This window comes from Pseudoalteromonas sp. TAB23 (assembly GCF_000498075.1).
GTDB lineage: Bacteria > Pseudomonadota > Gammaproteobacteria > Enterobacterales > Alteromonadaceae > Pseudoalteromonas > Pseudoalteromonas arctica.
Genome location: NZ_AUTP01000338.1, coordinates 1 through 42,241 on the forward strand (window position 1 = coordinate 1; position 42,241 = coordinate 42,241).

Genomic DNA, 42,241 nt, shown 5'->3' on the forward strand with positions numbered 1-42,241 from the left:
CTACGTAGACATTTTTGACGGCGGCCCAACGGTTGAAGCAAAAGTAGATAACATTGCGACTATTCGTAATGCACGTAACTTTAACGTTGAAATTGGCGAAATGACTGGCGACACCATAGTGTTACTAGCTAACGAAAAGCTTAATGACTTTAGAGCAACCGTTGCACCAATGACATTTGACGAGCGCGCAAAAAGCCTTATTTTATCGCAAGAAATAGCAGATGCACTGCATTTGCAAACTGGCGATATTGTTAGTGCAACCACGATTTAATTTAGGAGAAAGTATATGACTCATCCTGCACAATTTATAAATGGTCAATGGTCACAAGGCCAAGGCACAGAATTTAATTCAGTAAACCCTGCAAATAACGACGTTATTTGGCAGGCTTCATCGGCAACTGCGGCGCAAGTAGACACCGCAGTAAATGCAGCGCGCGAAGCGTTTTATGCATGGGCTGATAAAAGCTTTACTGAGCGTTTAGAAATAATTAAAGCATTCGCAGCGCAATTAAAAGAAAACAGCGAAGAGCTCGCTATTACTATTGCACAAGAAACAGGTAAGCCACTGTGGGAAACTCGCACAGAAGCGGGTGCTATGGTTGGTAAAATTGCCATTTCTGAAAAAGCATTTTTAGAGCGCACTGGCGACGTAGAAAACGCAATGCCACTTGGCCGTGCGATGATTCGTCATAAGCCACATGGTGTTGTAGCCGTATTTGGTCCGTATAACTTTCCGGGTCACTTACCTAATGGCCACATTGTGCCAGCGCTTTTAGCAGGTAACACGGTTGTGTTTAAACCGTCTGAACTTACTCCTAAAGTAGCTGAGCTTACGCTTAAACTGTGGGAAAAAGCAGGTTTACCAGCAGGTGTCATTAACCTTGTACAAGGTGAAGTAGAAACGGGTAAAGCCCTTGCTGCTCACAAAGGTATTGATGGCTTGTTCTTTACGGGTTCTTCGCGTACTGGTCATATTTTACATGAACAGTTTGCGGGTCAACCTGGCAAAATTTTAGCGCTAGAAATGGGTGGTAATAACCCACTTATTATTACTGACGTTGAAGACACTAAAGCGGTTGTTCACGATATTATTCAATCAGCGTTTATCTCAAGTGGCCAGCGTTGTACGTGTGCACGTAAACTATTTTTACCAACAGGTAGCAAAGGCGATGTGATACTTGAGCGTTTAATCACAGCAACTAAAGCGATTAAAGTAGGTAATTATGACGATGCAGACCAGCCATTTATGGGCTCTATGATCTCATCAGCTGCAGCTGCGGGTATGGTTAAAGCGCAAAACGAGCTTGTTGAGCTTGGTGGTGAAGTATTAGTAGAACTTGAGCACACAGCTAATACCGGCTTTGTAACACCAGGTATTATTGAGTGTACAAATATTAGTGACTTCCCAGATGAAGAGCATTTTGGACCACTTTTAAAAGTATTCCGCTTTGACGACTTTGACCAAGCCATTGATAAAGCAAACGATACAACCTTTGGTTTATCGGCTGGTTTATTAAGTGACAGTGCAGCAGATTACGACCATTTCTTACGTCGTATTCGTGCAGGTATTGTTAACTGGAACCGCCCAATTACTGGCGCATCAAGCGCAGCACCGTTTGGTGGTATTGGCGCATCGGGCAATCACAGAGCAAGCGCGTATTACGCAGCTGACTACTGTGCATACCCTGTAGCTTCAGTTGAGCTTGAAAAAGTAGCTATGCCAGCAACACTAAGCCCAGGCTTAAAAATAGATTAAGTAGTAATACTACTTAATTATTATAAAAGCAGCTTCGGCTGCTTTTTTTGTATTGCTAACGCGCAAAGCTAGCAATCAACAGCGCTTTCTGCTTAAATCAAAAATAATTAATTATACAAAGGTGGTACAAAAATGGTTTTAGATAGGCAAGGGTACGATGATTTGATCATGTATCTAACTCAAAATTTAGCATTGTTTGAGAAGCCAGGCGAAATAAAACCAGGTGCCCCAACAGTAATGGAATTAATCGAAGACGTTATTGCACAAAATGTGATGCTTATTTGCGAGCAGCACACAAACCTCAACACAGAGCAGCGTAGTCAAATTGTACGTGAAGTTGATGGCATAGTTTACGATTTAGAAGAAGTCCTCAGCAGCATCACCTCACAGCCTGTCACGGTTGAACAGCATGCCTTTATAGATGAATTTGCAGGTTTAGTAAAAAACCTCTTTGATAGCGCTTTAACACAACAATCTTAGCCATTTTATAGCCCTGCGTTGCATTTTCATTTGCAACTACGGCTAACTTGCTTACAATCAAGAAAATATTTTTTTGAGATATAACAATGCAAGCAAATGTAAAATGGGTTGAAGGCGATACGTTTATTGGTCGTTCTAATTCTAACCACAATGTTGTGTTTGATGGCGGCAGCGATAGTGCAGCACCAAGCCCAATGGAAATGGTTTTAATGTCAGTTGGCTGTTGTTCATCAGTTGATGTGGTTAGTATTTTAAAAAAAGCCAAACAAGATTTTTCAGATGTACAAGTACAACTAAGTGCAGAGCGCGCCGAAACAGCCCCACGTGTGTTTACCAAAATCAATTTACACTTTGTTGTTAAAGGCAATAATGTGTCTGAAAAGCACCTTGCACGCGCCGTTTCACTCTCTGCTGAAAAGTATTGCTCAGTTGCATTAATGCTTGATAAAACAGTAGAAATTACGCATAGCCACGAAGTTGTGCAAGATCAAGCAAAATAACGCTTTTTCCACGAGGGAAATTCGTATAAAATCCGCGAACTTTTCATTCTGCAGGTGCAGAACCCACTAATTTATAGGTTGGTTTATTATGAACAAACCCTTCGATAAACTTAAACTTCATGGCTTTAACAATTTAACCAAAAGTTTAAGCTTTAGTATTTATGATATTTGTTACGCAAAGACCGAGCAACAACGTAAAGAATATATTGAATATATCGATGAGCAGTACAGTGCAGATAGACTAACCGACATTTTAGGTGAAGTTGTTGATATTATTGGTGCTAACATTTTAAATGTAGCGCGCCAAGATTATGAACCGCAAGGCGCAAGTGTAACTATTTTGGTTTCAGAAGAACCAGTAGAAGAGCAGCAAAATTACGATGCTGACGAAGCACCAGGCCCATTACCTGATTCAGTTGTTGCGCACCTAGATAAAAGCCACATTTGTGTACACACATACCCAGAAGCTCACCCTGATGATGGTATTTGTACATTCCGTGCTGATATTGAAGTGTCTACTTGTGGCATTATTTCGCCACTTAAAGCGTTAAACTTCTTAATTCATAGCCTTGAATCAGACGTAGTAACAATTGACTACCGCGTTCGTGGTTTTACCCGCGACATAAACGGTGTTAAGCACTACATTGATCATGCTATTAGCTCGATTCAAAACTTCATGACAGAAGATACAAAAGAAGCGTACCAAATGATGGACGTGAACGTGTATCAAGAAAACCTGTTCCATACCAAAATGATGTTAAAAGAAACCGATTTAAACACGTATTTGTTCGGCCTTTCTACGGCAGATTTATCAGAGGGCGAAGAAGACGAAATTCGCTCAAAGCTGACCCGTGAAATGCAAGAAATATTCTATGGCCGTAACCTGCCAGATACAGAATAATAGCAACGAATTAAATTAAAAATGGCGCTCAGTGAGCGCCATTTTTTTTGCTTTATTTTACAAGCAATAGCTGTGTTTGTCGGCCATTTAAATACCAGACACCGCTTTTATCAAAAATAGCATCTTCCTCTAACATTATTCTTATTTCTTTATTCCACTGTTTTATAAACACAGCATTGTTAAGCTCAATTGAGTAAGCCGTATTTAAATGCAGCGGATAGTCACCATCTCCCGGTACACCTTGCTGAGAATCCCACATACCTAATGTAGTGCCAGCAGCGTGGCCATGATAGCCAAGAGGATGAGTATAAATAGTGGGTTTTAATCCCTGATCAATAGCGGCTTTTCGTGCTGCAGCTAAAACCTCATTACCGGTTTTACCTACCGCAAATTGATTGGTAAATATGTCTTGTAGTTTATTACCGCTTTTTAGTGCTTCAACTAAGTAACTAGGCGCACTCGTTTCGTTTTCTTTGAGCACATACGCATGCTGCTGCGTGTCGGTATTTAAGCGTAAATAAGTAATCCCAAAATCTACATGAAGCAAGTCACCGGCTTGTATAACGTTATCATCGTAGCCATTGGTAAAGCTTTCTTCATGATCGAACGACTTCGCATCGGCGCGCTGAATAGCAATACTTGGGTGAAACCATGTTTGTAGTTTTAGCTCTTTTACGCGCTCTCTAAACCACCATACCAAGTCATCGCTAGTTGTTTCACCAACCGTAATTGTTTTACCCAAAAACCCCTCTGCAATAATATGATGGGCAATAGCGACAATATGTTTATACATTTTAACTTCTTCAGGAATGCGTTGCTCTAACCACGCAACAGCAAGCGGCTCTGCAGAAATTATTTTATTGTGATAAGCGGCGGGCAAGTTAGCCATTAAGGTTTTGTAATCGCCTAGCACAAGGCCATCGGCATGTGCCCAGTCGGTAGAAGTATTAAGCGCAATATTGCGAGGTTTGTATTGCTCAATAAGTGTATTGAGTGCTTCCCACTGGCTTGGTTGTGTTTGTTTATCCCACCCTTTTTTAAATACGTTACCTATTTTATAAGGCGCAATAGCGTAAGCATCAACACCACCTTGTTTATTAAGTGCAAATAGCAAAATAGTGGTGCGTCTGGCTGAAAGCCATGTTGCAGGCAGCATTGTTTTTAATATTGGATCTTCGTTATATTCACGACTTATAAGTAGCCATATATCAGTGTTGTGCTGCTTCATTAACGAGGGCATTAAGGTATTAACTCTAAGCTCAGTTATTTTATCTATAAAAGCAGCGCGCTCTTTCATCGATAAAATAGCGGGAGCGTCATCAGCTTTAACAAAGAGGCTTAAAACAAGCGTAGTTAGCAAGCTTACATAAAGTAGGAGTTGTTTAGTAAAGTGCATAATTGTTTTATTTTTAGGCTAGTTAATTTATAACATGCCTGAAGAGCGACTATGAAAAAACAATTTGAGATAAACAGCACACAAAAAAAGCCCAGCTAAAAAGTAGCCGGGCTTTTGTATAAACAGTTTTATTACTTAAGCATACTGTATAAAAGTGCAAATACAGCAAGCGAGCCAACCGCTAATATAAATAGCGTGCTAAAGCGATTTCGGTATTTATTAAGTGCAGGTACTTTATAAACTGCAATCATTGGCATAATGAATAAAATCATCGCAATGATAGGGCCCGATAACTGATCCATCATGTCTAAAATACTTGGGTTTTTAACAGCACAAAACCAAATAGCTAAAAACATGATTAACACACCAATTTTATCGGTAACGCCAGCGCTTAAGCCTGTTTGTTTAGTTACTAAACCTGTAAAGCTTTCGCGTGCACCTAAAAAATGACCCAAAAACGACGATGTAATAGCAATAAAGGCAACAAGTGGCCCAAGTGTGGCAATAAACGAGTTATCAGTAATATTAGCAAGGTAGGATAAAACCGATACGTTAGCCGCTTTAGCTGCTGCCATTTGCTCGCCTGTAAGCGACAGCACGCAAGAGAACACAAATAACAGTACAAAGGTAATAAGTAGCAAGCTAGTGCGCTTTAAAATGGCCTCAGACTTACGTGTAGCTTGTTCGCCGTAATGACCGCGTTGCACATTTACAAAGCTTGAGATAGCCGCTGCGTGGCTAAACGAAAACACAATTATAGGAATCGATAACCACAATGTTTTACCAAAGCTGCCTATTTCAGGCACAGTCATATCTGGCATTTGCCAGCTAGGGATTAAATAAAGTGATAAAAAGAACAATATGCCCACAAGCGGATAAACTAAAATAGCAAAGGCACGTAGCATTAAGCGCTCGCCGCCCATCATTAAGCTAATCATACCTGCAACTAATACACCCGAAAGTAGCACGCGAGAAGGTGATTCCATCCCCATTTGATTAACCATAAAACTATCAACGGTATTGGTTAAACCTACACCGTAAATAAGCAAAATTGGGAATATAGATAAAAAGTACAACAAGGAAATTAACCGCCCCGCAGTCACACCAAAATGCTCTTCAACTACGTCGGTAAAATCGGCATCTTTATTTTTTGATGAAAGTACAAAGCGCGCTAATCCACGGTGCGCAAAAAAGGTCATTGGGAACGCTAAACACGCCATAATAATTAACGGCCAAAAACCGCCAATACCAATGTTAATAGGTAAAAATAAAATACCCGCACCAACGGCGGTACCAAATAAACTTAATGTCCACTGCGTATCGTGCAGGTTCCATTTAGTTTTTGTATTTGAATTTTTGCTTGAATTTGTGTGTGTGTTTGGTGATGCATTTGAAAGCGTTGCATCTTGAGATGTTGTCATGTGTGTGTGCTCATCCATTATTTAAATAATAATCGCGCGCAAGAATATAGTTTTTAGCTAAAAATTTCATGTTTTGAGAGGATTTGTAGACTAATTAATTAGACTCAATTGGAGGGTAAGTGTCATGAATACGAAACAGCGGTGTAAAAGTGAGCAAAAGCCTTAAATGGCAAGCCACATTATAGAGTTACTGTACGGGTAGGTTGGTTAGTTGGAGCGAAACCTAACACGCTATAGTGTCACGCGAGCAGCAAAGCCGAGATAGGCGGTTTTCATAACGTAAAATAGGGGAAGGTCATTTTATTGGTTTTCATTTAAAAATCAAAGTCTGCTCTCAAAAGCTGTTAAGTAGAAGCCATTGATCTCAACTTCATAAGAGATTTTTATTAAACTCCGTTATACTTCCTGCAATTGAATATGCCAAACGAAGTAAATAGGCCACTAACTGCAATGAGCAAAGAAATTCTTTTCCATACTACTTTTGCGCACGAAACCAGTAAAACATGGGTTGTATTTGTCCATGGAGCAGGTGGTAGTTCGGCAATTTGGTTTCGTCAGCTTAAAGCTTATAAAAAAGAATATAATGTGTTGTTGCTAGATCTTCGTGGTCACGGTAAATCGAATAACTTAGTACAAAACTTTGTTGATAATAATTATTCATTTAATAATGTCTCTAAAGACATTATCGATGTGTTAGATCATAACAATATCACCAGCGCACACTTTGTTGGCATTTCATTGGGCACAATTATTATTCGAAATATTGCTGAAATTGCGCCGCAATATGTTTCTAGCATGGTGCTAGGTGGAGCGGTTACTCGTTTTAATACGCGCAGTAATACATTGGTTTATTTAGGTAATACTTTTAAACACTTCCTTCCTTATATGTGGCTGTATCGCTTATTTGCTTTTATTATGATGCCGAAAAAGCGTCATAAAGAATCTCGACTTTTGTTTGTTCGTGAAGCAAAACGCTTGTGCCAAAAAGAGTTTATAAAATGGTTTAAATTAGCCATGGACGTAAATCCTTTAATGCAATATTTCAAAGAAAAAGACATTGATATTCCCATTCTGTACATTATGGGTAAGGAAGATCATATGTTCCTTGGCCCTGTTAAAGAAATGGTTAAGCGTCATAAAAATAGCGTACTGCAAACTATTCACCATTGCGGCCATGTCTGCAATGTGGAACGCCCTGACTTATTCAATCAGCACTCGCTTGCTTTTATTGCCCAGCAAAATCGTTAAGGGTTGTAGAAGCAATAGCCTGCTCTTTCTTTTTGACTTTCTCCCTAAACTCAAAATAAGACTTAAAGGAATAAACTTCACTTTTATATCAAAGCGTAGGTTGGGTAGAGCGAAGCGAAACCCAACATGTCATAGCGTCAGCGAATCGCAAAGCTAAGATAGGCGGTTTTATTTATTAAACTTGCTTATTCAATAATGTTCAATTGATATACACTGGTTAGGTAACGTATTGATAAGGATATTAAGTTGTCGCAAGTTAAAACTCTCCCTATTACAGCCACACGCTGGCTTTCTCTTTTATTGTGTGCAATTACCGCCGCAACAATTACTGTATTTTTAAGCAAAGTCGGTTTTGTACAAAAGGCATATTTAAGTTGGAACGCTATTTTAAATGCGAATCCAATCCTACATTACAGCTGTGCATTTTTAGCGGGTATTGGCATAAAGCTCCTGCTTGATAAGTTTTATATATCGCATACTAAACGCAGTATTGAGTTTAACTGGCGATATCCGCCTGTGACAATTGCTGTATTAGCATCATACTTTCTGACTGCTTTTTATATGCTAAGCACAGCACCAAAATTTGATGAAGCTGCGTTATACGCACAAAGCTTTATGAGCTTAAAATACCTAGCACTTACGTTTATTGGCATGCTCATAACCGTCATTTATCAGGCAAAGCTTTATACCCAAAAGCCAATTTTTACTGCTGTATTGGTTGCTCTATCGACTATGTATGTAGGTCTTGCTTATATAGCAGCTGCTTTTTATGTATTTATCAGCCTAGCTGCTAGTTATTTAATTTTAGCGATTTACTTATTGTGCAATGAATACAGGCAGAGCAAACAACAAAACTTTACTTCTGAAATTGAGCCGATTGAAACTAAAGAAAGCCCAGAACTAAAAACGTTAGAAGATTTCAGAGAATGGTTCAAAGATGATTCAACTATCAAAAGTACAGAAAGATTAGAGCCCGACTTACAGGTGTATGTAAAGCGTATCACCGAGCGGCTGCAAAATGGTGGTGATAAGTATGAAAAAAATTTAGCACAACACATAGCGCTATGTGGGCCTTATGGTTGCGGAAAAAGTAGTATCGTCGAAAGTATTGTGAATGATTTGGCAAAAAACTCTGCAAAAGATAGTACTTGGATACACAGCGATATATCTACTTGGGGCGCTGCAAGCGGTAGTGTTGCTCACGTGGTACTGAGTAATATTATCGATGATATAAGCCAGTATATTGATATGTGCGCCTTTCGTGCGTTACCGAAGCATTACACTGAAGCGTTGAAGTCTGGCGGTAGTGTATTTCAGTTTGCATCTACGTTACTCGCAGGCCCCGTTGATATTGAGGGAAGTTTTCAAAAGCTTAATGACGTTCTTGATGCAACCAACCACAAATTACTGATCACCCTGCAAGATGTAGATCGTGGAGCAGGCGATGAAAATGAAAAACGGTTAAATGATATTGCTGCACTGTTGGATAGATTGAAAAATCGAGATTTGAGTCATATCAATTTTATCGTCGTGATGGGGAATGAAAATGAAGTTGCCGCTGAAGTTATTTCAAAGGCGACTGATTATAGGGAAGATATTTTTACCATTGATTTGACTGAAAGGATATTTAATTACATTAAATTAAGTGTTGAAAGTGCAATTTCCCCTCATAAAAATACGGCTCATAAAAGTTATTATATTTTTGGTAATAGTGGGCTACTTGAAAAGCGAGATGGTGATATTTTTACTCTAAGAGGAAATACACCTGAGTTCTCAAAAAATAACCAAGATATACGGCACTTAAATGAGTTTATTACCTCATTAAGGATAATGAAAAAAATATTACGCAGAGTTGACCAAGTGTGGCAACCTAAAAAGTTGATGGGCGAGGTTAACTTTATGTCATTATTACAAGCTATTAGCTTGAAAGAAGTGAATTATTCTGCATTTATTAAGATGAAAATAAATAGACCTAAAATAATTGAAGAGTATGAAGGTAAAAGAATTAAGTCACTTATTGAAAAGATGTCTTCAAATGAAACGGGTAATATAGACGATAATTTAGAGCAATTATTAAAGCACTTATTCTGTACAAAGCCTCTTCTAGAAAGGTATCAATGGCTTATCCAAAAACAGAGGCTTAATGATCCTTTGACTAGTGAGCATGAAAAGAAGTCGATTTTAAATAATAGAGAAGAGATAAATTTAAATATGAATCGCCATACACAACAAAGTTTGGGGTGCATGACTTGGAATATAGATTATTTAAATAGAATATTATTAGAACAAATACCTAGTAATGGAGAGTTAAGTGATCAAGTCTTAATTGCTAAAATTATTGAGTTGAGGGAATCGCAAAGTATTGTTGTATTCTTAAATGAATGGTTGTCCCTCTCTGAAGAATATAGCCAGGGGGTTGAACGGTTTTTTTTCATACCTCGCTGTTGCAAAGATAGCACAAAAGGTTTAGTTAAATTTTTTGAGGCTGATACTCCAAGTTCCTGCATTTTGCAGTTTGCTGAACCGGGAAGAAATATAAACGAAAATATAGACTTAGCTATTACTTGGTTAATAGCAAATAACTTAGACCTAGAAAATTTCTATGAAGTAATAAATAAACTATTGTTTATTAAAGATGGTAGAGTTAATTTTGATCGCCTTTTAAAATATCTAGGATATACACATATAGTACCTGTTGAATATGAAGACATGTTAGATCAACTTAATTCTAATGATCTCGGAAAACTTATATTAACTTACTTAATGAAAAGTTATCAGAGTTACCACTCAAAACAACAGTTTTCAGATCTAACAAGTCAAAGGGAGTTCCATTACTTCGGAGAGCAGCTGTCAAGTTTTAGCATCGAAGCCCCCACAAACAGCAATGTAGCTCTCATTAATACGTCTAAACTACCTGCTTATGAGAATTTAAATGTTGTTTAGGTCGGAGGAGTTAGGAAACTCTATCGTGAGAGCGAACAATACTGTTATATTTCTCAGCAAAGCGTTTTAGTTTACTCTGTGATGAGGTTACTATTTTCAAATAGAATGTAGCTAAAGCCTCTTCTTGAGGAAATTAGAAACCAAAGCCTATTGTATAAGGCTTTATAGTTTAGTGCTCAACCATGTTGGGTTTCGTTCCACTCAACCCAACCTACGGTGTTTAGATTTACATTGAGCTGCTCGTGGCTAACAGCTCGAAGCTTTTATTCTTCCAACGCACTCACAATAAAATACGGATTTAAGTATTCATCTTTGGTGTTATAAATAAGTGGGCTGCCATCAAGCTTAGTGACTTTAGCACCGGCTATTTCGGCGATTGCATGGCCTGCTCCGGTATCCCATTCGCAGGTTGGGCCCAAGCGCGGGTAAATATCGGCGCTGCCCTCAGCGACTAAACACAGCTTTAGTGAGCTGCCTTTTGATACCATTTCAACCTCGTCAAAGCGTTTTACAAACTCGGCTAAATCGGGTGATGGGTGCGAGCGGCTGCCTACAACACGAATTAACCCTTTGTTAGGTTTAGTCGTTACTTTAAGCTCAATTCGCTCATCGCCAGTATCTTTAAATGCGCCAATTGCTTCGGCGGCTAAGTACGATACGCCAAGTGCGGGTGCATCTACTACTGCTAAAATAGGAGTGCCGTTTTTAATTAGGGCGATGTTTACGGTAAATTCACCGTTCTTTTTAATAAATTCTTTAGTGCCGTCGATTGGGTCAACTAACCAGTAGCTTTTCCACGTTTGGCGTACATCCCAGCTTATGTCGGCGTTTTCTTCACTAAGTATTGGAATATCAGGTGTGAGCTGTTGAAGCCCTGCCACAATCAATTTATGAGCTGCTAAATCGGCGTCGGTTACGGGGCTTTCATCGGCTTTGTACTCAACGTTAAAGTCCTTTTCGTAAATTCCCATTATCGCTTGGCCTGCTTTGCGGGCAAGGATGAGGGTTTCTTCTAGCAGTTCGGTTTGATTCATGGGGTTAACCTATATTATGTGCTTTTGTTTTAGATACGTTATCAGTTGTGTAACCGATTGGTCTAGGGTGTTTTTACTTGTATCTAAAATTATTTCTGGATTGTTTGGCACTTCGTAGCTTGAATCGATACCCGTGAAGTGTTTTATCTCCCCTGCGCGGGCTTTTTTGTATAAGCCTTTTGGATCGCGGCTTTCGCATACATCCAGTGGGGTATCGATAAATACTTCAATAAATTCGCCGTCATCTACTAGGCTGCGCACCATATCGCGCTCCGCTCTAAAAGGCGATATAAACGCAGTAAGTACTAACAAGCCAGCGTCGGTCATTAGTTTAGCGGTTTCGCCTACGCGGCGTATGTTTTCAATGCGGTCTTCGTCGCTAAAGCCTAGGTCTTTACATAAACCGTGGCGTACGTTGTCGCCATCGAGCAGGTAAGTGTGCGTACCTTGCTGATTAAGCGCCGCTTCTAGTGCGTTTGCTACGGTGCTTTTGCCAGAGCCTGAAAAGCCGGTAAACCATAAAATAGCGGGCTTATGTTTTTTTTGCTCACTACGCTGTGCTTTTGTAGTTGCGTAGTTATGCCAAACTATATTTTCATCCATAGTGAGAGTCTCTTATGCTGTGAGCGCAGGTATTAAAATGGAAATACCAGCGGGATCAAGGTTAATACCGTGATTGAATAAATAATAGAAAGGGGTAAGCCCATCACTATGTAATCTTTTAAGCGATAGTTACCCGCGCTATAAACCATTAGATTAGTTTGATACCCAAATGGCGATATAAAGCTAGCTGATGCGCCAAAGGCAACCGNCCATAATAAATGGCAGCGGGTCTACATTAAAACCAACCGCGAGCGAGTAAGCAACAGGGAACGACAAGGCAGCTGCTGCGTTATTAGTAATAAGCTCGGTAAATAATACGGTCATTAAAAATATGGCAATAAATGCGCCGTAAGGACCAAAGTCGCCAAGTACCATAAACATGGCGTCGGATATTTGCCCGGCAAGTCCGGTGCCTATCATTAACTTAGCAAGGCCAATGGCGCTGCCTACGACTACGAGTAACTCGATAGGAAAACGGCGTTTTACTTCGTTAAGTTTTATGGTGCCACTGAGCATTAAGCCAATTAGTAATACTAATAAGCCTTTAACCAGCGGCACTATGCCAATAATGCTTAAACCCAGTACTGCGGCAAAGCTTAGTAGCACAATGTTTGATTGTTTAGGTGCAAGGTGGGCTTGTAAGTCAAACCCTGAAATATACACAAATTCGCGCTTTAAATTAGGCAAGGTGTAAAAGTTTTTACCTGGTGCGAGTATAAGTGAGTCGCCAGCTTGTAATTGCACTTGCCCCAGGCCGCCTTGTAAGCGGTCGTGCCCACGGCGAATGGCAATAACAGCAGCATGAAATTGCTCTCTAAAGCGGGCTTCTTTTACGGTTTTACCTATAAATTTTGAAGACTGACTTACAACTACTTCTACTAAGTGTTCTATGTCTTTTTGATGATTTTCGTGTACTACTTTTAGGCCGTCGAAACGGGTAAGTAATGGCACCGATTTTATGTCACCTACAAAAAGCAGCACGTCATCTTTTTGAATAATTTGCTGCGGGGTGACTGCGCAAATGCGGCTGCCATCGCGAATAATTTCAGCAAGGAATAAGTCTTTTAAATCACGCAGGCCGTTTTCTTCAACGGTTTGGCCTATTAACTTTGAGTTTGCTTGTACTTTGCCTTCTAGGTAAAAAGGCACGACTTCTTGGTCGCTTTTACCGTTGTCGGGTAAGTATTTAAGCATCACTAAAATGGTAATTAGGCCTACGCTTAACGCGCCTAAACCCACTAAGGTAAAGTCAAAAAAGCCCAGCGGTTCCATGCCCGCATCTACTGCAAAGCCATTGACGATTAAGTTGGTTGATGTACCAATAAGCGTAATAGTGCCGCCCAAAATAGCAGTGTACGACAGCGGTAATAATAGCTTTGAAGGGGAGTGATTAGGGTTGTCTTTTATCGCGGTAATAAGCGATGCAACAACGGCGGTATTGTTAGTAAACGACGATAAAAAGGCGGTTGATAACCCCAATTTTGTTACCGATTTTACTAAACTACCTTTAGATAGCGATTGCGCTAACTTTTGAATTAGGGTGGTTTTTTCTATTGCGGTCGACACTAACACCAATAGTACTAAGGTGATAAGCGACGGGTTAGCATAATTAATTAACATGCTTTCAAGATCGATTAGCCCTGCTAAGTAGCTGGTGCCAATGGCGCTTACAAATAACCATGCTGGATTAATACGGGTGCCAAAAAGGCACCCGACTAAGGTAAGCATAATGCCTGTTAAAACGAGCTGTTCTACCATGCTTTTAAATTCCTAACAGGCTAAAGTTAACTTATAACTTAGAAATATCAAGCGCTTGCCAATGCGGAAAGTGCTTGCGTACTAAGCTGTTAAATTCAACTTCAAATTCGCTAAAGTTACTTTGCTGTGCTTGGCTTTGCAGTACTTGTTCAATCATGCCCGCAGCAACCGTTAGGTTTGATAAGCGATCGATTAGGATAAACGAGCCTGTTTCATGATTGCTGTGGTACTCGTCTGCCAAAATAGTTTCGGTTAGTTCAAGCGTTACAATCGCAATTTCGTTTAACTGCAGTGAGTCGCTAGTGCCGTGCTCAAGCGTGTTTACATCAATCGTGTAATCAATTTTTGTAACAATAGCTGAAGTGTTTTTGCTGCCTAGCTTTAGGTTATAGCTTTTACCTAATACTAATGGCGACTCATGCATCCACACAATTTTAGCTTGCAGCTGGTTAGTAACAACAGCCGTTGAATTTGCAGGTACTATTACGTCGCCTCGGCTAATATCAATCTCGTTATTTAGGGTAACGGTAATTGCTTGGCCTGCTTCTGCGCTGTCTAGGTTGCCATCAAAGGTAACAATTTCTTTAATGCTTGATGTTTTACCCGACGGTAATACTTTTATTTCATCGCCTACGTGTATCTTGCCCGACGTAAGTGTGCCCTGAAAACCACGGAAGTTTAAATTAGGACGCACTACATATTGCACCGGTAGGCGCGCTTCAAAGCCTGTATCTGTTTCGGCTGCTGGCGAATCTTCTAGTAATTCAAGTAGTGGTTTGTCGGTGTAGTACGGTGTATGAGCAGAGCGAGTTACTACGTTGTCGCCTTTAAGCGCCGACATAGGCACAAACTTAATGTTTGATACGTTAAGTTGCTCAGCAAATTTAAGGTAATCGGCCTTAATTTTTTCATACACGGTTTCGTCAAAATCAACGATATCCATTTTATTAACGGCAACAACAAACTGCTTAATGCCAAGCGAGTCACAAATAAAGCTGTGGCGCTTGGTTTGTACTTGCACGCCGTAACGCGCATCAACCAAAATAATAGCAACATCGCTTGTTGATGCACCTGTTACCATGTTACGCGTGTATTGCTCGTGCCCAGGCGTGTCGGCAATAATAAATTTACGCTTAGCCGTTGAAAAGTAACGGTACGCTACGTCAATGGTAATGCCTTGCTCGCGCTCAGCTTGTAGGCCATCAACTAATAATGCAAGGTCAAGATCTTCACCTGCATTACCTACTTTTTCGTTATCTTTGTGAAGGGCTGCTAGCTGATCTTCATAAATTTGGTGGCTGTCGTGCAGTAGGCGGCCAATCAATGTTGATTTACCGTCATCTACGCTGCCACAGGTAAGCATACGCAATAAGCTTTTATCTTGTTGGCGTGCTAGGTAGGCGTCTATGCCTATTTCTTTTACTTCGTTAAATGTATCGTTATTTTGGCTAGACATTAAAAATACCCCTCACGTTTTTTCTTCTCCATTGAGCCTGCTGAATCATGGTCAATAACACGACCTTCACGTTCAGATGACGTAGATAGCAGCATTTCTTCAATAATTTCGGTTAAAGTACTTGCTGTTGACTCAACTGCACCGGTAAGTGGGTAGCAGCCTAACGTACGAAAACGTACAGATTTCATTTGCGGTACTTCACCCTCGTTAAGTGGCATACGCTCATCGTCAACCATAATTAGGGTGCCATCACGGTCAACAACAGGGCGCTCTTTTGCTAGGTAAAGCGGCACCATGTCGATGTTTTCTTGGTAAATGTATTGCCAAATATCAAGCTCAGTCCAGTTAGATAACGGGAAAACACGAATACTTTCGCCCGGATTAACTTGGCTGTTATAAGTGTTCCAAAGCTCAGGACGTTGGTTTTTAGGATCCCAGCGATGGTGTTTGTCGCGGAACGAGTAAACACGCTCTTTTGCGCGTGACTTTTCTTCGTCGCGGCGTGCGCCACCAAATGCAGCATCGAAACCATATTTGTTAAGTGCTTGCTTTAAGCCTTGGGTTTTCATTATGTCGGTATGTTTACCCGAGCCATGCGTAAACGGGCCTACACCCATTTCAATGCCTTCTGGATTTTTGTGTACCAGTAGGTCAAAACCGTATTCTTTAGCTATACGGTCGCGAAACTCAATCATTTCACGAAACTTCCAATTGGTGTCTACGTGCAATAACGGAAACGGAATTTTTGCAGGGTAAAATGCTTTACGCGCTAAGTGCAAAAGTACCGACGAATCTTTACCAATAGAGTAAAGCATTACTGGGTTCTCAAACTCAGCGGCGACTTCGCGCATGATTTTGATACTTTCAGCTTCAAGTTGCTGAAGGTGAGTTAAAGCCATTGTTAGTCGTCCTACTAAAATGATTAAAAAGTTACAAATTTAAAATTCGATTATGTATTTGATACATCTGTTAGCGGCTGTGCAAAGCTGCTTGTTTGTTCGTTTTTCCCAAACCACGCTAGTTGCGAGTGCAGGGCGGCTACTTCACCAATAATGAGTAGCGCAGGCGATATAATGCTGTTGCGTTCAATTAAGTCGGCAAGTTCGCCTAGTTGGCCTGTTACTACACGCTGATTTTTGCGTGTACCGTTTTCGATAATGGCAACAGGTGTGTCGGCTTTGCGGCCATGCTTTAAAAGCTCGCTTTGTATGTGCGGCGATTTAATTACGCCCATGTAAATAGCAAGCGTTTGATTTGCTTTTGCCAGCGATTGCCAATCAAGTTCTTGGCCGTCTTTTTTACAATGGCCAGTTACAAATTGAATGGCTTGTGCATGGTCACGATGCGTAAGCGGAATACCCGCATATGCACTACAACCTGCAGCGGCTGTAATACCCGGTACAATTTGATAATTTACGTTGTTAGCAGCCAGTACTTGTACTTCTTCGCCACCACGACCATAAATAAACGGATCGCCACCTTTAATGCGGCACACTTTTTTGCCTTGTTTAGCAAGGTCGACCAACATTTGGTTGGTGTCGTCTTGAACAACACTATGATCGCCCAAACGTTTGCCTACACAAATAAGGTCAGCATCGCGGCGCACTAATTCCATAATTTCGTCAGACACTAAAAAGTCGTATACAACCACATCGGCTTGTTGCATAAGTTGTAGTGCTTTAAGTGTTAAAAGCTCTGGATCGCCAGGGCCTGCACCTACTACATATACTTCGCCTTCAGGTTCTGCTTTAGCATCTAGCATTTGCTCTAGTTGCTGCTGCGCGGCTTGGGTATCACCGGTTTGTACTTTACTCACGACAGATGAGTCGAACACGCCTTCCCAAAATTGGCGGCGGTCAGAAAAGTGTTTAAAGCGTTTTTTTACTTTGTCTCTAAAGCCACCTACAATTGTTGCAAGTGGGCCAATATGATGCGGAATAAGGGTTTCGAGCTTTTCGCGTAAGCGACGCGCAAGTACGGGCGCTGTGCCTGCACTTGATATAGCAATCGTAATTGGGTCGCGGTCAACAATGGATGGGAATATAAACGTACATTTAGGTTGGTCATCAACCACGTTTACAAATACATTGCGGGCATTGGCAAGTTCAAATACGTTGTTGTTTACTTCATCGCGGTCGGTTGCTGCAATAACAAGCATTTTTCCATCGAGATGCGACTCATCAAAATAAGCATCAATAAGCGTTACTTCATTATTATGTGCATGTTCTTTTAGTTCGTCGCAAAACCAAGGCGCTACTAAAGTAACGCTCGCTCTCGCTTTTAAAAACGCGCGACATTTGCGTAATGCGACCTCTCCACCGCCAACAACCAATACTGGTTTGTTGTCGAGTTTGGTAAAGATAGGTAAATACTGCACGTTAATAAGACCCCTAAACAAATTCAAATATAAGAAAACGCTTTATTCTGATAAGCAGAATATAGCGGCTATCAATAAGTAAAAAATAATTAAAACCAAGTTGATATAACCAAAAGTTATAATAGGTGGGCTTTTTAGGCCTAAGAGTTAGTTAACAAGGGATTGCGCCGAGTTACAAGTAAAATAACCAGCTTATAGTGTTTGGTTATGAGCTATAGCGAGTTTGGTTTAATTTGTTAATATGGAGGCATATCAAATTTTGTACTTATACCAATTACATTAAATTAGTGATCTATTATAGCGACGAGAAAATAGCTCAATAACAAGGCTAAAATTATGATACATAGTTGTTCTATATAAATAATTTTTAACGTAGTGAGTTATTTAATACGCTAAAATGATTATGTTTTTAATAAAATTGGTATTACATAAGCAACGGAGCTCTAATGACACACCACCAAAAAGATGCCGCATTAGCAGTCGCACTGATGGATTTAACAAGTTTAAACACCAGCGATACCACCAAAAGCATTCAAGCACTTGTTGATAGCATAAATCCTACCTTAGGTACGCCTGCCGCAGTATGTGTTTATAGCGATTTTGTTGATGATGCAAAAATAGCACTTGCAGCGCGTGAACTTAACTACGTAAAAGTTGCAACGGTCACTAACTTCCCAACGGGTGATACACCACTAAGTGATGTAATTAACGAAACACTTATTGCTGTAGAGCGCGGCGCAGACGAAATTGATTTGGTTATTCCTTACAAAAAACTCATAGCGGGCGATGTTCAAACAGTACTTAGCTATATAAGCGAAAGTAAAAAAGCATGTGGGTCGCGCGCCCAGCTAAAAGTAATAATCGAAAGCGGTGAGCTTAAAACTGAAGCACTTATAACGCAGGCTACTCAATTGGCAATTGAAGGTGGTGCCGATTTTGTAAAAACCAGTACGGGTAAAGTGGCCATTAATGCAACCCTTGAATCAACAAGAATTATGCTAACAGCCATTAAAAACTCGGATAAACGTGTGGGCTTTAAAGCTGCCGGTGGTGTTAAAACTGTTGCCGATGCCAGTGATTATTTAGCGCTAGCACGCGCAATAATGGGTGATGATTATTTGCAAGCAAATACATTTAGATTTGGTGCTTCAAGCTTGTTAAGTGACGTTTATACAATATTAAAAAGTAATTAAAGGAAAGATGATGAGAGTAAGAAACTCCGGGACACAAACATTGTTTAATAACCTATTTAAAGGTGCATTGGTTGTAGGAGTCGTTGGTTTTGGATTAACTGCATGTACTAACCCAAGCACACCCGCAGGTGAAGAAGGCTACGTATTCGAAAAGCCGCGTGTATTTGGTGAAGGTGGTTATCAAGGAACAATGAAGGGCCCATCTAATTACGGTATGTCGTTACTGCGAAATGAAGTGGTAAACATCGATATGCGACCTAATACATATACCGAGACATTTAGAATCTTAGCGAATGATGATTTAAATATTAAATTTGATTTTCATGCTGTTATTGCTATTGAGAGTGGCTCTGTTAAAACTGTGGTAGAGCAGTACGGCGCCGAAAATTGGTATAAACGCTTTGTACGTGAAACTTTTAGAACGTATGTGCGCGATACAGTACAAAAATACGATAGTGGTGAGCTTAAAACAAATCGTGAGAAAATTGCGAAAGAAGTGACTCTGCGACTGCAAAGTTATTTATCGACAACGCCGTTTAAACTTGCAAACGTTGTAGTAGGCAATATTAATTACCCCGATATTGTTGCTAATGCAGTTGAGAAAAAATTGGCAGCTCAGCAGCTATTATCGGAAAAAGAAACACAAAAAGAGATTGCCAAAAAAGACGCTGAAATTAGGGTTGAAGAAGCCAAAGGGATTGCTCAAGCTCAGAAGATCATTAACGCAACACTAACAGCTAATTACATTCAACATGAAGCTATTAATGCACAAATAAAAATGGCTGAGTCACCTAATCATACAACTGTTTATATCCCGGTAGGTAATAACGGAGTACCACTTGTTAAAGGCGCTAACTAGATAGTGAGTACTTGGGTAGCTCTTTTTATTAGCTACCCAAGTCAAAGCCATTAATTAAACTTAAACATGTTGCTTATACTTTCGAGGCTTGATTTGTTCGTTTTAGCGATACAACCACTATCATCAAGTGACTTTTTAGTTGTTTCATCAGCTAAACCCGTTACCTTTAGTTTTTTGTCTTGTTGGTACTCACGAAGTGCGATAACTGTTTTACGATCGTACTCAACATCCTGTGTTTCAAATTCTTCGTAATCAGGCTGGTTTCTTAGGTAACCCAAACATACTAAGCTTAGGCGCGACATTGCTAAATCCATCTTTTCATAATGTGGCATTCTATGGGTTGGTACATCAACTGTTACAGCGCTCTTGCTGACTGTTTTTGCTTGTACAGCTGCCGGTGGCGGCGCAGTGTAACCCGATGCTAAAGTGTTGTTACTGTTATAGCGATAGTAAGTATCTGGAATTTTAGTTTCTAAAAACTCAACCGCTTTAATAATAACTTCACGAAGGGCTTTTTCTTTAGGGGTATCAGACCATCCACTAATATTACCGCCAACAAGTGCGCCACCAAAGTTGGTTGCGGCTCCAGTAAAGTCAAAATCTTTACTGCCACCTTCAACACTTGTTGCAGCTAAAATGCGTGATGTGCGTGTATCTATTAGACGAAGATCAATCGCCATATGAGAGCCTGAGAAACCAGCGGATACAGAGCTAAATACATCACCCATGAAGCCGCCACTGCCAACACTTGCACCAGAGCTATCGTCATCAAATTCAGTTACCGCTGCAATAACGACTATTTCAGCACCTTCAATCTCACCATAAGCGGCACCCGATGATGCACTAACGCGACCTGAGGCTGCTAGGTCTTGTTCTGATAAAACAGCATCAAGCGCTTGGCGCTCTAAAACAATAAAGCGATTTGTTGATACGAGTGCCGTAGTTAATTGATCAGCCATACCGTCGCCTATTTCTTTACGCCACCATTTTGAGTTGTTTGATTTGTCGGTAAAGCGTGCAACAGCAATACGAGCTTTAGGCCCATTGTATTGTTCTTGGGCGACAGTGTTTATGTCTGGTGAATTTTGACCTGACGTAACATTTGTGGAGGTGCTTTGACAAGCGCTCAGAGTGGTAGTTAATAGTGCCGTTAATAATAGTTTTTGTGGTGCTTTTAACATATGACTGTCCTTAATTAATACGCTCAAGGGAAATATGGTGCATTTCCTTTAATATTTAAATTCATGTTAATTTAGTTAAATCAGCAGGTTAATAATAGTACTGGTGCGAAATGTTTAGTCACACAGGCGAAATTTATCAGGATTGTTCGCGAAACTGTTTTGGGGACATATTATATTTTGCTTTAAAGCACCGGGCAAAGTAGCTTTGTGAATTAAAGCCAACTTGCTGTGCTACTAGGCCAATTGCAAGCTCACTATTTTTTAAAAGCTCTTGTGCAAATTCTAAACGAATATTTCGAATGTAATCGCTTGGTGTTAGGTTGTACAAGGCTTTCATTTTTAATTGTAAAGCGCGAGGGCTAAGATAAAGCGCAGCTGCAAATTCTTCCACGCTAAATGCTTCGTCTTGGTAATGCTCTTTTACTGTCGTTTTTACACGCTCGGTAAATACATAATCTTTACTTTGCGCCATTTGTGGGTCGAGCTGGGTTGTTTGTGATAAAGCAGGTAGTTGTTGTTTTAAATGTTGATTAAGTACTTCTCTAATCGTTAATAACCCTTGAACGCGGCTGAGTAACAGCTGCGGCTCAAAAGGTTTACTCAAATAGTCATCAGCAAGTAAGTCTAGGCCCTTTAATTTACTATGCGTATCTGCCTTTGCTGAAAGTAATAACACCGGAATATGGCTAATAGCCGTGTCGCTGCGCAGTGCTTTAATAAACTGATAGCCATCCATAACAGGCATCATTACATCACTTATTACCAAGTCAGGCATTTCGTTTTTACATAAAGCTAAACCTAGCTCTCCGTTAGCTGCACTTATACACGTGAAGCTACTAATAAATAGTGACGTTATTAAATCACGCATTTCATCGTTGTCTTCAATAATAAGAATCTTATTACTTTTTACTACACATAAATTATTGCTTTTAGATACAGCAAGAGCAGTAAGGTTAGAGGTTTCGTCTATTTGATTTATTGGGAGTGAAACAGTAAAACAACTTCCTTTATTTAATTCACTTTTAAGTTCAATAGTTCCTCCATATTGCTCAACTAGCTGCTTCACCAGCGCTAAGCCAATACCGCTACCGCTTTGATTACTCGTATTTATGCGTGTAAATCGTTGAAAAACGGTCTCAAGGTGCTCTTTATCAATACCAACACCAGTATCTGAGACTGTGATGATTAATGTTTGTTTTTTAGTTAATAGCTGAAGTAATACTTTGCCAGTGTTTGGGGTGTATTTTTGGGCGTTACTTAATAAGTTACTGATAATAGAAATTGTATGATTTAGCTCTGATTTAATGTGAATAGTTTTTTTCCGTTAAATCTTCAAATTTAAATGTAATATTTTTTTGCTCAAATAAAGGGGTGAAATCTTCAATTAATTGTTCAACTACCGGCTTTATAGCATAGGGTGTGACGTGTTTTACTGCAGTGCTTGGGCGCTGGCTGAGCTGTAAAAGTTGGTTTATTTGATCCAATAGCTTATAGCTATTACGTTGAATCATCGCTAGTTTTTGTTGGGTGTCTGAATCTTTATGACTTTTTTGTAAGCTCTCAAGTGGCGCTAATATTAAGCTCAATGGTGTTTTAAGTTCATGGCTAACATTATCTAATAGTTGGGTTTTTAAGTTGCTAAGTTCTTTCTCTTTTAAGTTTGCTTGCTCTGCAACGTTAGCTCTATACCTTGCTGTTATAATTAACCACATTATAAATAATACGATAATGATGTAAGTGACATAGGCAACATTGTTCTTCCACCAAGGTGGAGTAACTGTAAGCGCAACCATTGTTTTATCATCACTCCATTGACCGTATTGATCTTTAACTTTTACAATAAAGTGATAGCTTCCAGCGGGAAGTTGAGAATAACTAACTTGCCTCTGGTTTTTGTTTGCGTATAAAAACTGCTTATCTAACCCAGCTAACTTGTAAGCATATTGGTATTGAGAAGGGGGCTCTGCACTGTTTAAAGCAGAAAATTTAAAGCCGATAACACCATCTTCTTCTTTAAAAAAGAGTCTGTCTGTATAGCTTATAAGCTTAGCCGTTTGGGTCTTGTTTTTTATATATTGCTGCGTCGCGACTGACTGGTTATAAATAAGTAAGTCTGTAATAACGGGTTCTGGGGGTTGAGTTGCTAGGGTTAGTTTTAACGGATCAAATTGATTAAAACCGTTAATACCACCAAAAAATAGCTCGCCGTCATCTGCTTGAAAAGCGGCGCCTAAAATAAAAGAATGATGCTGTATACCGTTTGCGGGTAAAAAATGCTGCATTTGTTGGGTTTGAGGAGCGTAACGGGTTAGGCCTTGGTTGCTGCTTAGCCACAAGTAACCGCTGCTATCTTGTTTAATTGCAAAAATATTATCGTTAAGTAAGCCATCAAACTCTGTAATGTTTATTACTTTGTTTGTTTGGATATTTAATTTATTGAGCCCGCCAAAAGTACCTACCCATAAAGTGTTTTTATCTTGTAAATGCAAGGATGTAACCATGTCATGCGTTAAACTATTAGGCTTTTTAAGATCGCTTTGGTAATGAGTGAATGTTTCATCATGTAAAGAAAGTTTATTTAACCCTGCGCGGGTTCCTGCCCATATAGCGTTGTTGTCGTTGTCATAAGTAATACTAAAAACAGTATTATTTGAGATACTATTTTTATCTGCGGTGTATTTAAAATTTGTAACCTGTAAAGTATCGGGATTAAATCGCGTTAAGCCTTCGTTACTGCCCAGCCATAAATTACCACTTAGATCACCTTCGATTGCATAAATACGGTTACTACTGAGTTGATGGCTTTGCACAGTAAAAGCCGAAAAGTTATCATTAATTGGGTTGTAAAGCAGTAAACCACCTCCGTATGTGCCTATCCATACGCGTTTATTGGCATCTTCATAAAGACTAAATATATTGTTATTAGTTAAGCCTATATCTTGATTTTTATCTGTTTTATAGCGTTTAAATCCTGTGTCAGTTTGTTTGTTGAGTCCGTCGCGCGTACCCACCCAAAGTAAGTTTTTACTGTCTTTGAGTATTGCTCTTACAAAGTCATTCGAGATAGAAGCTGGGTTATTGCTTTGATGTTTTTGATGACCAAACTGAGCCTGCCTTTTATCATAGCGATGTAATCCATAGCCGTCTGTACCAATCCAAATAATGCCTTGAGGGTCTTGGTAAAGTGACAATAGGTGATCGTTAGCTAAGCCATGTTTTAAATCTGGAGAGTGAGTAAGTTGATGAAACTCGCTACTTAATAAATTATCTGTAGCTTGGTAATAAAGACCATGACCATAAGTGCTTACCCATAATTTTTTTTCATCATCAAAAAGTATATCTGTGACCCAAACATTTTTGAGTTGCTCAAAGTTATAAAATGCGAGTGTGTTTGAGTCAAAAACACTTAGACCAGTCTTACCTCCTATAATAAATTTGCCGTTTTCTGCTTTTTTTAATTGCCAGAGCTGTTCAGGGCTATTAGGTATATGTTCGAACCGATGTGTTTGTGTATCGAACTTAATCAGCCCGATACTACTTGCTAACCAAAGGTTTTTTTGATCATCAAAAAGCACATCCTTAAAAACAACATTTAAGTGATTCGTGCCCTGATAAGAAAATAATTCGGTAGTACCTGTGTATGTATCTAAACGAGTAAGTTGCCCTTTATCGTGACCAATCCAAATGATTTGTGGCGAATTAGAAGAAATTGATGAAATACGTTCGTTTGTAATAGGAGGGGTTGAATACTGGTTAAAAACACTAAAACTTCCTGTTTCAGTATTTAATAAGTTAAGTCCATTACTTATTGTAGCAAACCAAATGTGGCCGTTTCCTAAATTCAGGCAGTCTGTAATCCAATTTCCCGAAATACTAGGGTGTGAAGGATTGAATTTATAGTGCTTAAATTCATACCCATCAAATCGGTTTAAGCCACCTTGGGTAGCAAACCAATGAAACCCTTTTTCATCAGTGGTACTGCAGGTAATTGAATTTTGTGATAAACCTTGTTCATTTGTATATGTATCTAAGTACAATGGCAGGGCATAAGAACTAATATGAAATAATAATAGAAAGCTAATAATTTTGTATCTTATGATTGTTTTTATTGCTTTCACAGACTTCCTATCTAATTGTGAGTCCCTATAATTTGGACAATCATAAACTGCTTTTTAATCAATGTTAAGATTGATTTTTTAATGCAATGCCGAGATTTTCCAATGTGGGTATCTTTTAGGCTTGTGTTAATGGACTGCGTAAGTATAATAGGCATCCACTTTGCAGGGGCGTAGTTCCAATTGGTAGAACAGCGGTCTCCAAAACCGATGGTTGGGAGTTCGAATCTCTCCGCCCCTGCCAGTTTTACTTGTGGTTTGAGTAGTCTGAGATTAAAAACCGGTTTAAATTAAGTCTGTTTTTAAGTTTAGATTTTAATGGATTAACCTTACCGTAGTGTAGGGTTGTTGTGTCTGTAGTTAAGGTAATAATATTATGAGCACGAATGTAGAAACACCATCAAGTGCGATGGAGTCAGTAAAGTGGTTAGTAGCAATCGCGCTACTTGCAGGCGCAGTTGTTGGTAATCACATGTATGCAGATCAATCTGTACTACTACGTGCTATCGGCGTTGTTGTTGCAATAGCGGCCGGATTAGCAATTGCCTCGCAAACATTTAAGGGACGTAACTTTCTTGCTTTCGCTAAAGAAGCTCGAATTGAAGTACGCAAAGTTATTTGGCCAACGCGCCAAGAAACTACCCACACGACATTAATTGTAATGGTTGCAACAGTGATTATGGCACTTATCCTTTGGGGATTAGATGGCATTTTATTCCGCGCTGTAGGCTTTTTAACTGGATTGGAGATCTGATCCCATGTCGGATGAGAACGAGAACAAAGAAATTAAGTTACGTTGGTATGTAGTACAAGCCTTTTCTGGTTACGAAAAGCGTGTAGCTCAAACGTTAACTGAACACATTAAAATCGAAGGTCTTGAATCGAGCTTTGGTGAGATACTAGTACCAACTGAAGAAGTTGTTGAGATGCGCGCTGGCCAAAAGCGTAAATCTGAGCGTAAATTCTTTCCAGGTTATGTATTAGTACAAATGGATATGAATGACGCAAGCTGGCACTTAGTGAACAGCACTGAACGTGTAATGGGCTTTATTGGTGGAACGTCTGATCGTCCTGCTCCAATAACTCCTAAAGAAGCAGAACGCATTCTTAATCGCCTTCAAGAAAATGCTGAAGCACCTAAACCTGCTACATTATTTGAACCAGGTGAAGTTGTTCGCGTTACAGACGGACCATTTGCAGATTTCAGTGGTGTAGTTGAAGAGGTTGACTACGAAAAGAGCCGCGTAAAAGTATCTGTACTTATTTTTGGTCGTTCTACGCCAGTTGAGCTTGAATTCGGTCAAGTTGAGCAAGATAAGTAATTGATTAAAAAAGCTTCGCTAATTTTTATTTAAATTTTGGCATGAAGCTTGAAAAAGGCCGCTGATTAACTTATAATCAGCGGCCTTTTTGTATTAAGGTAAAATTTATTTTTACTGTGCAAAAAGTACGAAACCAATTTTTAAACTGGGAAGCCGTTAGAGTACGCGTCCTCGCGCGCACAAGGCTGAGACCCACCAAATGAGGTATTTATAATGGCTAAAAAAGTTGAAGCTCTAATCAAGCTACAAGTTGCCGCTGGTATGGCTAATCCTAGTCCTCCAGTAGGTCCTGCACTAGGTCAACACGGTGTAAACATCATGGAATTCTGTAAAGCGTTTAACGCACGTACAGAGTCTATCGAAAAAGGCGCTCCAGTTCCTGTAGTGATCTCTGTTTACGGTGACCGTTCATTTACGTTCGACATGAAAACGCCACCTGCTGCTTACTTACTTAAGAAAGCTGCTGGTATCAAGTCAGGCTCAGGCCGTCCTAACACTGATAAAGTAGGCACAGTAACTCGTGCTCAACTTGAAGAAATTGTTGAGACAAAACGAACTGACCTTACAGCTGCCGATATGGACGCAGCGGTTCGCACTATCGCAGGTTCTGCGCGTGCGATGGGCTTGAACGTAGAGGACTAAGAAATGGCTAAATTAACTAAACGTATGCGTACTATCCGCGAAAAAGTGGAAGTAACAAAAGATTACGAAATCAATGAAGCAGTTGCTCTTTTAAAAGAGTTAGCGACAGCTAAATTCGTAGAAAGTGTTGACGTTGCCGTTAACCTTGGTATCGATGCTCGTAAATCTGATCAAAACGTTCGTGGTGCTACTGTACTACCTAACGGTACTGGTCGTGACGTTCGTGTTGCTGTATTCACACAAGGCGCTAATGCAGAAGCTGCAAAAGAAGCCGGTGCTGAATTAGTAGGCATGGAAGATCTTGCTGAACTAGTTAAAAAAGGCGAGATGAACTTTGACGTTGTTGTTGCATCACCAGACGCTATGCGTGTTGTTGGTCAACTAGGTCAAATCTTAGGCCCACGTGGTCTAATGCCAAACCCTAAAACTGGTACTGTAACGCCTAACGTTGCAGAAGCAGTTAAAAATGCTAAAGCAGGTCAAGTACGTTACCGTAATGACAAAAATGGCATCATCCATACTACTATTGGTAAGGTTGATTTCACTGCAGAGCAATTACAACAAAACCTTGAGTCTCTAATTGTTGCGCTTAAGAAGGCTAAACCTTCTCAAGCTAAAGGTGTTTACTTGAAGAAAGTAACTATCTCTACAACAATGGGCGCAGGCGTTTCTGTTGACCAAAACACTTTAAGCACAACTGTAGCTTAATCAGTGTTTACATGGCGTGAAATTTGTACTATAATTTCGCGCCATTTTGTTGATTAATTTATTAATTGGCAAAGTAAAGAATTCGGGTTGAAGTCCATAATTTCGTTAAGCCTTCGGGGTTAACGATAAATTGGGCTTCCGTCCAAGACCGTAGGTGGCTTCGGCCTTAATATTCACCTACGTAGACGGTGTAGACCCCAGATAGATTTTTCCTAATCCTTCTGGCTCTCGCCGTAAAAAGCATCTCTACCTTGTTTGGTAGGGAAGAGTAGAACAGGGGAATCCGATAATCGGTATCCCCATTAAACCAGGAGTAACACCCATGGCTTTAAATCTTCAAGGCAAAAAAGCAATAGTTGCTGAAGTCAACGAAGCAGCCAATGGTGCTCTATCTGCAGTTGTTGCAGATTCTCGTGGTGTAACAGTTGGCGCAATCACTGCCCTTCGTAAAGAAGCTCGTGCAAATGGTGTTTGGATGAAAGTTGTCCGTAACACTTTAGCAAAACGTGCTCTTGAAGGAACAGATTTTGAGTGTCTTTCTGATTCATTTGTTGGTCCAAGCTTAATCGCTTTCTCATCAGAGCACCCAGGTGCTGCTGCGCGTATCTTTTCAGATTTCGCGAAAAAGAATGAGAAATTCGAGCTTAAAACGGCCGCTTTTGAAGGAAATGTTGTTGATGCAGCAATGCTTGCTACATTACCTACATACGACGAAGCTGTTGCACGCTTAATGAGTGCTATGAAAGAAGCGTCTGCTGGCAAATTGTGTAAAACAATTGAAGCAGTACGTGTACAGAAAGAAGAGCAAGCTGCTTAATTTTAAGCTGTTTAATCTCACTTTCGGTGTAAAAATTTATTTGGACGTAATGTCCGTTAATTATTAGGAAATTTGTAATGTCTGTATCTAAAGACCAAATCCTTGACGCAATTGCTGAAATGTCAGTAATGGACGTTGTTGCTCTTATCGAAGCAATGGAAGAAAAATTCGGCGTAACTGCTGCAGCTGCAATGGTAGCTGGTCCAGCTGCTGAAGCTGCTGAAGAGAAAACAGAATTTGACGTAATCCTTACTGGCGCTGGCGCTAACAAGGTTTCTGCAATCAAAGCTGTTCGTAGCGCAACTGGCCTTGGCCTTAAAGAAGCGAAAGCTCTTGTTGAAGCTGCTCCTACACCTGTTAAAGAAGGTGTATCTAAAGAAGAAGCTGAAGCACTTGCAAAAGATCTTACTGAAGCTGGTGCTGAAGTTGAGGTTAAGTAATTTAGCTTTTGCTAAGTTCGCTGCCTGAGAAATCAGGCAAGGGCTGGTGATTATTTAATCACCGGCCTTTTTGCGCTATAGAGTGATGCACTCTTTTAGCTCAAATAAAATCTGATTTTTTCTTTACTTTCAACGCTTTATAGTTTGCTAGTGTTAAAGTGGGATCTAATTAGAACAACAGTTAAATGTTGTAAAATCTTGGCATAGCTGCCAGTTAAGTCTGTTCTTACAAGAACAGGTCGGGTCAAAGATCAGCAAGCTGAGGAACCCCATGGCTTACTCTTATTCTGAAAAGAAACGTATCCGTAAGGATTTTGGTAAACGTCCACAAGTTTTGGATATACCTTTTTTACTGTCTACACAGTTAGAATCGTTTAAAAAATTCTTAGTGCCGGACGCTGATGGCGATCATGGTTTGGAAGCTGCCTTCCGTTCTGTGTTCCCTATTAAAAGCTACTCGGGAAATTCTGAGCTTCAATACGTAAGTTACCGTATTGGTGAGCCAGTTTTCGATGTAAAAGAATGTCAAATTCGCGGTGTGACTTATTCTGCTCCACTTCGCGTGAAACTGCGTCTTGTTGTTATGGACAAAGAAGCACCAGGCACAGTTAAAGACATTAAAGAGCAAGAAGTTTACATGGGCGAAATTCCGCTCATGACAGATACCGGTACTTTTGTAATCAATGGTACAGAGCGTGTTATCGTTTCTCAGCTACACCGTAGCCCTGGTGTATTCTTTGATAACGACCGCGGTAAAACCCATTCATCGGGTAAAGTATTATATAACGCACGCGTTATACCTTACCGTGGTTCATGGTTAGACTTCGAATTTGATGCAAAAGATAACTTATATGTACGTATTGACCGTCGTCGTAAATTACCGGCGTCTATCATCCTACGTGCACTAGAGTATTCTAGCGAACAAATCCTAGATATGTTCTTCGATAACACTACGTTTGAAGTAACGAATGGCAAAGTTCTTATGGAACTTGTACCTTCGCGCTTACGTGGTGAAACTGCCGCTTTTGATATCAAGAGCGAAGACGGTGAAGTATTTGTTGAAAGAGGTCGTCGTGTTACGGCTCGCCACATCAAGAGCATCGAGAAGAAAGGCATTAAGCAATTAGAAGTACCACATGAGTACATCATTGGCCGTATTGTAGCTAAAAACTATGTTGATGAGTCAACTGGTGAAGTTATTGCAAATGCAAATGACGAGCTAACTCTAGAGCTAATGGCTGAATTGGTTAAAGCCGGTTACACTAAAATTGATACGTTATATATCAATGAAGTGGACAGCGGTGCTTACATGTCAAATACTTTGAACATTGACTCTGCAAGCAGCCGTTTAGAAGCACTAGTAGAAATTTACCGCATGATGCGCCCAGGCGAGCCACCGACGAAAGACGCGGCTGAAGCCTTATTCCAGAACTTGTTCTTCTCTGAAGAACGTTATGACTTATCTACTGTAGGTCGTATGAAGTTCAATAGCCGTGTTGGTTACGATACAGACACAGGCCCTGGCACATTAAGCAAAGAAGACATCGTGTCTGTTATGAAAGTATTAATTGCTATTCGTAACGGTCAAGGCGATGTTGATGATATCGATCACTTAGGCAACCGTCGTATACGTAGTGTTGGCGAAATGGCTGAGAACCAATTCCGTGTTGGTCTAGTACGTGTTGAACGTGCTGTACGTGAGCGTTTAAGCTTAGGTGACCTTGACGCGATAATGCCACAAGATCTTATTAACGCTAAGCCTATTTCGGCAGCGGTTAAAGAGTTCTTCGGCTCGTCTCAGTTATCACAGTTTATGGACCAAAATAACCCACTATCAGAAGTTACGCATAAACGTCGTATCTCTGCATTAGGTCCGGGCGGTCTAACTCGTGAACGCGCAGGCTTTGAAGTACGTGACGTTCACGTAACTCACTATGGTCGCGTATGTCCAATCGAGACTCCTGAGGGTCCAAATATCGGTCTAATTAACTCGTTGTCTACGTACGCACGTACAAATGACTACGGTTTCTTAGAAACACCTTACCGCAAAGTGGTAGACGGTGTTGTAACTGATGAAGTTGATTATTTATCAGCCATTGAAGAAGGTCAGTTTGTTATCGCACAGGCGAACTCAAACTTAACTGAAACCAATGAGTTTGTTGATGAACTTATCCCATGTCGTCACAAAGGTGAATCTACCTTTATGGGTCGCATGGACCAGCAGTATATGGATGTATCACCACAACAGGTGATCTCTGTAGCGGCAGCACTTATCCCGTTCCTAGAACACGATGATGCTAACCGTGCATTGATGGGTTCAAACATGCAACGTCAAGCAGTACCAACATTGAAAGCGGATAAGCCGTTAGTAGGTACTGGTATTGAGTTAACACTAGCGAAAGATTCTGGTGTAACTATCGTTGCTAAACGTGGTGGTGAAGTAATGTATGCTGACGCAAGTCGCATCGTTGTAAATGTACATGAAGAAGAACGCATTCCTGGTGAAGCGGGCATCGACATCTACAACTTAACCAAATACACACGTTCAAACCAAAATACATGTATTAACCAAAAACCAACTTGTATGGTTGGCGAACCGGTTACTCGTGGTGACGTGTTAGCAGATGGTCCTTCGACTGACTTAGGTGACTTAGCCCTTGGTCAAAACCTTCGCGTGGCATTCATGCCATGGAACGGTTATAACTTCGAAGATTCAATCTTGTTATCAGAGCGCGTAGTTGAAGAAGATCGTCTAACGACTATCCATATTCAAGAACTACAGTGTGTTGCCCGTGATACTAAATTAGGTCCAGAAGAGATCACTGCAGATATCCCGAATGTGGGTGAGTCTGCGCTAGGCAAGCTTGATGAATCAGGCGTTGTATATATTGGTGCTGAAGTTAAAGGCGGCGATATCCTAGTAGGTAAAGTGACTCCTAAAGGCGAGACACAGCTTACACCTGAAGAGAAGCTACTGCGTGCTATCTTCGGCGAAAAAGCGTCTGACGTTAAAGACAGCTCTTTACGTGTACCAAATTCTGTAACTGGTACTGTAATTGACGTGCAAGTTTTCACCCGTGATGGTGTTGAAAAAGATAAACGCGCGTTAGAAGTTGAAGACATGCAGCTTCGCGAAGCGAAGAAAGACTTCAACGAAGAGTTCCGTATTTTAGAAGCAGGCGTTTTAGACCGTGCACGTAAGCTACTTATAGCTGCTGGTTTTGATGAAGATAAACTTGCATCTCTAAATGCTGAAAAAGTACTTACGCAAAGCCTTGCTGAAGAAGACAAGCAAGCTGAGCTTGAGCAACTAGCTGCACAGTACGATGAACTTAAAGCTGAATACGATAAGAAGTTTGAAAACAAACGTCGTAAAATTACCCAAGGTGATGACTTAGCACCAGGCGTACTTAAGATTGTTAAAGTATACCTAGCTGTTAAACGTCGTATCCAACCGGGTGATAAAATGGCGGGTCGTCATGGTAACAAAGGTGTTATCTCGACTATCGTACCAGTAGAAGATATGCCTTACGATGACAAAGGTCGTACGGTAGATATCGTATTGAATCCACTAGGTGTACCATCACGTATGAACATCGGTCAGATCCTTGAAACACATATGGGTCTTGCTGCACGTGGTATCGGTGAACGTATTGAAGAGATGATGAAAGAGCAACGTGAGCTTCATGAGCTACGTGACTTCATCAAGCAAGCATACGAAATTGGCGAATCTCGCCAAGTTGTAGATATTGCTAGCTTCACTGATGACGAAATTCGTCGTCTAGCTGAAAACTTAAAAGGTGGTTTACCAATAGCTACTCCTGCATTTGATGGCGCGAAAGAAAGCGAAATCAAAGACATGCTTGAGCTTGCGGGCTATCCTCGTAGTGGTCAGGTTACACTTTATGATGGCCGTACTGGCGATCAGTTTGAACGTCAAGTAACTGTTGGTTACATGTACATGCTTAAACTTAACCACTTGGTTGACGATAAGATGCACGCACGTTCTACTGGTTCTTACAGCCTTGTTACTCAGCAGCCGCTGGGTGGTAAAGCACAGTTCGGTGGCCAGCGTTTTGGTGAGATGGAAGTATGGGCACTTGAAGCTTATGGTGCTGCTTACACTCTACAAGAAATGCTAACAGTGAAATCGGATGACGTGAACGGTCGTACTAAGATGTATAAAAACATCGTTGATGGTAACCATAAAATGGAACCAGGTATGCCAGAATCGTTCAACGTATTGTTGAAAGAAATCCGCTCACTAGGTATCAACATCGAGTTGGAAGAAAATTAAGCCAATTAGATGCTGCAGTTAACGCTGCAGCATCTGTTACGGCTGAATAGAATGTAGGGACGAGATTATCCGTCCTCAAGATTAACTCCGACAGGAGAGCTAAGGTGAAAGACTTACTTAAGTTTCTGAAGCAACAAAATAAGACCGAAGAATTCGATGCAATTCGCATTGGTCTTGCTTCACCAGACATGGTTCGTTCATGGTCATACGGTGAAGTAAAGAAACCTGAGACTATTAACTACCGTACTTTCAAGCCTGAGCGCGATGGCTTATTCTGTGCCCGTATTTTCGGCCCAGTGAAAGATTATGAGTGTTTATGTGGTAAATATAAACGCCTTAAACACCGTGGTGTGATCTGTGAAAAGTGTGGCGTTGAAGTAACACTCACTAAAGTGCGACGCGATCGTATGGGTCATATCGACCTTGCGAGCCCAGTTGCACATATATGGTTTTTAAAATCATTACCGTCACGTATTGGCTTAATGCTAGATATGACGCTTCGTGATATTGAACGTGTTCTTTACTTCGAATCATTCGTAGTAACTGAACCTGGTATGACAACGCTTGAGCGTGGTCAGTTATTAGGTGAAGAAGAATACTTAGATTCACTAGAAGAGCACGGTGATGAGTTTGAAGCTAAGATGGGTGCTGAAGCAGTTTTAGACTTGCTTCGTGAACTTGATCTTGCTCAATTAATTGCTGAGATGCGTGAAGAGTTACCAACAATTAACTCTGAAACTAAGCGTAAAAAAATCACTAAACGTCTTAAGTTAATGGAATCGTTCCACCAATCAGGTAATAACCCTGAGTGGATGATCATGACAGTACTTCCAGTATTGCCACCTGATCTACGCCCATTAGTACCATTAGACGGTGGTCGTTTTGCGACATCTGATCTAAATGACCTTTACCGTCGTGTTATTAACCGTAATAACCGTCTTAAGCGTTTACTAGATTTAGCAGCACCAGACATTATTGTACGTAACGAAAAACGTATGTTACAAGAAGCGGTAGATGCGCTACTTGATAACGGTCGTCGTGGTCGTGCAATTACAGGTTCTAACAAACGTCCTCTTAAATCTCTTGCTGATATGATCAAGGGTAAGCAAGGTCGTTTCCGTCAGAACTTACTTGGTAAGCGTGTAGATTATTCAGGCCGTTCTGTAATCACAGTTGGTCCTACACTTAAGCTTCACCAATGTGGTCTTCCTAAGAAGATGGCACTAGAGCTATTCAAACCATTCATCTATGGCAAATTAGAACGTCGCGGCATGGCTACGACAATCAAAGCTGCTAAGAAGATGGTTGAACGTGAAGTTCCGGAAGTATGGGATGTACTTGACGAAGTAATTCGTGAACATCCAGTATTACTTAACCGTGCACCAACACTTCACCGTTTGGGTATCCAAGCGTTTGAGCCTGTGCTTATCGAAGGTAAAGCGATTCATTTGCATCCATTAGTATGTGCGGCGTACAACGCCGATTTCGATGGTGACCAAATGGCGGTACACGTACCGTTAACAATCGAAGCGCAGCTTGAAGCTCGTGCATTGATGATGTCAACAAACAACATTCTATCTCCTGCGAATGGTGAGCCAATCATCGTTCCTTCACAGGATGTTGTATTGGGTCTTTATTACATGACTCGTGACCGCATTAACGCTAAAGGCGAAGGCGCGATATTTAAAGATCCAAAAGAAGCAGAAAAAGCATACCGCAGTGGCAATGCAGACCTTCACGCAATTGTGAAAGTACGTATTAGCCAATCAGTTAAAAACGAAGACGGCGTAGTAGAAGATACTATTACTGTTATCGATACAACTGTTGGTCGTGCAATTCTGTCTCTAATTTTACCTAAAGGCATGCCGTTTGCGTCAATCAACCAGCCGCTAGGTAAAAAGCAGATTTCTGGCTTATTGAATGAGTGTTACCGTCGTCTAGGTCTTAAAGATACAGTTATCTTTGCTGACCAAGTTATGTACACCGGTTTCCATTATGCAATGAAGTCAGGTGTTTCTATCGGTATTGATGACTTAGTTATCCCACCGGTTAAAGCACAGATAATTGAATCAGCTGAAGCTGAAGTTACTGAAATCAACCAACAATTCCAATCAGGTCTTGTAACGGCTGGTGAAAAGTACAACAAAGTTATCGATATCTGGTCACGTGTAAACGAAAACTTATCACGTGAGATGATGTCTAACTTGTCGAAAGACACAGTTATCAATGCACAAGGTGAAGAAGTAGAGCAACCGTCATTTAACTCAGTGTTTATGATGGCCGACTCAGGTGCTCGTGGTAGTGCTGCACAGATTCGTCAGTTGGCGGGTATGCGTGGTCTAATGGCACGTCCAGATGGTTCAATCATCGAGACTCCAATCACAGCTAACTTCCGTGAAGGTCTAAACGTACTTCAGTACTTCATCTCAACGCATGGTGCGCGTAAAGGTCTTGCCGATACAGCACTTAAAACAGCAAACTCGGGTTACCTAACGCGTCGTCTAGTAGACGTTGCACAAGATTTGGTAATCAATGAAGATGACTGTGGCACAGAAGATGGCTTAACAATGAAACCGCTTATTGAAGGTGGTGATGTTGTAGAAGCACTTCGTGAACGTGTTCTAGGTCGTGTTGTTGCTGAAGATATTGTGATTCCAGGTACTAATACAGTGCTTGTTGAACGTAATATCATGCTAGACGAAAAACTGTGTGATCTTTTAGAAGAGCATTCAGTAGATGAAGTTCGTGTACGTTCTGTTATCACTTGTGATAATGACTTTGGTGTTTGTGCTAACTGTTACGGTCGTGACCTAGCACGTGGTCATATCATCAACGCTGGTGAATCAGTGGGTGTTATCGCGGCACAGTCAATCGGTGAGCCGGGTACACAGTTAACAATGCGTACCTTCCACATCGGTGGTGCGGCATCTAGAGCGTCTGCAGAAAATAATGTACAAGTTAAAACTAACGGTACATTAAAACTTCATAACTCTAAGTACGTATTAAACACAGACGGTAAGATTGTTATTACCTCTCGTTCTACGGAAATTACTATCATTGATAGTCATGGTCGTGAGAAAGAACGTTATAAAGTACCTTACGGTGCGGTATTAACAGTGCAAGACAATGCTGAAGTTCTAGGTAACGATATCGTTGCTACTTGGGACCCGCATAGTCACCCAATCGTTCTTGAGCATAAATCAAAAGTATCGTTCAGCGATATCGATGATTCAAATACTGAAGCACAGACTGATGAGCTAACTGGTTTAACCCGTGTAGTTGTAAAAGATCTTGCTAAAGTAAATACGAAAGAACCAAAGCTTATCATCGAAAGTGAAGAGCGCGGTCTGCAAGAAACACGTCTTCCTTCATTCACGACGATTGAAGTTATTGATGGCGTTACAGCAAACCCAGGTGACGTGTTAGCACGTATTCCGCAAGAAGGTTCGAAAACTCGTGATATCACGGGTGGTCTACCACGCGTAGCCGACTTATTTGAAGCTCGTAAGCCAAAAGAACCAGCTATATTAGCTGAAGTAACTGGTACAATTAGCTTCGGTAAAGAGACTAAAGGTAAGAAACGTTTAGTTATTACTCCAGCTGAAGGTGATCATTACGAAGAGATGATTCCTAAATGGCGTCAACTTAACGTGTTTGAAGGTGAGCAAGTGTCTAAAGGTGAAGTTATCGCCGATGGTCCTGAATCACCGCATGACATCTTGCGCCTACGTGGTGTGACTCATGTTGCTAACTATATCGTTAACGAAGTGCAAGAGGTTTACCGTTTGCAAGGCGTTAAGATCAATGACAAGCACATTGAAACCATTATCCGTCAAATGTTACGTAAATGTACCATTATGCACGGCGGTGATACTGACTTCTTAGCCGGTGAACAAATCGAAGTGGCGCGCGTTAATATCGCAAACCGTGACCTTGAAAAACAAGGTAAGATACCAGCTAAGTTTGAAATCCAGTTAATGGGTATCACAAAAGCATCACTAGCAACAGAATCTTTCATCTCTGCAGCGTCTTTCCAAGAGACAACACGTGTTCTTACAGATGCGGCAGTGAATGGTAAGAGCGATGAGCTTCGCGGTCTTAAAGAAAACGTAATTGTGGGTCGTTTGATCCCAGCCGGNATCATCAAGAACGTATGGCTCGCCGTAAACAAAGCAAAGTAGTAGTAGAAGAGCAAACAGTAAGTGCAGAAGAGGCAACTCAAGCACTTACAGACGCTCTAAATGCTGATTTGTCTGGAAATCAATAAACTGTTCTTAATCAATAGATTAAGTAATCGCAAGGCAGTTATATGCTGTCTTGCGGTTAGTTTAGGTTGACAGGTTAAACTTTGCTCATTAAAATTCCGCCACCCATTTACTTGTGTGCTTAATGCAGGCTCGTAAATAAAGGGCGGATTTTTTATTTTTTTCAGTAGTAATTTTAATTTCAGGAGCTATTTAAATGGCAACTATTAACCAGCTAGTGCGTAAGCCACGCCGTAGCAAGGTTACGAAAAGTAACTCAGCTGCACTAAAAGCGTGTCCGCAAAAGCGCGGTGTATGTACTCGCGTATATACAACTACACCTAAGAAACCAAACTCGGCGTTACGTAAAGTAGCACGTGTACGTTTAACTAACGGTTTCGAAGTAACTTCATACATTGGCGGTGAAGGTCATAACCTTCAAGAGCATAGTGTAATCCTAATCCGTGGTGGTCGTGTTAAAGATTTACCAGGTGTGCGTTTTCACACTGTTCGTGGTGCACTTGACTGTGCAGGCGTTAGCGATCGTCGTCAAGCTCGTTCTAAATACGGTACAAAACGCCCTAAAGGCTAATTGTATTCCGTTAGTAAGGCCAAGCACTAAATATATATAATTATTGTTTTGGGTGATTGACTCGAAAGAGCAAACCTGAATAAACCGGAGATACAAAATGCCTAGAAGACGCGTAATCGGTCAACGTAAAATTCTTCCAGATCCTAAGTTCGGATCGGAACTTCTTGCTAAATTCGTTAACATCGTGATGTTAGACGGCAAGAAATCTACTGCTGAAAAAATTGTTTATGGTGCGCTAGACGTGGCTGCTGAGAAATCAGGCAAGTCGCACCTAGAAATCTTTGAAACTGCACTTGATAACATCCGCCCACAGGTAGAAGTTAAATCTCGCCGTGTTGGTGGTTCAACTTATCAAGTACCAGTTGAAGTACGTCCAGTTCGTCGTAACGCATTAGGTATGCGTTGGTTAGTAGACGCTGCACGTAAGCGTGGCGAAAAATCTATGGGCTTACGTTTAGCTCAAGAAATCGTTGACGCTTCTGATAATAAAGGCACTGCGGTTAAGAAACGTGAAGACGTTCACCGTATGGCTGAAGCGAATAAAGCATTCGCTCATTACCGTTGGTAATCTGTCTTTAACCTTTAAGAGGATCATATGGCACGTACAACTCCACTTGAGCGCTATCGTAATATAGGTATTGTCGCTCACGTAGATGCAGGCAAAACCACCACAACAGAACGTGTTCTGTTCTACACGGGTCTTTCTCATAAGATCGGTGAAGTACATGATGGCGCTGCAACTATGGATTGGATGGAGCAGGAACAAGAGCGTGGTATCACAATCACTTCTGCTGCAACAACGTGTTTTTGGAAAGGGATGGACGCTCAATTTGACGCCCATCGTATCAATATTATTGATACTCCAGGACACGTAGATTTCACTATCGAAGTAGAGCGTTCTTTACGCGTATTAGATGGTGCGGTAGTTGTTCTTTGTGCTTCATCTGGTGTACAGCCGCAAACTGAGACAGTTTGGCGTCAAGCGAACAAATACGAAGTTCCGAGAATGATCTTCGTAAATAAAATGGATCGCACGGGCGCTGACTTCTTAGCTGTGGTTAGTCAGGTGAAATCTCGTCTTGGAGCAACGCCTGCTCCAATTCAGTTGCCTGTAGGCGCTGAGGACGACTTTAAAGGTGTTATTGACCTTATAAAAATGAAAGTGATTAACTGGAACGAAGCGGACCAGGGTATGACTTTCTCTTATGAGGCAATACCGGCAGAACTTCTGGAATTAGCTGAAGAATGGCGCTCTCACTTAGTTGAAAGCGCTGCTGAAGCAACAGAAGAACTAATGGATAAATACTTAGAAGGTGAAGAGTTAAGTGAAGCAGAAATTAAAAATGCTTTACGCCAACGAACATTAGCTAATGAGATTGTTCCAGTTACTTGTGGTAGCGCATTTAAAAACAAAGGTGTTCAAGCTGTGCTTGATTGCGTTGTTGAATATATGCCCTCACCAGAGCAAGTGAAACAAATCCAAGGTATCTTAGAAAATGGTACTGAGGAAGAACGTCCAGCTAATGATAAGGCGCCGTTTGCTGCACTCGCTTTTAAGATTGCAACAGACCCGTTTGTTGGAACCTTGACCTTTTTCCGTGTTTACTCTGGTACTGTTAAACAGGGTGACACGGTATATAATCCAGTAAAAAGTAAGCGTGAGCGACTTGGCCGTATCGTACAGATGCATTCAAACTCTCGTGAAGAGATCAAAGAAGTTTTCGCAGGCGACATCGCGGCAGCTATTGGTCTTAAAGACGTAACAACAGGTGAAACACTGTGTGATCCGAATTCTATTATTACGCTTGAGCGTATGGAATTCCCAGAACCAGTAATCTCTATTGCGGTTGAGCCTCGCACTATAGCTGACCAAGATAAGATGGGTATCGCGCTGGGTAAACTAGCTGCTGAAGACCCTTCTTTTCGCGTACAAACTGACGAAGAATCAGGCCAGGTTATAATTTCTGGCATGGGTGAACTTCACCTAGATATCATCGTCGACCGTATGAAACGTGAATTCAGTGTTGAATGTAACGTTGGTAAGCCGCAGGTCTCATACCGAGAAGCTATTCGTTCAACTGTTAAGGTTGAAGGGAAGTTTATACGTCAGTCAGGTGGTCGTGGTCAATATGGTCACGTTTGGATTAAACTTGAACCGATGGATATTACGGATGATGAGTCACCAATTTACGAGTTCGTTAACGAAACCGTAGGTGGGTCTGTTCCTAAAGAGTTCGTCCCTGCGGTAGACAAAGGTATCCAAGAGCAAATGTCTCAAGGTGTACTGGCAGGCTACCCATTACTTGGCGTTAAAGCGACTTTATATGATGGTTCATTCCATGATGTAGATTCGAATGAAATGGCATTTAAAATAGCAGGTTCACTGGCAATGAGAGATGGGGCGCTTAAAGCTAACCCTGTACTACTAGAGCCAGTAATGAAGGTTGAAGTACTCACTCCTGATTCAAATATGGGTGATGTAGTTGGCGACTTAAACCGTCGCCGCGGCATAATCGAAGGCATGGAAGATGCATTAGGTGGACTTAAGCAAATTAATGCGCAGGTTCCTCTTTCTGAAATGTTTGGTTATGCGACTGCTTTACGATCTGCAACACAGGGCCGTGCCTCATACTCTATGGAGTTTGTGAAGTACGCTGAAGCCTCTAAAAACGTTGCAGATACAATAATTTCAGCTCGCGCTGTTATATAATTTTAGCTTGTCTGGCTCAATAGTGAGTCAGGCTTTAATTTCTTTATTAGGAATTTTTTAAGATGGCAAAAGAAAAGTTTGAACGCGTAAAACCGCACGTAAACGTTGGTACAATCGGCCACGTTGACCACGGTAAAACTACACTAACTGCAGCAATCACTAACGTACTTGCAAAAGTATACGGCGGTGTTGCTAAAGATTTCGCATCAATCGACAACGCTCCTGAAGAGCGCGAACGTGGTATCACTATTTCAACGTCTCACGTTGAATACGATACTCCTTCACGTCACTACGCACACGTAGATTGTCCTGGTCACGCCGATTATGTTAAAAACATGATCACTGGTGCTGCTCAAATGGACGGCGCGATCTTAGTAGTTGCTGCGACTGATGGCCCTATGCCACAAACGCGTGAGCACATCCTTCTTTCTCGTCAAGTTGGCGTTCCTTACATCATCGTGTTCATGAACAAATGTGACATGGTAGATGACGAAGAGCTACTTGAACTAGTAGAAATGGAAGTTCGTGAACTTCTTTCAGAATACGATTTCCCAGGTGATGACTTACCTCTAATTGCTGGTTCTGCGCTTAAAGCGTTAGAAGGCGAGAAAGAGTGGGAAGATAAGATTGTTGAGCTTGCAAACGCACTTGATACTTACATCCCAGAGCCAGAGCGTGACATCGATAAGCCATTCATCATGCCTATCGAAGACGTTTTCTCAATCCAGGGTCGTGGTACTGTTGTAACTGGTCGTGTTGAAGCTGGTATCATTCGCATCAATGACGAAGTAGAAATTGTTGGTATCAATGATACAACTCGTTCTACTTGTACTGGTGTTGAAATGTTCCGTAAGCTTCTAGACGAAGGTCGTGCTGGCGAAAACATCGGCGCACTTCTACGTGGTACTAAGCGTGAAGATGTTGAACGTGGTCAAGTACTAGCTAAGCCTGGTTCAATCAACCCACATACTACATTCACTTCAGAAGTATACGTACTTTCGAAAGATGAAGGTGGTCGTCATACTCCATTCTTCAAAGGTTACCGTCCACAGTTCTACTTCCGTACAACTGACGTAACAGGTGACGTACAGTTACCAGATGGCGTAGAAATGGTAATGCCTGGTGATAACATCAAGATGACAGTAACTCTAATCGCACCAATCGCGATGGATGAAGGTCTTCGTTTTGCTATCCGTGAAGGTGGTCGTACTGTAGGTGCTGGTGTTGTAGCAACTATCGTAGCGTAAT

30 protein-coding genes, 1 tRNA gene and 2 pseudogenes are annotated in these 42,241 nt (G+C 40.9%); 22 read left to right on the top strand and 11 right to left on the bottom strand.

From position 1 onward, the window contains the following. The 5 genes from L654_RS0122440 to speD form a co-directional block, all read left to right on the top strand. A partial coding sequence (locus L654_RS0122440) for an arginine N-succinyltransferase (RefSeq protein ID WP_029753753.1) occupies positions 1-271 on the top strand: 271 nt, incomplete at its 5' end. Between the two features lie 15 nt (positions 272-286). Then, positions 287-1,756 carry a succinylglutamate-semialdehyde dehydrogenase gene (gene astD, locus L654_RS0122445; protein ID WP_007580085.1) on the top strand — a complete coding sequence of 490 codons (1,470 nt, stop codon included), beginning with the start codon at positions 287-289 and terminating at the stop codon, positions 1,754-1,756. 132 nt (positions 1,757-1,888) lie between these two features. Then, on the top strand, positions 1,889-2,236 hold the full coding sequence (locus L654_RS0122450; RefSeq protein ID WP_007580087.1) for a DUF3802 family protein: 348 nt from the start codon (positions 1,889-1,891) through the stop codon (positions 2,234-2,236). Between the two features lie 86 nt (positions 2,237-2,322). Beyond that, positions 2,323-2,736, top strand: a complete 414-nt coding sequence (locus L654_RS0122455; RefSeq protein WP_002958863.1) for an OsmC family protein — start codon at positions 2,323-2,325, stop codon at positions 2,734-2,736. 88 nt (positions 2,737-2,824) lie between these two features. Then, positions 2,825-3,637 (top strand): adenosylmethionine decarboxylase, encoded by an 813-nt coding sequence (gene speD / locus L654_RS0122460; RefSeq protein WP_007376266.1) that lies wholly within the window; start codon positions 2,825-2,827, stop codon positions 3,635-3,637. A gap of 52 nt (positions 3,638-3,689) precedes the next feature. Here the strand turns inward: speD and L654_RS0122465 are convergent, their stop codons facing one another. Then, positions 3,690-5,033 carry a M24 family metallopeptidase gene (locus tag L654_RS0122465; RefSeq protein WP_024609113.1) on the bottom strand — a complete coding sequence of 448 codons (1,344 nt, stop codon included), beginning with the start codon at positions 5,031-5,033 and terminating at the stop codon, positions 3,690-3,692. Between the two features lie 131 nt (positions 5,034-5,164). Next, positions 5,165-6,454, bottom strand: a complete 1,290-nt coding sequence (locus L654_RS0122470) for an aromatic amino acid transport family protein (RefSeq protein ID WP_007580094.1) — start codon at positions 6,452-6,454, stop codon at positions 5,165-5,167. Between the two features lie 450 nt (positions 6,455-6,904). Here L654_RS0122470 and L654_RS0122475 point away from each other — a divergent pair, with 450 nt between their 5' ends. Continuing rightward, positions 6,905-7,702 (top strand): alpha/beta hydrolase, encoded by a 798-nt coding sequence (locus L654_RS0122475; RefSeq protein ID WP_007580097.1) that lies wholly within the window; start codon positions 6,905-6,907, stop codon positions 7,700-7,702. 246 nt (positions 7,703-7,948) lie between these two features. After that, on the top strand, positions 7,949-10,645 hold the full coding sequence (locus L654_RS0122480; RefSeq protein ID WP_024609114.1) for a P-loop NTPase fold protein: 2,697 nt from the start codon (positions 7,949-7,951) through the stop codon (positions 10,643-10,645). A gap of 263 nt (positions 10,646-10,908) precedes the next feature. On the opposite strand, the gene cysQ is transcribed toward L654_RS0122480, so the two are convergent. The 6 genes and pseudogenes from cysQ to cysG form a co-directional block, all read right to left on the bottom strand. Next, positions 10,909-11,679: a 3'(2'),5'-bisphosphate nucleotidase CysQ gene (gene cysQ, locus L654_RS0122485; protein ID WP_024609115.1), complete on the bottom strand. Its 771-nt coding sequence runs from the start codon at positions 11,677-11,679 to the stop codon at positions 10,909-10,911. A gap of 9 nt (positions 11,680-11,688) precedes the next feature. Further along, a complete protein-coding gene (cysC, locus tag L654_RS0122490; protein WP_010555008.1) occupies positions 11,689-12,282 on the bottom strand; it encodes an adenylyl-sulfate kinase in 594 nt (197 codons plus the stop codon). Positions 12,283-12,314: 32 nt separating this feature from the next. Continuing rightward, positions 12,315-14,040 (bottom strand): annotated as a pseudogene (locus tag L654_RS01000000126635) (SLC13 family permease). A 31-nt stretch (positions 14,041-14,071) separates the two neighbouring features. Then, positions 14,072-15,496, bottom strand: coding sequence for a sulfate adenylyltransferase subunit CysN (gene cysN, locus L654_RS0122500; RefSeq protein ID WP_024609116.1), 1,425 nt, complete (start codon positions 15,494-15,496; stop codon positions 14,072-14,074). Further along, the gene (gene cysD / locus L654_RS0122505; RefSeq protein WP_008133447.1) at positions 15,496-16,395 is read right to left on the bottom strand and encodes a sulfate adenylyltransferase subunit CysD; all 900 of its coding nucleotides are present in this window, start codon (positions 16,393-16,395) and stop codon (positions 15,496-15,498) included. The genes cysN and cysD overlap by 1 nt, the downstream gene beginning before the upstream one ends. Before the next feature lie 50 nt (positions 16,396-16,445). Further along, the gene (gene cysG / locus L654_RS0122510; RefSeq protein ID WP_024609117.1) at positions 16,446-17,873 is read right to left on the bottom strand and encodes a siroheme synthase CysG; all 1,428 of its coding nucleotides are present in this window, start codon (positions 17,871-17,873) and stop codon (positions 16,446-16,448) included. A gap of 446 nt (positions 17,874-18,319) precedes the next feature. Between cysG and deoC the strand changes: the two genes are divergently transcribed. Together deoC and L654_RS0122520 are read left to right on the top strand one after the other, a co-directional pair. Then, positions 18,320-19,066: a deoxyribose-phosphate aldolase gene (gene deoC, locus L654_RS0122515; protein WP_024609118.1), complete on the top strand. Its 747-nt coding sequence runs from the start codon at positions 18,320-18,322 to the stop codon at positions 19,064-19,066. Positions 19,067-19,076: 10 nt separating this feature from the next. Next, positions 19,077-19,925 (top strand): SPFH domain-containing protein, encoded by an 849-nt coding sequence (locus L654_RS0122520; protein ID WP_024609119.1) that lies wholly within the window; start codon positions 19,077-19,079, stop codon positions 19,923-19,925. Positions 19,926-19,975: 50 nt separating this feature from the next. On the opposite strand, the gene L654_RS0122525 is transcribed toward L654_RS0122520, so the two are convergent. The 3 genes from L654_RS0122525 to L654_RS01000000126640 form a co-directional block, all read right to left on the bottom strand. Then, a complete protein-coding gene (locus L654_RS0122525; protein ID WP_024609120.1) occupies positions 19,976-21,106 on the bottom strand; it encodes a CsgG/HfaB family protein in 1,131 nt (376 codons plus the stop codon). A gap of 136 nt (positions 21,107-21,242) precedes the next feature. After that, positions 21,243-22,418: an ATP-binding protein gene (locus L654_RS1000000128455; protein ID WP_343223604.1), complete on the bottom strand. Its 1,176-nt coding sequence runs from the start codon at positions 22,416-22,418 to the stop codon at positions 21,243-21,245. After that, a complete protein-coding gene (locus L654_RS01000000126640) occupies positions 22,408-25,224 on the bottom strand; it encodes a sensor histidine kinase (protein ID WP_225305797.1) in 2,817 nt (938 codons plus the stop codon). The genes L654_RS1000000128455 and L654_RS01000000126640 overlap by 11 nt, the downstream gene beginning before the upstream one ends. Positions 25,225-25,388: 164 nt before the next feature. Here L654_RS01000000126640 and L654_RS0122535 point away from each other — a divergent pair. The 13 genes and pseudogenes from L654_RS0122535 (at position 25,389) to tuf (ending at position 42,240) form a co-directional block, all read left to right on the top strand. After that, positions 25,389-25,465: transfer RNA gene (locus tag L654_RS0122535), tRNA-Trp, on the top strand. A gap of 132 nt (positions 25,466-25,597) precedes the next feature. Next, positions 25,598-25,975 (top strand): preprotein translocase subunit SecE, encoded by a 378-nt coding sequence (gene secE, locus L654_RS0122540; protein WP_002958877.1) that lies wholly within the window; start codon positions 25,598-25,600, stop codon positions 25,973-25,975. Positions 25,976-25,979: 4 nt separating this feature from the next. Further along, positions 25,980-26,543 carry a transcription termination/antitermination protein NusG gene (gene nusG, locus L654_RS0122545; RefSeq protein WP_007580122.1) on the top strand — a complete coding sequence of 188 codons (564 nt, stop codon included), beginning with the start codon at positions 25,980-25,982 and terminating at the stop codon, positions 26,541-26,543. A 213-nt stretch (positions 26,544-26,756) separates the two neighbouring features. Further along, entirely contained in the window at positions 26,757-27,185 is a 429-nt protein-coding gene (rplK, locus tag L654_RS0122550; protein ID WP_002958879.1) for a 50S ribosomal protein L11, read from the top strand. A gap of 3 nt (positions 27,186-27,188) precedes the next feature. Beyond that, positions 27,189-27,893 carry a 50S ribosomal protein L1 gene (rplA, locus tag L654_RS0122555; RefSeq protein WP_007580124.1) on the top strand — a complete coding sequence of 235 codons (705 nt, stop codon included), beginning with the start codon at positions 27,189-27,191 and terminating at the stop codon, positions 27,891-27,893. Between the two features lie 322 nt (positions 27,894-28,215). Continuing rightward, positions 28,216-28,710, top strand: coding sequence for a 50S ribosomal protein L10 (gene rplJ, locus L654_RS0122560; RefSeq protein ID WP_002958881.1), 495 nt, complete (start codon positions 28,216-28,218; stop codon positions 28,708-28,710). A 77-nt stretch (positions 28,711-28,787) separates the two neighbouring features. Continuing rightward, positions 28,788-29,150 carry a 50S ribosomal protein L7/L12 gene (gene rplL, locus L654_RS0122565; RefSeq protein WP_002958882.1) on the top strand — a complete coding sequence of 121 codons (363 nt, stop codon included), beginning with the start codon at positions 28,788-28,790 and terminating at the stop codon, positions 29,148-29,150. A 271-nt stretch (positions 29,151-29,421) separates the two neighbouring features. Beyond that, positions 29,422-33,447 carry a DNA-directed RNA polymerase subunit beta gene (rpoB, locus tag L654_RS0122570; RefSeq protein ID WP_024609121.1) on the top strand — a complete coding sequence of 1,342 codons (4,026 nt, stop codon included), beginning with the start codon at positions 29,422-29,424 and terminating at the stop codon, positions 33,445-33,447. Positions 33,448-33,551: 104 nt separating this feature from the next. Next, positions 33,552-37,714, top strand: a pseudogene (rpoC, locus tag L654_RS01000000126645) (DNA-directed RNA polymerase subunit beta'). Between the two features lie 194 nt (positions 37,715-37,908). Next, the gene (gene rpsL, locus L654_RS0122580) at positions 37,909-38,283 is read left to right on the top strand and encodes a 30S ribosomal protein S12 (protein WP_008165517.1); all 375 of its coding nucleotides are present in this window, start codon (positions 37,909-37,911) and stop codon (positions 38,281-38,283) included. Between the two features lie 97 nt (positions 38,284-38,380). Continuing rightward, positions 38,381-38,851: a 30S ribosomal protein S7 gene (rpsG, locus tag L654_RS0122585; protein ID WP_010555004.1), complete on the top strand. Its 471-nt coding sequence runs from the start codon at positions 38,381-38,383 to the stop codon at positions 38,849-38,851. Between the two features lie 27 nt (positions 38,852-38,878). Next, the gene (fusA, locus tag L654_RS0122590) at positions 38,879-40,993 is read left to right on the top strand and encodes an elongation factor G (RefSeq protein WP_024609122.1); all 2,115 of its coding nucleotides are present in this window, start codon (positions 38,879-38,881) and stop codon (positions 40,991-40,993) included. A gap of 62 nt (positions 40,994-41,055) precedes the next feature. Further along, complete coding sequence (gene tuf, locus L654_RS0122595; protein WP_024589451.1) at positions 41,056-42,240, top strand: elongation factor Tu; 1,185 nt, start codon at positions 41,056-41,058, stop codon at positions 42,238-42,240. Position 42,241: the final 1 nt, after the last annotated feature.

What these genes read in the sequence shown, in the direction of transcription:
- L654_RS0122465 (WP_024609113.1), bottom strand. Translation starts at nt 5,033, where the DNA reads ATGCACTTTACTAAACAACTCCTACTTTATGTAAGCTTGCTAACTACG.
- cysD (WP_008133447.1), bottom strand. Translation starts at nt 16,395, where the DNA reads ATGGCTTTAACTCACCTTCAGCAACTTGAAGCTGAAAGTATCAAAATC.
- speD (WP_007376266.1), top strand. Translation starts at nt 2,825, where the DNA reads ATGAACAAACCCTTCGATAAACTTAAACTTCATGGCTTTAACAATTTA.
- L654_RS0122455 (WP_002958863.1), top strand. Translation starts at nt 2,323, where the DNA reads ATGCAAGCAAATGTAAAATGGGTTGAAGGCGATACGTTTATTGGTCGT.
- rpsL (WP_008165517.1), top strand. Translation starts at nt 37,909, where the DNA reads ATGGCAACTATTAACCAGCTAGTGCGTAAGCCACGCCGTAGCAAGGTT.
- rplJ (WP_002958881.1), top strand. Translation starts at nt 28,216, where the DNA reads ATGGCTTTAAATCTTCAAGGCAAAAAAGCAATAGTTGCTGAAGTCAAC.
- tuf (WP_024589451.1), top strand. Translation starts at nt 41,056, where the DNA reads ATGGCAAAAGAAAAGTTTGAACGCGTAAAACCGCACGTAAACGTTGGT.
- cysC (WP_010555008.1), bottom strand. Translation starts at nt 12,282, where the DNA reads ATGGATGAAAATATAGTTTGGCATAACTACGCAACTACAAAAGCACAG.
- rpoB (WP_024609121.1), top strand. Translation starts at nt 29,422, where the DNA reads ATGGCTTACTCTTATTCTGAAAAGAAACGTATCCGTAAGGATTTTGGT.
- deoC (WP_024609118.1), top strand. Translation starts at nt 18,320, where the DNA reads ATGACACACCACCAAAAAGATGCCGCATTAGCAGTCGCACTGATGGAT.
- L654_RS0122520 (WP_024609119.1), top strand. Translation starts at nt 19,077, where the DNA reads ATGAGAGTAAGAAACTCCGGGACACAAACATTGTTTAATAACCTATTT.
- rplL (WP_002958882.1), top strand. Translation starts at nt 28,788, where the DNA reads ATGTCTGTATCTAAAGACCAAATCCTTGACGCAATTGCTGAAATGTCA.
- cysQ (WP_024609115.1), bottom strand. Translation starts at nt 11,679, where the DNA reads ATGAATCAAACCGAACTGCTAGAAGAAACCCTCATCCTTGCCCGCAAA.
- rplK (WP_002958879.1), top strand. Translation starts at nt 26,757, where the DNA reads ATGGCTAAAAAAGTTGAAGCTCTAATCAAGCTACAAGTTGCCGCTGGT.
- fusA (WP_024609122.1), top strand. Translation starts at nt 38,879, where the DNA reads ATGGCACGTACAACTCCACTTGAGCGCTATCGTAATATAGGTATTGTC.
- L654_RS0122470 (WP_007580094.1), bottom strand. Translation starts at nt 6,454, where the DNA reads ATGACAACATCTCAAGATGCAACGCTTTCAAATGCATCACCAAACACA.
- cysN (WP_024609116.1), bottom strand. Translation starts at nt 15,496, where the DNA reads ATGTCTAGCCAAAATAACGATACATTTAACGAAGTAAAAGAAATAGGC.
- rplA (WP_007580124.1), top strand. Translation starts at nt 27,189, where the DNA reads ATGGCTAAATTAACTAAACGTATGCGTACTATCCGCGAAAAAGTGGAA.
- L654_RS0122475 (WP_007580097.1), top strand. Translation starts at nt 6,905, where the DNA reads ATGAGCAAAGAAATTCTTTTCCATACTACTTTTGCGCACGAAACCAGT.
- L654_RS0122450 (WP_007580087.1), top strand. Translation starts at nt 1,889, where the DNA reads ATGGTTTTAGATAGGCAAGGGTACGATGATTTGATCATGTATCTAACT.
- L654_RS0122525 (WP_024609120.1), bottom strand. Translation starts at nt 21,106, where the DNA reads ATGTTAAAAGCACCACAAAAACTATTATTAACGGCACTATTAACTACC.
- rpsG (WP_010555004.1), top strand. Translation starts at nt 38,381, where the DNA reads ATGCCTAGAAGACGCGTAATCGGTCAACGTAAAATTCTTCCAGATCCT.
- nusG (WP_007580122.1), top strand. Translation starts at nt 25,980, where the DNA reads ATGTCGGATGAGAACGAGAACAAAGAAATTAAGTTACGTTGGTATGTA.
- secE (WP_002958877.1), top strand. Translation starts at nt 25,598, where the DNA reads ATGAGCACGAATGTAGAAACACCATCAAGTGCGATGGAGTCAGTAAAG.
- astD (WP_007580085.1), top strand. Translation starts at nt 287, where the DNA reads ATGACTCATCCTGCACAATTTATAAATGGTCAATGGTCACAAGGCCAA.